Source organism: Kitasatospora sp. NPDC053308 (genome assembly GCF_055585785.1).
Genome location: NZ_JBVJJY010000005.1, coordinates 291469 through 349139 on the forward strand (window position 1 = coordinate 291469; position 57671 = coordinate 349139).

42 protein-coding genes and 1 tRNA gene (1 of these 43 running past the window's edge) are annotated in these 57671 nt (G+C 73.4%); 30 read left to right on the forward strand and 13 right to left on the reverse strand.

Features of this window, described 5'->3' with window-relative positions:
• Window positions 1–153: 153 nt before the first annotated feature.
• From ACZ6Y7_RS14675 to ACZ6Y7_RS14695, 5 genes are all read right to left on the reverse strand, one after another.
• Window positions 154–333 (reverse strand): DUF6104 family protein, encoded by a 180-nt coding sequence (locus ACZ6Y7_RS14675; RefSeq protein ID WP_465758260.1) that lies wholly within the window; start codon window positions 331–333, stop codon window positions 154–156.
• 46 nt (window positions 334–379) lie between these two features.
• Entirely contained in the window at window positions 380–2362 is a 1983-nt protein-coding gene (locus ACZ6Y7_RS14680) for a protein kinase domain-containing protein (protein WP_465758261.1), read from the reverse strand.
• Window positions 2363–2686: 324 nt separating this feature from the next.
• Window positions 2687–6427, reverse strand: a complete 3741-nt coding sequence (locus ACZ6Y7_RS14685) for a multifunctional oxoglutarate decarboxylase/oxoglutarate dehydrogenase thiamine pyrophosphate-binding subunit/dihydrolipoyllysine-residue succinyltransferase subunit (protein ID WP_465758262.1) — start codon at window positions 6425–6427, stop codon at window positions 2687–2689.
• Between the two features lie 233 nt (window positions 6428–6660).
• Window positions 6661–7848, reverse strand: coding sequence for a sensor histidine kinase (locus ACZ6Y7_RS14690; protein WP_465758263.1), 1188 nt, complete (start codon window positions 7846–7848; stop codon window positions 6661–6663).
• Window positions 7849–7928: 80 nt separating this feature from the next.
• Window positions 7929–8666, reverse strand: coding sequence for a response regulator transcription factor (locus tag ACZ6Y7_RS14695; RefSeq protein WP_189915695.1), 738 nt, complete (start codon window positions 8664–8666; stop codon window positions 7929–7931).
• Window positions 8667–9227: 561 nt separating this feature from the next.
• Here ACZ6Y7_RS14695 and ACZ6Y7_RS14700 point away from each other — a divergent pair.
• The 4 genes from ACZ6Y7_RS14700 to ACZ6Y7_RS14715 all read left to right on the forward strand — a co-directional run bounded on the left by ACZ6Y7_RS14700 (window position 9228) and on the right by ACZ6Y7_RS14715 (window position 14415).
• Window positions 9228–9995 (forward strand): rhomboid-like protein, encoded by a 768-nt coding sequence (locus tag ACZ6Y7_RS14700; protein ID WP_465758264.1) that lies wholly within the window; start codon window positions 9228–9230, stop codon window positions 9993–9995.
• A 168-nt stretch (window positions 9996–10163) separates the two neighbouring features.
• A complete protein-coding gene (lon, locus tag ACZ6Y7_RS14705) occupies window positions 10164–12560 on the forward strand; it encodes an endopeptidase La (protein WP_465758265.1) in 2397 nt (798 codons plus the stop codon).
• Window positions 12561–12616: 56 nt separating this feature from the next.
• Window positions 12617–13183: a GtrA family protein gene (locus ACZ6Y7_RS14710; RefSeq protein ID WP_465758266.1), complete on the forward strand. Its 567-nt coding sequence runs from the start codon at window positions 12617–12619 to the stop codon at window positions 13181–13183.
• A gap of 17 nt (window positions 13184–13200) precedes the next feature.
• Window positions 13201–14415 (forward strand): ROK family protein, encoded by a 1215-nt coding sequence (locus tag ACZ6Y7_RS14715; RefSeq protein WP_465758267.1) that lies wholly within the window; start codon window positions 13201–13203, stop codon window positions 14413–14415.
• A 75-nt stretch (window positions 14416–14490) separates the two neighbouring features.
• Here ACZ6Y7_RS14715 and ACZ6Y7_RS14720 read toward each other — a convergent pair whose 3' ends face one another.
• The gene (locus ACZ6Y7_RS14720; protein WP_465758268.1) at window positions 14491–15531 is read right to left on the reverse strand and encodes an ABC transporter permease; all 1041 of its coding nucleotides are present in this window, start codon (window positions 15529–15531) and stop codon (window positions 14491–14493) included.
• A gap of 136 nt (window positions 15532–15667) precedes the next feature.
• On the opposite strand from ACZ6Y7_RS14720, the gene ACZ6Y7_RS14725 reads away from it, so the two are divergent.
• Complete coding sequence (locus ACZ6Y7_RS14725) at window positions 15668–16126, forward strand: MarR family winged helix-turn-helix transcriptional regulator (RefSeq protein ID WP_465758269.1); 459 nt, start codon at window positions 15668–15670, stop codon at window positions 16124–16126.
• A 190-nt stretch (window positions 16127–16316) separates the two neighbouring features.
• Window positions 16317–17813 (forward strand): MDR family MFS transporter, encoded by a 1497-nt coding sequence (locus tag ACZ6Y7_RS14730; protein WP_465758392.1) that lies wholly within the window; start codon window positions 16317–16319, stop codon window positions 17811–17813.
• 86 nt (window positions 17814–17899) lie between these two features.
• On the opposite strand, the gene ACZ6Y7_RS14735 is transcribed toward ACZ6Y7_RS14730, so the two are convergent.
• Together ACZ6Y7_RS14735 and ACZ6Y7_RS14740 are read right to left on the reverse strand one after the other, a co-directional pair.
• Complete coding sequence (locus ACZ6Y7_RS14735) at window positions 17900–18148, reverse strand: hypothetical protein (RefSeq protein ID WP_465758270.1); 249 nt, start codon at window positions 18146–18148, stop codon at window positions 17900–17902.
• A gap of 26 nt (window positions 18149–18174) precedes the next feature.
• Complete coding sequence (locus ACZ6Y7_RS14740) at window positions 18175–19347, reverse strand: inorganic phosphate transporter (protein ID WP_465758271.1); 1173 nt, start codon at window positions 19345–19347, stop codon at window positions 18175–18177.
• Window positions 19348–19679: 332 nt separating this feature from the next.
• Between ACZ6Y7_RS14740 and ACZ6Y7_RS14745 the strand changes: the two genes are divergently transcribed.
• Window positions 19680–21242 (forward strand): NlpC/P60 family protein, encoded by a 1563-nt coding sequence (locus ACZ6Y7_RS14745; RefSeq protein WP_465758272.1) that lies wholly within the window; start codon window positions 19680–19682, stop codon window positions 21240–21242.
• A 148-nt stretch (window positions 21243–21390) separates the two neighbouring features.
• Here ACZ6Y7_RS14745 and ACZ6Y7_RS14750 read toward each other — a convergent pair whose 3' ends face one another.
• Window positions 21391–23670, reverse strand: coding sequence for an FdhF/YdeP family oxidoreductase (locus ACZ6Y7_RS14750; protein WP_465758273.1), 2280 nt, complete (start codon window positions 23668–23670; stop codon window positions 21391–21393).
• A gap of 184 nt (window positions 23671–23854) precedes the next feature.
• Between ACZ6Y7_RS14750 and ACZ6Y7_RS14755 the strand changes: the two genes are divergently transcribed.
• Entirely contained in the window at window positions 23855–25840 is a 1986-nt protein-coding gene (locus tag ACZ6Y7_RS14755; RefSeq protein WP_465758274.1) for a serine/threonine-protein kinase, read from the forward strand.
• Window positions 25841–25933: 93 nt separating this feature from the next.
• On the opposite strand, the gene ACZ6Y7_RS14760 is transcribed toward ACZ6Y7_RS14755, so the two are convergent.
• Together ACZ6Y7_RS14760 and ACZ6Y7_RS14765 are read right to left on the reverse strand one after the other, a co-directional pair.
• On the reverse strand, window positions 25934–27859 hold the full coding sequence (locus ACZ6Y7_RS14760; protein WP_465758275.1) for an FAD/NAD(P)-binding protein: 1926 nt from the start codon (window positions 27857–27859) through the stop codon (window positions 25934–25936).
• Window positions 27856–28809, reverse strand: coding sequence for an amino acid ABC transporter permease (locus tag ACZ6Y7_RS14765; protein WP_465758276.1), 954 nt, complete (start codon window positions 28807–28809; stop codon window positions 27856–27858). Before ACZ6Y7_RS14765 ends, ACZ6Y7_RS14760 begins: the two co-directional genes overlap by 4 nt.
• 680 nt (window positions 28810–29489) lie before the next feature.
• On the opposite strand from ACZ6Y7_RS14765, the gene ACZ6Y7_RS14770 reads away from it, so the two are divergent.
• The 8 genes from ACZ6Y7_RS14770 to ACZ6Y7_RS14805 all read left to right on the forward strand — a co-directional run bounded on the left by ACZ6Y7_RS14770 (window position 29490) and on the right by ACZ6Y7_RS14805 (window position 37559).
• On the forward strand, window positions 29490–30647 hold the full coding sequence (locus tag ACZ6Y7_RS14770) for an LLM class flavin-dependent oxidoreductase (RefSeq protein WP_465758277.1): 1158 nt from the start codon (window positions 29490–29492) through the stop codon (window positions 30645–30647).
• On the forward strand, window positions 30644–31198 hold the full coding sequence (locus tag ACZ6Y7_RS14775) for a GNAT family N-acetyltransferase (RefSeq protein ID WP_465758278.1): 555 nt from the start codon (window positions 30644–30646) through the stop codon (window positions 31196–31198). The genes ACZ6Y7_RS14770 and ACZ6Y7_RS14775 overlap by 4 nt, the downstream gene beginning before the upstream one ends.
• A 10-nt stretch (window positions 31199–31208) precedes the next feature.
• Window positions 31209–32150: an ABC transporter substrate-binding protein gene (locus ACZ6Y7_RS14780; RefSeq protein ID WP_465758279.1), complete on the forward strand. Its 942-nt coding sequence runs from the start codon at window positions 31209–31211 to the stop codon at window positions 32148–32150.
• 40 nt (window positions 32151–32190) lie between these two features.
• A complete protein-coding gene (locus ACZ6Y7_RS14785) occupies window positions 32191–33201 on the forward strand; it encodes an amino acid ABC transporter permease (RefSeq protein WP_465758280.1) in 1011 nt (336 codons plus the stop codon).
• A gap of 23 nt (window positions 33202–33224) precedes the next feature.
• Window positions 33225–33977, forward strand: a complete 753-nt coding sequence (locus ACZ6Y7_RS14790) for an amino acid ABC transporter ATP-binding protein (protein ID WP_465758393.1) — start codon at window positions 33225–33227, stop codon at window positions 33975–33977.
• A gap of 53 nt (window positions 33978–34030) precedes the next feature.
• Window positions 34031–35017: an ABC transporter substrate-binding protein gene (locus ACZ6Y7_RS14795; protein ID WP_465758281.1), complete on the forward strand. Its 987-nt coding sequence runs from the start codon at window positions 34031–34033 to the stop codon at window positions 35015–35017.
• 215 nt (window positions 35018–35232) lie between these two features.
• Window positions 35233–36450: a serine/threonine-protein kinase gene (locus ACZ6Y7_RS14800; protein WP_465758282.1), complete on the forward strand. Its 1218-nt coding sequence runs from the start codon at window positions 35233–35235 to the stop codon at window positions 36448–36450.
• Window positions 36451–36707: 257 nt separating this feature from the next.
• A complete protein-coding gene (locus ACZ6Y7_RS14805) occupies window positions 36708–37559 on the forward strand; it encodes a fumarylacetoacetate hydrolase family protein (RefSeq protein WP_465758283.1) in 852 nt (283 codons plus the stop codon).
• Window positions 37560–37646: 87 nt separating this feature from the next.
• Here the strand turns inward: ACZ6Y7_RS14805 and ACZ6Y7_RS14810 are convergent, their stop codons facing one another.
• Window positions 37647–38402 carry a TetR/AcrR family transcriptional regulator gene (locus tag ACZ6Y7_RS14810; RefSeq protein WP_465758284.1) on the reverse strand — a complete coding sequence of 252 codons (756 nt, stop codon included), beginning with the start codon at window positions 38400–38402 and terminating at the stop codon, window positions 37647–37649.
• Between the two features lie 141 nt (window positions 38403–38543).
• Between ACZ6Y7_RS14810 and ACZ6Y7_RS14815 the strand changes: the two genes are divergently transcribed.
• From ACZ6Y7_RS14815 to ACZ6Y7_RS14830, 4 genes are all read left to right on the forward strand, one after another.
• Window positions 38544–40271: a DUF885 domain-containing protein gene (locus ACZ6Y7_RS14815; protein ID WP_465758285.1), complete on the forward strand. Its 1728-nt coding sequence runs from the start codon at window positions 38544–38546 to the stop codon at window positions 40269–40271.
• 228 nt (window positions 40272–40499) lie between these two features.
• Window positions 40500–42134, forward strand: coding sequence for an MFS transporter (locus tag ACZ6Y7_RS14820; protein WP_465758286.1), 1635 nt, complete (start codon window positions 40500–40502; stop codon window positions 42132–42134).
• 192 nt (window positions 42135–42326) lie between these two features.
• A complete protein-coding gene (locus ACZ6Y7_RS14825; protein ID WP_465758394.1) occupies window positions 42327–43244 on the forward strand; it encodes a carbohydrate kinase family protein in 918 nt (305 codons plus the stop codon).
• Window positions 43245–43347: 103 nt separating this feature from the next.
• On the forward strand, window positions 43348–44325 hold the full coding sequence (locus tag ACZ6Y7_RS14830) for a trypsin-like serine peptidase (protein ID WP_465758287.1): 978 nt from the start codon (window positions 43348–43350) through the stop codon (window positions 44323–44325).
• Window positions 44326–44452: 127 nt separating this feature from the next.
• Here ACZ6Y7_RS14830 and ACZ6Y7_RS14835 read toward each other — a convergent pair.
• Window positions 44453–44524, reverse strand: a tRNA-Arg gene (locus ACZ6Y7_RS14835).
• Between the two features lie 188 nt (window positions 44525–44712).
• Here ACZ6Y7_RS14835 and ACZ6Y7_RS14840 point away from each other — a divergent pair.
• The 10 genes from ACZ6Y7_RS14840 to prfA form a co-directional block, all read left to right on the forward strand.
• The gene (locus ACZ6Y7_RS14840) at window positions 44713–45192 is read left to right on the forward strand and encodes a response regulator (RefSeq protein WP_465758395.1); all 480 of its coding nucleotides are present in this window, start codon (window positions 44713–44715) and stop codon (window positions 45190–45192) included.
• 94 nt (window positions 45193–45286) lie between these two features.
• Complete coding sequence (gene argS, locus ACZ6Y7_RS14845; RefSeq protein ID WP_465758288.1) at window positions 45287–46948, forward strand: arginine--tRNA ligase; 1662 nt, start codon at window positions 45287–45289, stop codon at window positions 46946–46948.
• 88 nt (window positions 46949–47036) lie between these two features.
• Complete coding sequence (lysA, locus tag ACZ6Y7_RS14850) at window positions 47037–48431, forward strand: diaminopimelate decarboxylase (RefSeq protein WP_465758289.1); 1395 nt, start codon at window positions 47037–47039, stop codon at window positions 48429–48431.
• 137 nt (window positions 48432–48568) lie between these two features.
• Window positions 48569–49861 carry a homoserine dehydrogenase gene (locus ACZ6Y7_RS14855; protein WP_465758290.1) on the forward strand — a complete coding sequence of 431 codons (1293 nt, stop codon included), beginning with the start codon at window positions 48569–48571 and terminating at the stop codon, window positions 49859–49861.
• Between the two features lie 9 nt (window positions 49862–49870).
• Window positions 49871–50971 (forward strand): threonine synthase, encoded by a 1101-nt coding sequence (gene thrC, locus ACZ6Y7_RS14860; protein WP_465758291.1) that lies wholly within the window; start codon window positions 49871–49873, stop codon window positions 50969–50971.
• A 366-nt stretch (window positions 50972–51337) separates the two neighbouring features.
• On the forward strand, window positions 51338–52276 hold the full coding sequence (gene thrB, locus ACZ6Y7_RS14865) for a homoserine kinase (protein WP_465758292.1): 939 nt from the start codon (window positions 51338–51340) through the stop codon (window positions 52274–52276).
• Between the two features lie 590 nt (window positions 52277–52866).
• A complete protein-coding gene (gene rho, locus ACZ6Y7_RS14870) occupies window positions 52867–54966 on the forward strand; it encodes a transcription termination factor Rho (RefSeq protein ID WP_465758293.1) in 2100 nt (699 codons plus the stop codon).
• Window positions 54967–55106: 140 nt separating this feature from the next.
• Window positions 55107–56219 (forward strand): LCP family protein, encoded by a 1113-nt coding sequence (locus ACZ6Y7_RS14875; protein WP_465758294.1) that lies wholly within the window; start codon window positions 55107–55109, stop codon window positions 56217–56219.
• A 137-nt stretch (window positions 56220–56356) separates the two neighbouring features.
• The gene (gene rpmE / locus ACZ6Y7_RS14880) at window positions 56357–56578 is read left to right on the forward strand and encodes a 50S ribosomal protein L31 (RefSeq protein ID WP_030057539.1); all 222 of its coding nucleotides are present in this window, start codon (window positions 56357–56359) and stop codon (window positions 56576–56578) included.
• A 141-nt stretch (window positions 56579–56719) separates the two neighbouring features.
• Window positions 56720–57671 carry the 5' portion of a peptide chain release factor 1 gene (gene prfA / locus ACZ6Y7_RS14885; RefSeq protein WP_465758295.1) on the forward strand. Its footprint extends 125 nt past the window's final position, so 952 of the gene's 1077 nt are visible here — the first part of the coding sequence; its start codon is at window positions 56720–56722; its stop codon lies off the right edge, out of view.

A 57671-nucleotide genomic window follows, 5' to 3' on the forward strand; every position in this document is an offset into this window, starting at 1 on the left:
GATCCCGACCCCGATCCGTCCCGGAGCCCCTCCCCTACGGGACGCGGGGCGCCGGAGCCGAAGGGGCTCCCCGGAGGCGAAGGAGCCCCGGGAAAAGAGCGAGGGGCCCGGAAGGCGGATGGCCTTCCGGGCCCCTCGGGGGCCGTCACCGGGTCACTCGTCGTCCTCGTCGTCGAGCCGGGCCAGCCAGGTGGCCAGCCGCTCGACCGGGATCTCGAAGTCCGGGTTGAGGTCGACGAACTCGCGCAGCTTCTCGGCCAGCCACTCGAAGGTGACCTCCTCGTCGCCGCGCCGGTTCTCCAGCTCCTCGATGCCTCGGTCGGTGAAGTACACGGTTCGCTCCGGTCCGATGGGGATTGACCTGGTCAGGATAGTGCGGTCAGCTGGCCCGCCAGGTGCTCACGGTGACCTTGGCGGCCCCGGTGGTCGAGTCGGTCTGGTCGATCACCGCGATGGCGATGTTGCGGGTTACCCGGTCGCGGATGCAGAGCAGCCGGCCGGGGGCGACCCGGTTGTACGACAGGTCGGTGTCCGGCCGGGAGTCGATCGCGGCGGCGCACTGCTCGGCGGTGACGGTCGCCTCGGTGATCACCGCGAAGTCCGACTTGTCGTCCCCGTAGCTGTCGAAGGAGTTGGCCTTGCCGCCGGTGGTGCTCGTCACCCCCAGGCCCCACTTGAGGTTGCCGTAGTGCGGCACCACGGTGCCCGTGTCCAGGTCGATCCGGTAGGTGTCGCTGGCGTACTCGGCGCCCGGGATCGCCAGCGACTTCTTGTCCAGGATCGGGGAGTAGCCGGTCGGCCGGGCGGGGGCCGAGACGGTGCTCTGGCCGGACTTGGAGGGTGCGGCCGTCACCGAGTCGCCCGACCGGGTGGGGCTCGCGGAGGGGGACGTCCTCTCCGGGGACGGGCTCTGAGGCGCGGTGACCGGTGCGGCGTTGGTGGCGGAGCCGGAGCTCTTGGCCTTGCCGTCGTCCATCTTCTTCATCAGCACCACGCCGCCCGCGGTGCCGCCGATCGCCATCACCAGGGCGACGGTGAGCAGCACCTTCCAGGACACCCCGCCCTTGCGCTTGGGCTCCGGCTCGGGCGCCGGGCCGGCGGTCACCACCGGGCCGGGCGGCGGAGTGTCGAAGGACGGCGGCTCCGACTGGAGCCGGACGGTGGGCGGCGAGGGCAGGACCGGGGCGGTCGGCGACTCGGTGGGCGGCTGCGGGGCGCCGTACGCGCCGAGCGGCGGCGGGGCGAACCCCGGCGGGGGCGTCACCGGCTGCTGCTGCGGGTACCCGGCGGGCGCCGGGTGGACCGGGGCCGTCACCGGGTGGCTCGGCGCGGCGGCCGGCGGCGGGGGAGTGGCCGGGGCGGGGGGCATCGCGGGCACCGGCCGCGGCGGGGTGGCGGGCGCGGCGGGCAGCGGGGTGGGCGGAGTCTTGGGCAGGTCGGAGCGGCGGGTGATCTCGGTGTTGACCTCGCGCGGCAGCCAGTCCTCGCCGAACCGCAGCTGGCCGCCGACCTCCGGGTGGTTGCGGGCGACCTGGATGATCTCGGCCGGCGTGGGGCGGTCCTCGGGGCTCTTCGCCAGGCAGCGCTGGATCAGCTCGCGCAGGTCGGCGGGGACGGCCGACAGGTCGGCCTCCTCGTGCACCACCCGGTAGAGCACCGCGGTGTCCGGGCCGTCGCCGAACGGCGCGGTGCCGCCGGCCACGTACGCGGCCAGGGCGCCGAGCGCGAAGACGTCGGTGGCCGGGGTGACCGGCCGGCCCTGGGCCTGCTCGGGGGACATGAAGGCGGGGGAGCCGATCCGGTAGCCGGTGCCCGTGAGCGCGGTGGCGTCGGCGGCCCGGGCGATGCCGAAGTCGATCACCCGCGGGCCGTCCCCGGCGACCAGCACGTTGGCGGGCTTGAGGTCGCGGTGGACCACCTCGACGCTGTGGATCGCCTGCAGGGCCTCGGCGATGCCGCCCATCAGCAGCAGCACGGTGCGCACCGGCAGCGCGCCGTTCTCGCGCACCACCTGCTGCAGGGACGGGCCCGGGACGTAGGCGGTGACGAGCCAGGGGGCGTCGGTGTCCAGCCCGCCGGAGTCGATCACCTGGGCGGTGTAGAGCCCGTGGATTCGCTGGGCGCTGCTGACCTCCTGGGCGAAGCGCCGGCGGAACTCGCCGTCCTCGGCGAACTCCGGGCGCACCACCTTGAGCGCGACCGGGCGCCCGCCCGGGGTGTAGGAGAGGTAGACCCGGCCCATGCCGCCGGCGCCGAGCCGGGCGAACAGGCGGTAGCCGCCGACCTCCTTGGGGTCGTCCGGAAGGAGCGGCTGGAAGACCGGCGGGAGCTTTCCGGCGTCCCGAGGCGTGTCGGCGGTCATGTGGTGGTCCCCCTGGGAGAGCGGTGAGGCGGTACGGCCGGGTCGGCGGGCGCGTGGACGGGTGCCGCGTCCGACCGGCTCGGCATAACCTATCGACCCGTCAGTTGGTCGTGCACCGTGGCTCCGGTTTGGTTGCAGACCTGGGACCTTGACATGGCTCGGCGGTGAAACGGTTCTCCCCGGCGGAACGGGGCGGCCCGGCGGAACGGGGCGGCCCGGCGGAACGAGTCGCCCGGAGGAACGAGGCGGCCCCCGCCCTCCCGGAGGGGAGGACGGGGGCCGGTGAGCCCTCGGGGCGACGGGGGCCGGTGAGCCCCCGCGGCGTCAGAGCGCGTAGACCTCTTCGATCAGCGCCTGCTGCTCGGCGGCGTGCCGCTTGGCCGAGCCGACCGCCGGCGACGAGGCCGCCGTACGGGCCACGCGGCGCAGACGGGCGTCGCCGCCGGTGCGGCCGATGACGACCTGCAGGTGGTCGACCAGGTTCATCGCGATGAACGGCCAGGCACCCTGGTTGGCCGGCTCCTCCTGCGCCCAGACGAACTGGACGTCGTCGCCGTAGCGGGCCAGCTCCTCCTGGAGCTCGGCCACCGGCAGCGGGTAGAGCCGCTCGACCCGGACGATCGCGGTGTCGGTGACACCGCGCTCGGCGCGGGCGGCCTCCAGGTCGTAGTAGAACTTGCCGGCGGTGATGACCACCTTGCGGACCTGCGCCGGGTCGACGGTGGTGTCGCCGATGACCGGGCGGAACGAGCCGGACAGGAACTCCTCGGTCGCACTCGCCGCGGCCTTCAGGCGCAGCATCGACTTCGGGGTGAAGACGACCAGCGGCTTGTGGTGCGGGTTGTGCGCCTGCCAGCGCAGCAGGTGGAAGTAGTTCGACGGCAGGGTCGGCATCGCGACCGTCATGTTGTTCTGCGCGCACAGCTGGAGGAAGCGCTCCGGGCGGGCGGACGAGTGGTCCGGGCCCTGGCCCTCGTAGCCGTGCGGCAGCAGCAGGGTGACGCCGGAGTGCTGGCCCCACTTCTGCTCGGCGGAGGCGATGTACTCGTCCACCATGGTCTGCGCGCCGTTGACGAAGTCGCCGAACTGCGCCTCCCACATGACCAGCGCGTTCGGGCGGGTCAGCGAGTAGCCGTACTCGAAGCCCATGGCCGCGTACTCCGACAGCAGGCTGTCGTAGACGGTGTAGCGGGCCTGGTCCTCGGTGAGGTACTGCAGCGGGGTGTAGTCCTCGCCGGTCTTGCGGTCGATCAGGACGGCGTGCCGCTGGCCGAAGGTGCCGCGGCGGCTGTCCTGGCCGGCCAGGCGGACCGGGTGGCCCTCCATCAGCAGCGAGCCGATGGCGAGGGTCTCGCCCATCGCCCAGTCGATGGTGTTGTCCTCGACCGAGGCGGCCCGGCGCTGCAGCTGCGGCAGCAGGCGCGGGTGGACGGTCAGCCACTCCGGCAGGTTGACCTGGGAGGCGGCGATCCGCTTGACCATCTCCTGGGAGATGCCGGTCTGGATGGAGACCGGGAAGTCGGCGACCGGCTTGCCGGCGGTCGCGTCGGCCGGCGCCTGGGCCGCGTCGCGGACCTCGGCGAAGACCTTCTCCAGCTGGCCCTGGAAGTCCTGGAGCGCCTGCTCCGCCTCTTCCATGGTGATGTCGCCGCGACCGATCAGGCCCTCGGTGTACAGCTTGCGCACCGAGCGCTTCTTGTCGATCAGGTCGTACATCAGCGGCTGGGTGAACGACGGGTTGTCGGCCTCGTTGTGACCGCGGCGGCGGTAGCAGATGAGGTCGATCACCACGTCCTTGTGGAACTCCTGGCGGAACTCGAAGGCGAGCCGCGCGACGCGGACCACGGCCTCCGGGTCGTCGCCGTTCACGTGGAAGATCGGGGCCTCGATCATGCGGGCCACGTCGGTGCAGTACATCGAGGAGCGCGAGGACGCCGGGGCGGCGGTGAAGCCGACCTGGTTGTTCACCACGACGTGCACGGTGCCGCCGGTGCGGTAGCCGCGCAGCTGCGACATGTTCAGGGTCTCCGCGACGACGCCCTGGCCGGCGAAGGCCGCGTCGCCGTGGATCTGGATCGGCAGCACCGGGAAGGTGGTGCCGCCCTGGTCCAGGATGTCCTGCTTGGCGCGGGCGATGCCCTCGACGACCGGGTCCACGGCCTCCAGGTGGGAGGGGTTCGCGGCGAGCGAGACCTTGATGGTCTCGCCGTCCAGGCCGGTGAAGGTGCCCTCGGCGCCCAGGTGGTACTTGACGTCGCCGGAGCCGTGCATCGACTTCGGGTCGAGGTTGCCCTCGAACTCGCCGAAGATCTTGCCGTACGGCTTGCCGACGATGTTGGCCAGCACGTTCAGGCGGCCGCGGTGGGCCATGCCGATGACGGCCTCGTCGAGGCGGTGCTCGGCGGCGGCGTCGATGGTGGCGTCCAGCAGCGGGATGAGCGACTCGCCGCCCTCCAGCGAGAACCGCTTCTGCCCGACGTACTTGGTCTGCAGGAAGGTCTCGAAGGCCTCGGCCGAGTTCAGGCGGCGGAGGATCCGCAGCTGCTCCTCGCGCTCCGGCTTGGTGTACGGCTTCTCCAGGCGCTCCTGCAGCCACTTGCGCTGCTTCGGGTCCTGGATGTGCATGTACTCGATGCCGACGGTGCGGCAGTAGGTGTTGCGCAGCAGGCCGAGGATGTCGCGGAGCTTCATCATCTTCTGGCCGCCGAAGCCGCCGACCGCGAACTCGCGCTCCAGGTCCCACAGGGTGAGGCCGTGCTGGACGACGTCCAGGTCGGGGTGCTTGCGCTGCTTGTACTCCAGCGGGTCGGTGTCGGCCATCAGGTGGCCGCGCACGCGGTACGCGTGGATGAGCTCCATGACGCGGGCGGTCTTGTTGACCTCGTCGTCGTGGGTGGTGGCGACGTCGGTGGCCCAGCGGACCGGCTCGTACGGGATCCGCAGCGACTCGAAGATCTCGTCGTAGAAGCCGTTCTCGCCGAGCAGCAGGCGGTGGATCTCGCGCAGGAACTCGCCGGACGCCGCGCCCTGGATGACGCGGTGGTCGTAGGTCGAGGTCAGCGTCATGATCTTGGAGACGCCCAGGCGGGCCAGGGTCTCCGGGGCGGAGCCCTGGAACTCGGCCGGGTACTCCATGGCGCCGACGCCGACGATGGTGCCCTGGTTCTGCATCAGGCGCGGCACGGAGTGCACGGTGCCGATGCCGCCGGGGTTGGTCAGCGAGACCGTGACGCCGGTGAAGTCGTCCATGGTCAGCTTGTTGGCGCGAGCCCGGCGGACGATGTCCTCGTAGGCCTGCCAGAAGCCGAAGAAGTCGAGGGTCTCGGCCTTCTTGATGGCCGCGACGACGAGCTGGCGGTCGCCGTTCGGCTTGACCAGGTCGATGGCCAGGCCGAGGTTGACGTGCTCCGGCTTGACCAGGAAGGCCTTGCCGTCCTCCACCTTGTAGCTGTGGTTCATGCCCGGGGCGGCCTTGATGGCCTGGACCAGGGCGTAACCGATCAGGTGGGTGAAGGAGACCTTGCCGCCGCGGGCGCGCTGCAGGTGGTTGTTGATGACGATGCGGTTGTCGATCAACAGCTTCGCCGGAACGGCGCGGACCGAGGTCGCGGTCGGCACCTCCAGCGAGGCGTCCATGTTGCTGGCGACGGCCTTCGCCGGGCCGCGCAGCTGGACCAGCTCGGGGCCGGTCGGAGCGGCGGGCGCGGCCGGTGCCGGGGCGGCGGCCTTCGGGGCCGGGGGCGCGGCGGGCGCGGCGGCGAGCGGAGCCGGTGCGGCCGGGGCGGCAGCCGGGGCCGGAGCGGCGGGGGCTGCCGCGGCCGGAGCGGCGGCGGGCGCGGGGGCAGCGGCAGGGGTCGGCGTGGGGCCGGCCTGGGTCGCGGCCTGGGTCACTGGGGTCACCTCGGTACCGGGCTTGTAGTCGGCGAAAAAGTCCCACCAGGCTCGGTCGACCGAGTTCGGGTCCTGGAGGTACTGCTGGTAGATCTCGTCGACGAGCCACTCATTGGGGCCGAAGCCAGTGGAACTTGCCGAGCTGTTGGGGGTTTCAGGGGACTGTGGCGACACGGCGGCAACCGCCCTCTTCCGCTTCCTTTTGGGATGTTTGGACAGCGGGGATTAAGGCTACGCCCCTGACCAGTGATCGCGCAGTCCCCGGGGGCCAGGCGTCGTCCAGATCACAGTCCTGACCTGCACTTTGGCCGAAAAAGTACGTTAGAAAGCCGTATCTGAGGGGAACCGACCGGCTCTGAGCGCGGCCCATATGCGGACCAAAGCGGACAAACCCCTACGGAAATCTTCTAATGATCTTCGTATGCGTCTGTGTCGGATCTGTGACAAATGTCCCGGCCGTCGCCCGGGCGCTGCCCCGGCAGCCGCACCTCGATCCGGCAGCCGCGCGGCGACTCCGCCACCGCGATCCGCCCGCCGTGCAGGTCCACCGCCCAGCGGGCGATGGCCAGGCCGAGGCCGGTGCCGCCGTCCGAGCCCGGACCGGAGGCCGTCGCGGTGCCGCTGCGGCTGAACCGCTCGAAGACCCGGGTGCGGTCGGCGAGCGGGATGCCGGGGCCCTCGTCCTGGACCTCCAGCAGCAGCCCGCCGTCCTCGCCGTCGGGCCGCGCGCGCACCGTCACGGTGCCGCCGGGCGGGGAGTGCTTGCAGGCGTTGTCGACCAGGTTGGCGACCACCTGGTGGAGTCGTTCCGGGTCCGCCACGCCGGTCAGGCCGGCCGGGCTGACCTCCAGGGCGAGCCGGACGTCGCCGCGCCGGGAGAAGGCCCCGCCGGCCGTCGCGCCGTCCACGGTGACCCCGCGCAGCACGCCGTCCAGGAACTCGCGGACCTCGAAGGGCCGGGCGTCCAGGTCGACCACGCCGTCGTCGATCTTGGAGAGGTCGAGCAGGTGGGTGACCAGGCGGCCGAGCCGTTCGGTCTGCTCCAGGGCCGCCCCCAGCGTCGCCGGGTTGGGCTGGACGACGCCGTCGACCACGTTCTCCAGGACGGCGCGCAGTGCGGCGATCGGCGTGCGCAGCTCGTGCGAGACGTTGGCGACCAGCTCGCGGCGGTGCTGGTCGGCGGCCTCCAGGTCGGCGGCCATCGCGTTGAAGGCGGCCGCCAGCTCGCCGATCTCGTCGCGCGAGCTCACCTCGACCCGGCGGCTGTAGTCGCCGGAGGCCATCGCCCTGGCGGCCTCCGTCATCTCGCGCAGGGGGGCGGTCAGCCCGTGCGCGAGGAACTGCATGAACAGCAGCGAGGCGATCATGGAGAAGACCATGATGATCCGGATCTGGGTCTCGGACCGGATCGCCACGACCACCATCCCGGTGGCCAGGAACACGGAGACGATCACGAGCAGGGCGAGTTTGCCCTTGATCGAGCGGACCGGGTCGAGCGGCCGGATGTCGGTCCAGACCCGGTGGGCGGCACGGGCGACGAGGGTCTGCGGCCGTGCGCGGTCGGAGTCCGCGTTGCGTTGCTGTGGAAAGGTCATCGGTCCCTGTGGTCCCCGCGTGGTGGACGGCGTCGTTCGGGACGAGGGCCCCCCGGTGGCCCGTCGCCCGAGGTCCGCCGTCAGGAGAGCGGGGCCTCCAGTGCGTACCCGACACCGTGCACGGTGCGGATCCAGCTGGCGCCGATCTTCCGGCGCAGCGCCTTGACGTGGCTGTCCACGGTGCGGGTGCCGGAGGCGTCGGTCCAGTCCCAGACCTCGGCCAGCAACTGCTCGCGGGTGAGCACCGCGCGCGGCTGGGCGGCCAGGCAGGCGAGCAGGTCGAACTCGGTCGGCGTCAGGTGGACGTCACCCGAGGCCAGCCGGACCCGGCGCTGCACGTGGTCGATCTCCAGTTCGCCGAAGCGCAGGCTGCCGAGCGCGGGCGTCCGGGCGGCCTGCTGGGCGCGCTCGACGCGGCGCAGCAGCACGTTGACCCGGGCGGCCAGTTCGCGCATGGAGAACGGCTTGGTCATGTAGTCGTCCGCACCGACGCCGAGGCCGACCAGCAGGTCCGTCTCGTCGTCGCGGGCGGTCAGCATCAGCACCGGCACCGGGCGCTGGGCCTGGATCCGGCGGCACACCTCCAGGCCGTCGAAGCCGGGCAGCATGATGTCGAGGACGACGAGGTCCGGCTGCCAGGTGTGGAAGCCGTCGACCGCGCCGGGGCCGTCGTGGGCCACGGCGACCTTGAAGCCCTCCGCGCCCAGTCGGGCCGCGATCGACTCGGCGATCGTGGGCTCGTCCTCCACCACCAGCACTCTGCGCTGGCTGCTCACCGCTCCGCCGGCGTTGTGGTTGTCCTGCTGAATTTCTGTCACGGTCACGCCACCGCCCCCAGGGCTGCGGGCCGGCCACCTGTGGGGATGGCGGGGCTCCGCTCGTAGTCTTGTTCCGTCGTGGACTGTGCCGGGTCCGCCGTCCCGTCGCGCGATCGGGAGGCGAGGACGGACTGGTCGGCCGCCCACTTCTCCCGCGCACTTCGCAGCGTACGGACAGCGGATGCTTTCCGGCAGGTGGACCGGACGTTTCCGGCCCGTGGGCCGACTGTTCGAGCCGCCCGCGGGCCCACTGCGCGAGTGGGCACGGACCGGTACCTTACCCGGCGAATTTTCACCGCGTAACGGTACGTATGCAGTCGAGTTGACGCCAAGTCGCCGGTCAGAGGCCCTACTGACAGGTCAATGGGAAGTAGGTCTGGACCAATATCGGGAATCCTGCGATCCGGTACGTCGACGGTCTTCACGGGCTTTTCCCAGCTGCCTCCCAGAACCTCGACGTACCGTGGGCACGACAACACCCGTTCGGGCGGAACCCGTGGTGCGCGCCGGTGCGTCGGGCCCCGGCGGGAGCCGGTGGCTGCGGCGTGGAGCGGAGGCGGCATGGCGGGACTGCGGCGGGACGCCGACGGGCGCGCGCCCGCGGGAGTGCCGTACGGAATGCTCCGCCACGGGTTGCGTTCCGGTGTCGCGCAATGGGTGCTGGACCGGGTGCCGACGCCCCGGCGCAATCCCTTCACGCTCGGATACCTCGCCGTCGTGGGCGTCACCACGACCTTCGCGAAATTCGCGGACCCGGAACTCGTGCGGCGCTTGCAGGAAGCTTCCAGCTCCGACGGCCACAACCTGCTGCAGCACCCCCTGCGGGCCCTGGTCCTGAGTGGTCTCTGGGTGGCCGGCGAGGTGTGGATGCCCTACCTGTGGGGATTCGCCCTCACCCTCGCGCCGCTGGAGCGCAGGGTCGGGCCCGCCCGGGCCGCCGCCGTCTTCGCGATCGGCCACGTCGCGGCCACCCTGCTCTCCCAGGGCGTGGTGATCGCGGCCGTCGGGACGGGGCGGATGGCCCCCGAGGTGCTGGACCGCCTGGACATCGGGGTCAGCTACGGCGTGCTCGCCTGCCTGGGCGCGGTGGCCGGACTGCTCTCCTGGCCCGGGCGGCTGCTCGCGCTGGGCGGCGCCGGGGCGATGATCGCCGGGCAGATCGCCTCCGACGAGGACGTGGTCACCGCGGTGGGGCACCCCGCGGCGGTGCTCGCCGGGGTCGCGCTGTGGCGGTGGCTGCGCCGGGTCGAGCGGCGCCCGGCCCGGCCGCGTCCGGTCGCCGCGGCGGCCGGCGGCGCCGTGCCGGCGCGCGTGCGGACCGCGCGCTGAGGACTTTCCGGGGGCTGTGCGGTGTTCCCCCGGCGCCCTTTTGACGGCGGCCCCCGAGGCGTTCCCCGGCCGGATCCTGTTCGCTCACGGCGAACCACGTCGCGGGAACATCCGGTGCCCGTCAAGCCTTAGTCAGGTCGACTCAACTTCACTGACTGGGGAGAGATCATGGCATCGACGTCCACACCGCTCACCCTGCCCGTGCTGCCGCTCGACGACGAGGTCGTCCTGCCGGGCATGGTCGTGCCGCTGGACCTCAAGGACACCGAGGTGCGCGCCGCGGTCGAGGCCGCCCGTGCCGCGGCCGCCGTCGGTGGCAAGCCGCAGGTCCTGCTGGTCCCGCGGGTGGACGGCTCGTACGCGGCGGTCGGCACGCTGGCCACCGTGGAGCAGGTCGGCCGGCTGGCCGACGGGGAGCCCGCCGCGCTGGTGCGCGCCGTGCGCCGGGTCCGCATCGGGGTCGGCACCACCGGCCCCGGCGCCGCCCTCTGGGTGGAGACCACACCGTTCACGGAGTCCTCGGTCGGCCTGCCGGTGGCCGGCCGGGCCGCCGAGCTCGTCAAGGAGTACAAGGCGCTGTCCACCCAGTGGCTGCGCAAGCGCGGCGCCTGGCAGATCGTGGACCGGGTCGCCCAGATCGAGGGCGTCGGCGAGCTCGCCGACAACATCGGCTACGCGCCCTTCGCCACCGCCGAGCAGAAGCTCAAGGTGCTGCTGGAGGCCGACCAGGTGGCCCGGCTGGAGTACGCGCTGACGCTGCTGCGCGACCACCTCGCCGAGGAGGAGGTCAACGACACCATCCGCAAGGACGTCGAGGAGGGCGTGGCCAAGCAGCAGAAGGAGTTCCTGCTCCGCCGCCAGCTGGAGGCCGTCCGCAAGGAGCTGGCCGAGCTGAACGGAGACCCGGCCGACGAGGAGGGCGACTACCGCGCCCGGGTCGAGGCCGCGGACCTTCCGGAGAAGGTCCGCGCGGCCGCCCTCAAGGAGGTCGACAAGCTGGAGCGGGCCTCCGACCAGTCGCCCGAGGGCTCCTGGATCCGCACCTGGCTGGACACCGTCCTGGAGCTGCCCTGGAACGATCGCACCGAGGACGCGTACGACATCGCCGGCGCCCGCGCGGTGCTGGACGCCGACCACGCCGGCCTGGCCGACGTGAAGGAGCGCATCGTCGAGTACCTGGCCGTCCGCAAGCGCCGGGCCGACCAGGGTCTCGGCCTGGTGGGCGGCCGTCGCGGGGGAGCGGTGCTCGCCCTCGTCGGCCCGCCCGGCGTCGGCAAGACCTCGCTCGGCGAGTCGGTGGCCCGCGCCATGGGCCGCAGGTTCGTCCGGGTCGCGCTCGGCGGCGTCCGGGACGAGGCCGAGATCCGCGGCCACCGGCGGACCTACGTCGGCGCGCTGCCGGGCCGCCTGGTCCGGGCGATCAAGGAGGCCGGCTCGATGAACCCGGTCGTCCTGCTCGACGAGATCGACAAGGTCGGCTCCGACTACCGGGGCGACCCGGCCGCCGCCCTGCTGGAGGTGCTGGACCCGGCGCAGAACCACACCTTCCGGGACCACTACCTGGAGGTCGAGCTCGACCTCTCCGACGTCGTCTTCCTCGCCACCGCCAACGTGCTGGAGGCCATCCCCGAGCCGCTGCTCGACCGGATGGAGCTGGTCCGGCTGGACGGCTACACCGAGGACGAGAAGGTCGTCATCGCCCGCGACCACCTGCTCCCTCGCCAGCTGGAGAAGGCCGGCCTCGGCGGCGAGCAGGTCAGCGTGGACGAGACCGCGTTGCGCCGGCTCGCCGGGGAGTACACCCGCGAGGCGGGCGTGCGGAACCTGGAGCGCTCGATCGCCCGGGTGCTGCGCAAGATTGCCGCCCAGGCCGAGCTGGGCGAGCGCGAGCTGCCCGCCGCGGTCGGCGCGGAGGACCTGCGCGCCCTGATCGGCCGGCCGCACCACGTGCCGGAGGCCGCCCAGGAGCCGGGCGAGCGCCGCACCGCCGTCCCCGGCGTCGCCACCGGACTCGCGGTGACCGGCGCCGGCGGCGACGTCCTCTACATCGAGGCCTCGCTGGCCGACGCCGAGACCGGCGGCACCGGGCTGACCCTCACCGGGCAGCTGGGCGACGTGATGAAGGAGTCCGCGCACATCGCGCTCTCCTACCTGCGCTCGCGCGGCGCCGAGCTGGAACTGCCGGTCACCTCGCTGCGCGACCGCGGCGTGCACCTGCACGTCCCGGCCGGAGCCGTCCCCAAGGACGGGCCGAGCGCCGGCATCACCATGACCACGGCGCTGGCCTCGCTGCTCTCCGGCCGCAAGGTGCGCACCGACGTGGCGATGACCGGCGAGGTGTCGCTGACCGGGCGGGTGCTGCCGATCGGCGGGGTGAAGCAGAAGCTGCTCGCCGCCGACCGGGCCGGGATCACCACGGTGATCATCCCCAAGCGCAACGAGGCCGACCTGGACGACGTCCCGGCCGAGGTGCTGGAGCGGCTCACCGTCCACCCGGTGGCGGACGTCCGGGAGGTGCTGGAGCTGGCGCTGGAGCCAGCCGAGGTGCTGGTCGCCGCCGCCTGAGCGGCGGGCCGGTGAGCTGAGGGGCCGACGGCACCTGCGCGTGCGAGACTGCGGAGGTGCCGTCCCCCACGCAGCGCGCCCTGGCCCGGGTGCCGGCCCGGCTGCGTCCCTTCCTGGTGCGCCACCGCCGGCTGGTGAAGTTCCTGCTGGTCGGGGGCACCTGCTTCGTGCTCACCGTGGTGGTCAACCTCCAGCTCAAGTCGACCGTGCTGCAGCACAAGCCGGTGGTCGCGCTGACCATCGCGACCGTGATCGCCACCGCGGTCTCCTACGTGCTGAACCGCAGCTGGGCCTTCCGGGCCGGCGGCCGCCGGCGCGAGGCCCTGCTGTTCTTCCTGGTCAGCGCGGTGGCGATCGGCGTCAACGACCTGCCGCTGGTGATCTCCCGCTACCTCCTGGACCTGCGCGAGCCGTACGTGGGCTCCTTCGCCCAGGAGGTCGCCGACTTCGTCAGCGGCATGGTCGTCGGCACCTTCGTGGCGATGCTGTTCCGCTTCTGGGCGATGCAGCGGTGGGTCTTCACCCGGCTCGCCGAGCGCCCCGCCGCCGGGCCCGCGCCGGTCCGGACGGCGGCGCCGGAACCCGGCTACGCCGCCGCCGACGTCCCGCCGGACGCGCCGTGACGGGCGAGGTGAGCCGGATGCGCGAGCCGGACGCCCGGCGGACCGGGCCGGCCAGCCAGCAGGGCATGCGCCGGGCCAATCTGGCCCTGGTCCTCGGGGTGATCGCGAGCGGCCCGCGCTCTCGTGCCGAGGTCGCCGCCGAGACCGGGCTGACCAGGGCCGCGGTCTCCTCGCTCACCGAACAGCTGATCGCCGGCGGCCTGGTGGTCGAGGTCGGCCCCGCCACCCCCAGCGGGAAGGTCGGCCGCCCCGGAACCGCGCTCGGACTCGATCCGCTCGGGCCCGGCGGCCTCGGCGCCGAGATCGGCGTCCGGCACCTCGGTGCCTGCGTGGTCGACCTGCGCGGTGAGGTCCGCGCCGTCCGCCGCCAGGAGATCTCCAACCACGGCCGGGCCCCCGCCGCCGTCATGGCCGACCTCGCCGCCCTGGTGCGCTCCGCCGTCACCGAGGCCGGGGTCCGCCCCGCCGGGCTCGCCCTGGCAGTCCCCGGACTGGTCGGCGACGCCGGCGCGGTGCTGCAGCGGGCCGCCAACCTCGGCTGGCAGGACGTCCCGCTGGCCGCCGAACTGCGCGCCGCGCTGCGCCCGGCCGCGGACGGCCTGGCCGAACTGCCGATCGAGGCCGACAACGAGGCCAACCTCGGCGGCCTCGCCGAGCGCTGGCTGGGCGAGCGGCCCGAGGACTTCCTGTACGTCTCCGCCGAGGCCGGCGTCGGCTCGGCGATCGTGGTCGGCGGCCGGCTGCTGCGCGGCGCGCGCGGCTACGCGGGCGAGTTCGGCCACGTGCCGGTCCGCCCCGACGGGCCCCGCTGCGCCTGCGGCGCGCGCGGCTGCCTGGAGCAGTACGCGGGCGAGGCGGCGGTCCTGCGGGCGGCCGGACTGACCGGCCACCGGGGCGACTGGGTGGCCCTGCTCGCCGAACGCGCGGCCGCGGGCGAGCAGCGGGCCCGCGCGGCGCTGGCCGGGGCCGGGTCCGCGCTCGGCATCGCGGCCGCCGGGGCGGTCAACCTGCTGGACCCGGCCGAGGTGGTGCTGGGCGGCGGCTACGCCCGGCTGGCGCCCTGGCTGCTGCCCGCCATGCGCGCCGAACTGGCCGCCCGGGTGACCGTCCGGCCGTGGTCGGAGGACCGGCTGGCCGTCTCCCGGCTGGGCCGACGCGGCCCGCTGCTGGGCGCGGCGGTGGGTGTCGTCCGCGCCGTCGTCGCCGACCCGGGGCTGCTCGCGGTCGGCTGATCCGCCCGCAGCGGGCCCGAACCCCCCGGGCCACCGGCCCGGGGGGTTCGGGCCCGTCCCTCGGAGCCCGTCGGATCAGACCTCGACGGTGGCGGGCTCGCGCTCCTCGGTTCGGGAGCCGCGCAGGACGGCCAGGAAAGCCGCGCCGATGCCGACCAGCGCCCAGACCACCAGGACCAGGATCGGCATCGCCAGGTTGGTCGAGCCGAAGTAGGCGATCGACTTGGTCGCGGAGGTGCCGGCGCCGTTCGGGATGACCGAGCCGATGGCCCGCCAGAACGGCGGCATCATCGGTGCCGGGTAGACGCCGCCCGCGCTGGGGTTGCCCAGGACGACGAAGACCAGCACCGCGAGGCCGATGCCGATGATCCCGAACAGGCACTGCAGCGCCATGGTGAAGGCGCCGACCGAGAAGACCACCAGGGCGCCGAGGGCGGTCAGGGAGAGGATCGAGCCCGGCAGCGCGTCCAGCACCGGCCCGGCGATGATCGTGCCGCCGAGGCCGGCCGCGACGGAGTAGAGGGCCAGCACGCCCAGGCGGATCAGCAGGCGGTGGGCGTTGGCCGGCTTGGAGCCGGCGCTGATGCCGAGGATCGAGGCGACCAGGTAGCCGCCGACGCACCAGCCGATCACCAGGTAGAAGGAGGACAGGCCGTTGGTGTCGCCCTTGGCGAGCGGCACGACGTCCTCGACCCGGATCGTCCGGCCCTGGGAGCTGTCGATCGCGCTGGTGATGCTCTCGGCGGCCTTGGCGGCGGACGGGCCGCGGGCACCGCCGACCAGCAGGGTGTCCTCGGTGCCGGACGGGTTCACGACCCAGGCGGCGTAGATCTTCTGGTCCTTGATCTGCGCGGTCGCCGTCTCGGCGTCCGGCGCGGTGACGGCCTTGACGGCGTCGTTCGGGACCGCCTCCAGCGCTCCGACCAGCTTGGGGGCGACCTGCGGCGGGGCGACGACGGCGATGGAGAGGTTCTGCGGGGCGGGCTTGTGCAGCGCGCCGATGTAGGACGTGATGAAGCCGAGTTGGAGCAGCAGCACTCCGATCACGAGCAGTGCCGCGCGCGGGGTGACCGCGCTCTTCAGTTCTGTGACGAAACCCTGCCCCGGGGCTGACATCCACATCTCCTTGCGTATCGGGGAAAAACGGATCTTCCAGAACCAATACTTCATACCATGAAGTAGTTGGTTCGTCGTACCCCCGCGCCGGGCCCGGGCCGGGTCCGGGCCGGGACCGCTGCGCGATACTGACGCGGTGAGCGACGAGGAAGCCCTGGTGGCGGTGGAGCGCGAGGTCGCGCTGATGTTCCGGCGGGGCCGGGCCAGAGTGGCGGAACTCTCACGCCGGGTGCACCCCGGGCTGGAGGGCATGGCGTACAGCATGCTCGGCTACATCGAGCAGGCCGGGCAGGTCCGGGTGACTGACGTGGGCGTGCACTTCGCGGTGGGCAAGGCGACGGTGAGCCGGCAGATCCGGGCGCTGGAGGAGCTCGGGCTGGTGGCCCGGGAGGTGGACCCGCTGGACCGGCGGGCCGCGCTGGTGTCGCTGACCGAGGACGGGCGGCGGCGCTACCTGGTCGCCCGGGACGTCCGGATGCGGCGGGTGCGCGAGGTGATGGACGACTGGTCGCAGGACGACAAGGTCCGGTTCGCGGAGCTGCTGCGCCGCTTCAACGACGTCCTGGGGGATCCGCCGCCGGAGCCGTCCGACTGATCCGGGCGAGGGCGGCGCGGCTTTACCCTCCCTTGAAGAAAGTTGCCTAATTCAACCATCTCGTCTTATGGTTGCTTAAGGCAACGAACTTTCATGATGCGCGTATCCCGCACGCCCGCGCCGAAGGACCCAGATGACCGTGACCACCGAGGCCGCGAGCGGCACCGCCGCCGCCGCCGACACCCGACAGATGACGCACCGGCAGGTGATGGAGGCCCTCTCCGGCCTGCTGCTCGGCCTCTTCGTGGCCGTGCTCTCCTCGACCGTCGTCTCCAACGCCCTGCCGCACATCCTGGCCGACCTGCACGGCGGCCAGTCCGCCTACACCTGGGTGATCACCGCGGCCCTGCTCACCCTGACCGCCTCCACCCCGATCTGGGGCAAGCTCTCCGACCTCGCCAGCAAGAAGCTGCTGCTGCAGATCGCCCTGCTGATCTACATCGCGACCTCCGCGCTGGCCGGCCTCTCGCAGAACACCGGCGAGCTGATCGCCTGCCGCGCGCTGCAGGGCGTCGGCGCCGGCGGTGTCGTCGCGCTGGGCCAGATCTGCCTGGCCGCGATGGTCCCGCCGCGCGAGCGCGGCCGGTACAGCGGCTACTTCGGCGCGGTCTTCGCGCTCGCCACCATCGGCGGCCCGCTGATCGGCGGCGTCATCGTGGACACCTCCTGGCTGGGCTGGCGCTGGTGCTTCTACGTCGGCATCCCGTTCGCGCTGGCCGCGATCGTGGTGGTGCAGCGGACCCTCAAGCTGCCGGTGGTCAAGCGCAAGGCGAAGATCGACTACCTGGGCGCGCTGGTCATCACCGCCGCGGTCAGCCTGCTGATGATCTGGATCACGCTGGCCGGCAAGGACTACGCCTGGCTGTCCTGGCAGACCGCGGCCATGGTCGGCGGCGGCCTGCTGCTGGGCGCGCTGGCCGTCGTGGTCGAGCGCCGCGCCGCCGAGCCGATCATCCCGCCGGACCTCTTCCGGTACCGCACCGTCACCCTGTCCGCCCTGGCCAGCGTGCTGGTCGGCGTCGGGATGTACGGCGCGACCACCTTCCTCAGCCAGTACTTCCAGCTGGCCCGGGCCAAGTCCCCGACCATGGCCGGCCTGATGACCCTGCCGATGATCCTCGGCCTGGCGGTCTCCTCCGCGGTGGCCGGCCGTCTGATCACCAAGTACGGCAAGTGGAAGGCCTACCTGGTGGCCGGCACCGCGCTGCTCGCGGTCGGCTTCGGCCTGCTGGGCACCGCCCGGGCCGACACGGACTACGTGCTGCTCTCCGCCTACATGGCGATCACCGGCATCGGCCTCGGCCTGACCAGCCAGAACCTGGTGCTCGCGGTGCAGAACACGGTGCCCCGGCACGAGCTCGGCGCGGCCAGCTCGGTGGTCACCTTCTTCCGCACCATGGGCGGCGCGATGGGCGTCTCCGCGCTCGGCGCGCTGATGACGAACAAGGTCGGCCACTACCTGGCCGAGAACCTGGCCGCCGCGCACGTCCCGGCCGGGCCCGCGGCGGCCGGCGGCGGCATCCCCGACCTGCACAAGCTGCCGGCCCCGATCGTCCCGCTGGTCACCGACGCCTTCGGCCACGGGGTGGGCACCGTCTTCCTGTGGGCCGCGCCGTTCGCCGCCCTGGCCTTCGTCACCGTGCTGTTCATCCGGGAGACCGCGCTGAGGACCACCCAGGAGAACTGACCGGGACGGCCTGCGGGGGCCGGGACGCGCGAACGGGCCGGGGAGTGTGGAGACACTCCCCGGCCCGTTCCGGTGTCGTACGACGGTCAGTGACCGGCGATCAGCATCAGTCCGTAGCCGACGGCCGCGGCGCAGACCGCGAAGCAGGCGTACGCGCCGACCAGGGCCAGCCGGCCGCCCGGGGCCGGGGCGGCGCCGGCCTCGCGGGCGGTGCTCAGCGCGGCCTCGCGGCGGGACAGCGCCAGGATGCCGAGCGCGAACACCGCGACCACGGCGACGGTGATGCCGAAGCTGAAGCCGGCGGTCTGCGCCAGGGCGTTCCACTTGATGTGCATGGTGAGTGCTCCTCAGCCGGCGGCGCTCAGGCCGCGACCGTGGTCGAGGCGGGGGTGGGGACGGCCGCGGTGACGACGGGCGCCACCTCGACCGGGGTGACGTCGTTGACGTTGTCCGCGCCCACCGGCTGGCGGCGGGAGATCAGCCACATCGCGCCCGAGCCGGCCACCAGCACGGCGCCGACCAGGACGACGCCCCAGGTGCCCTGCTCGGCCAGCAGGGCCGCGCCGCCGGACACCAGCGCGGCGGCCGGCAGGGTCAGGCCCCAGGTGTAGACCATGCGGCGCACCAGGCTCCAGCGCAGCTCGCCCTTCGGGCCGCCGAGGCCGGCGCCCATGATGCCGCCCGAGCAGACCTGGGTGGTGGAGAGGCCGAAGCCCATGTGCGAGGAGGTCAGGATGACGGTCGCGGCGGCCGACTCGGAGGCGAAGCCCTGGGGCGGACGGATGTCGGCCAGGCCCTTGCCCATCGAGCGGATGATCCGCCAGCCGCCCATGTAGGTGCCCAGCGCGATCGCGGCACCCGCGGAGACGATCACCCAGGTGGGGGGCAGCGCGCCGTGCGGCAGGGCGCCGACCGAGACCAGGGTCAGGGTGATGATGCCCATGGTCTTCTGGGCGTCGTTGGTGCCGTGCGCCAGCGAGATCAGCGAGGAGGAGAAGACCTGGCCGGTCTTGAAGCCCTTCTCGGTGACGGCGGCGTCGCCCCTGCGGGTGATCGCGTAGGCCAGCTTGGTGGCGCCCCAGGAGGCGAGGCCGGCGACGAACGGCGAGGCGACCGCCGGAATGATGATCTTGGTGACCACGGTGTCGAAGTTGACGCCGTTCATGCCGACGCCGACGATCGTGGCGCCGATCAGGCCGCCGTACAGCGCGTGCGAGGAGCTGGACGGCAGTCCGCGCAGCCAGGTCAGCAGGTTCCAGAGGATCGCTCCGGCCAGTGCGGCGAAGATGATCTCGGGATGGACCCCGGCCTTCTCGTTGACGATGCCGCCGGAGATGGTGGTGGCGACCTTCACGGACAGGAACGCGCCCGCGAAGTTGAGCACGGCCGCGATGGTGACCGCGACCTTCGGACGAAGGGCCCCGGTCGCGATCGCGGTGGCGGCCGCGTTGGCGGTGTCGTGGAACCCGTTGGTGAAGTCGAAGGCGAGCGCCGTGATGATCACAACGGCTACCAGGAACGAGATGTGTTCCATACCCAAACAATCGTCGTAGTTGTCGCACGGACGTTGATGACGTCGCGACCGTAGGTCGGCTTGGTAAACGGAAGGTGAACTGGGCCGGGAATCGTGGTTCCGATGGTTGACTCAGGGTAGCCGGAACCTTTCCTTCGGATGACCTTGGTCGGCCTGAGCTGGGCATTGGCGAAGAACGCCCCGGTTCGACCGGCTTTGCTGAGACCTGTCTCACACTCAAAGCGAGAATTAACCTCCCGGTCCGCATGCGCCCTGTTTCCGGCGAGTAACCCGTGGGAGGATCTGCGGGATCCGGGAGACCGGGACAGGGCGCGGGCGGGGAGGACCAATCCATGGGTGGGGCTGCACAGCGAACGGAGACGTCAGGCGGGCGCCCCTGGGTGCGGGCCGCCCTGCGCTGCGGAGCCGTCCTCGCGGCCGCCGCGCTCGCGCTGCCGGCCGCCGCCGGGGCCGCCTGGGCCGCGCCCGACCCGGGCGCCGGCACCGTCGTCGCCGGAGCGGACCCGCTGGCCGCCGCCAAGGCCACCCTCGGCCCGCTGCTCGACCGGCTGCACGCGCTCTACCAGAACGCCGAGGCCGCCACCGAGCAGTACAACGGCACCGTCGCCAAGGTCGCCGAGCAGCAGGCCGCGCTCACCGACCTGCAGGGCCAGGTCGAGCGCCAGCAGAAGCAGGTCGACGCCGGCACCGACATCGCCGCGCAGCTCGCGGCCGCGCAGTACCGCAACGGCGCCGCCTCCGCGTACGCCGAACTGCTGCTCTCCAAGGACCCGTACGAGGCGGTCACCGTCGCCGAGCTGCTCGCCGCGGCCAGCCGCTCCCAGTCGGAGTTCCTGGACCGGCTGAAGAGCGACCGGGACGCGCTCGACGGGCTGAAGAAGCAGGCCGAGGAGGCGTTGAAGGCCTCCCAGGCCCTGGTCGCCCAGCAGGACGCCGCCAAGAGCAAGGTGGCGGCCGACCTCGCCGCGGTCGAGCAGGTGGTCTCCTCGCTGACGGGCGCCCAGCGCGCCGAACTGGAGCAGCTGGAGAAGGCGAAGGCCGACGAGGCGCAGCTCGCGTTCCTCGCCTCCGGGGCGCTCGGCAAGGGGGAGCGCACCCCCTCGCTGCAGGGACGCGCGGCCGTGGCCTTCGCGCTGGCGCAGGTGGGCAAGCCCTACCTGTGGGGCGGCACCGGCCCGGACGCCTACGACTGCTCGGGCCTCACCTCGCAGGCCTGGCTGCACGCCGGCAAGCCGATCCCGCGCACCAGCCAGGAGCAGTGGGCGGAGCTGCCGCACGTGGCGCTGAACCAGCTGCGGCCCGGCGACCTGGTGATCTACTTCCAGGACGCCTCGCACGTCGGGATGTACATCGGCGGCGGGCTGATCGTCCAGGCGCCCCGGCCCGGGGCGTTCATCAAGGTCTCGCCGATCGGTTCGATGCCGATCCTCGGCGCCGTCCGCCCGGACCCGTCCGGCGCGGCGGACGACGCGGGCGGCACCTGGAAGGTGCCCGACCTGCCGTCCGGCTGGGACTCGGTGACGCCGATCGCGCCCAGCCCGACCAAGCCCGCGCCGACCCCGCCGCCGGCCGGCGGACCGGTCACGCCGCCGGTGAACCCCGGTCAGCCCACCGGCACCCCGACCACGCCCACCACCCCGACCACTCCCGACGGAACCGGGACCCCGACCGGGCCGGGGACGCCGACGGGCACCGGTACGCCGGCCCCGACGCAGACCCCGACCGGCACCCCGACCGTCCCGCTGCCGACCGGCACCCCGGGCACGCCCGCCCCGACCGGCACGGGCACCCCGGCCGGCACCCCGAGCGGGACCGGCTCGGCCTCCGCCTCGGCCACCACCACGACCCCGGGCAGCCCCACCGCGACCCGGCCGCTGGGCACGCCCACGCACTGACGCCGCCGCTCGCGCGCGGGGCAGCCCCACGTCCGAGGACGCGGGGCGGCCTCCGCGTTCGCGGGGGCGGCCCGTCCGGCTCCGGCCCGGGGGCGGGTCCGACCGTCCCCGCCGTTCCCGCCGGGCGCCGCGAACGGCCGGACGCGCCCTACGCCCCGCTGTCGGGCTCGAAGCGGATGACGACGGCCTTCGAGGTCGGGGTGTTGCTGATGTCGGCGGTGGAGTCGAGCGGGACGAGCACGTTGGTCTCCGGGTAGTACGCCGCCGCACCGCCGCGGGCCACGGGGTAGTGGACGACCCGGAAGTGCGGGGCGCGGCGCTCCACACCGTCCTTCCACTCGCCGACCAGATCGACGTACTCGCCGTCGGTGAGGCCCAGTTCGTCGGCGTCGGCCGGGTTCACCAGCACCACGCGGCGGCCGCCCTTGATGCCGCGGTAGCGGTCGTCCAGGCCGTAGATCGTGGTGTTGTACTGGTCGTGGGAGCGCAGGGTCTGCAGCAGCAGGCGGCCCGGCGGGACCTCGGGGGCGGTCAGCGGGTTGACGGTGAAGTTGGCCTTGCCGGTCGCGGTGGGGAAGGTGCGGGAGTCGCGGGGGCCGTGCGGCAGGGTGAAGCCACCCGGGCGGCGGACCTTCTCGTTGTAGTCGGCGAAGCCCGGGACGACCCGGGCGATCCGCTCGCGCAGGGTGTCGTAGTCCTCGGCGAAGGACTCCCACGGCACGGTGTCCCGGGGGCCGAGGACGGTCCGGGCGAGCCGGCAGACGATCGCGGTCTCGGAGAGCAGGCCGGGCGCGGGCGGGCGCAGGCCGCCGCGGGAGGCGTGCACCTGGCCCATCGAGTCCTCGACGCTGACGAACTGGGGGCCGGCCGCGGTGACGTCCCGGTCGGTGCGGCCCAGGGTGGGCAGGATCAGGGCGCGGGCGCCGGTGACCACGTGCGAGCGGTTGAGCTTGGTGGAGACGTGGACGGTCAGCCGGCAGCGGCGCATCGCGGCCTCGGTCACCTCGGTGTCGGGGGTGGCCGCGACGAAGTTCCCGCCCATCGCGAAGAAGACCTTGACCTTGCCGTCGCGCATCGCGCGGATGGTGTCCACCGAGTCGAGGCCGTGCTCGCGCGGCGGCTCGAAGCCGAACTCGTTCTCCAGCGCGTCGAGGAAGGCCTTGGCGGGGCGCTCGAAGATGCCCATCGTCCGGTCGCCCTGGACGTTGCTGTGCCCGCGCACCGGGCAGACACCGGCACCGGGACGGCCGACGTTGCCGCGCAGCAGCAGGAAGTTGACCACCTCGCGGATGGTGGGGACGGCGTGCTTGTGCTGGGTGAGGCCCATCGCCCAGCAGACGATGATCTTCTTCGAGGCCAGCACCATGCGGCCGAGCTCCTCGACCTGCTCCCACGGCAGGCCGGTCGCGGCGAGCACCTCGGCGCGGTCGGTGGTGAGCGCCTGGGCCTCGAACTCCTCGAAGCCGTGGCAGTGTTCGGCGACGAAGGCGCGGTCGACGCCGTCCTGCTCCAGGACGATCCGGTTGAGCGCGCGGAACAGCGCGAGGTCGCCGCCGAGACGGATCTGCAGGAAGAGGTCGGTGAGCTTGGTGCCGTGGCCGACCAGACCGCGGGCGTTCTGCGGGTTCTTGAACCGCTCCAGCCCGGCCTCCGGCAGCGGGTTGACGCTGACGATCGTGGCCCCGGCCCGCTTGGCGCGCTCCAGCGCGGAGAGCATCCGGGGGTGGTTGGTGCCCGGGTTCTGACCGGCCACGATGATCAGGTCGGCCTGGTACAGGTCCTTGAGGCTGACGCTGCCCTTGCCGACGCCGAGCGTCTCGGTGAGCGCCGAGCCCGAGGACTCGTGGCACATGTTGGAGCAGTCCGGCAGGTTGTTGGTGCCGAGCCGGCGGGCGAACAGCTGGTACGCGAAGGCGGCCTCGTTGCTGGTGCGGCCCGAGGTGTAGAAGGCGGCGGCGTCCGGGGTGTCCAGGGCGCGCAGCTCCTCGGCGATCAGCGCGAAGGCGTCGTCCCAGGAGACCGGCCGGTAGTGGGTGGCGCCCTCGTCGAGCAGCATCGGCTCGGTCAGCCGGCCCTGCTGGCCCAGCCAGTAGCCGGACCGCTCGGCCAGCTCGGCGACCGGGTGCGCGGCGAAGAACGCGGCGCGGATCCGGCGCTCGGTGGCCTCCTCGGCGACGGCCTTGGCGCCGTTCTCGCAGAACTCGGCGGTGTGCGTCTTGTCCGGCTCCGGCCACGCGCAGCCCGGGCAGTCGAAGCCGTCGGGCTGGTTGACCTTGAGCAGGGTGGCGAGGGTGCGGCGGGCGCCCATCTGCTCGGTGGCCATCCGCAGGCTGTGGCCGACGGCGGGCAGCCCGGCGGCCGCGTGCTGGGGCGCGGACACCTCGGGGGCGTCCTGCACCGGGTCGCTCTGCGGGGCCTGCTTGGCCATGACCGCTCTCCTCGGTTCTGCTCGACCCGGCCGTCCGTACCGCCGGGGCCGCCGCGCCGTCGCGGGGCTCGGTGCCCATCCTTCCACTTGGCCGGAGGCGGGCGGGAGGGGCGGTGGACGGCGTCGGTAGAGTCCTGTCCGTCGTGGCGGATGGGTCCGTCGGGACGGAGGGGTGGAGGGGCGCGTGCGAGTCGGTGACGTCCTGGACGGCCGGTACGAGCTGGTGGAGAAGCTCGGGCAGGGCGGCTTCGGGGTGGTGTGGCGGGCCCAGGACGCCCGGATGCGGCGGCCGGTGGCGGTCAAGGTCATCGGGCACCACGGCGGTGACCAGGCGAAGGCGGCCCTCCGGTTCGTCCGGGAAGCCTGCGCGGCCGGCAACCTCTCGCACCCGCACATCGTGACCGTGCACGACCTCGGCCAGTGCGAGGTCGGCGGCGAGGAGGTCACCTTCCTGGTGATGGAGCTGCTCACCGGGCGCACCCTGACCGAGGTGCTGCGCGAGGGGCTGCCCGGGCCCGCGCTCGGCCTGCGCTGGGGGCGGCAGATCAGCGACGCGCTGGCGGCCGCGCACGACGCGGGCATGGTGCACCGGGACATCAAACCGGACAACGTGATGATCACCGACGCCGGGCACCTCAAGGTGCTGGACTTCGGCATCGCCCAGCTGGACACCGGCGCGGGCGGACTGACCACCACCGGGACGATCGTCGGCAGCCCGGCGTACATGGCCCCCGAGCGGTGGACCGGCGGCCGGGTGGACGGCCGGGCCGACCTGTACGCGCTCGGCTGCGTGCTCGTCGAACTCTTCACCGGCGCACGGCCGTTCAGCGGGGACTCGACGCCGGTGCTGATGTACCAGCACCTCAACGAGCCGCCCCCGGCGCTGGACCCGGCGCAGTTCGGACTGCCGCCGCGGGTGGCCGGGCTGGTCGCGGAACTGCTGGCCAAGGACCCGGCGGACCGGCCCGCCGACGCCCGGACGGTCGAGCGGCGGCTGGCGGAGCTGGCCGAGGCGCCGGGCGGCGGGACGGGGGCGGTCGCGGCGGTGCCGACGGTGGTGGACCGGGCGGCACCGGTGGCAGCGGGGCCGGTGGTGACCGGGCCGGTGGTGACCGGGCCGGTGGTCGTCGGGCCGGTGGTGCCGCCCGTGCCGAGCGCTCCGCCCGCCGTGCCTCCCGCAGTGCCTGCCGCCGTCTCTCCTGCCGTGCAGCCCGTCGCGCCTCCGGCCGTGCCGCCCGTCGCGCCTCCGGCGGTGCAGCCCGTCGCGCCTCCGGCGGTGCAGCCCGTCGCGCCGGGCCCGGCGCCCTCGGTGCTGTCGCCGCTGACCACGCCGCCCGTGCTCGCCACGCCGCCGGCGGTCGCCGCGGCGCCGGCCGACGGGGTGCGGGCCGCGCTGCGGGAGCGGCGGTCGGCCGCGTACCGGGCGGCGACGGCCGGGGAGTCGGCGATCCTGCTGCAGGCCCTCGCCCAGGAGTGCGTGGCCGCGCTCGGCGCGCGGGACCGGGACACCCTGTGCACCTGGCGCGACTTCACCTGGTACCTCAGCCGGGCCGGAGACCTGGACGGCGCGATCCGGCTGCTGATGAGCGTCGTGGACGACATGCGGTCGGCACTCGGCCCGCTCGACCCGGACACCCTCGGCGCCCGCTACCACCTGGTGTGGTGCATCGGCGAGAGCGGCGCGGTGGTCACCGCGATCCGGCTGCTGAACGAGCTGCTCCCCGACCTGCACGCCGCCTGGGGCCCGCACGACACCCGCCTGCTGAAGGCCCGGCACGACCTCGCGGTGCACCACGCCAACCGGGACGACCTGCAGGGCGCCGTGATCCAGCTGCACGCGCTGCTGCCGGACCTCGCCCGGGTGCTGGGCGAGCACCACCCGAGCACCGCGCAGGCCTGGCAGGACCTGGTCGGCTACCAGCAGCGGCTCGCCCAGTCCGGCCGCAAGGGGCCGGGGCAGCGCCGACGGGCGCCCAGGATGGGCCGGACGGAGGCGCTGGCGCTGGTGCGCCGGCTGCGGGTGTGGGACTTCGCCACCGACGAGGAGGCCGGGGCCTGCATGGACGCGCTGGACCGCGGGATCGGCCTGAAGGGCGTCGCGGACGTGGTGTTCGAGGCCCCGGACCACGTCTCGGACGAGGACCTGGTGGAGGAGATGTTCGGCCCCTGAGGCCTTTGCGGACCGGGTGCCCGAGGGGTGCCCGGCCGGTCCCGGCCGGGCACCCGGGTCAGGCCGCGCGGCCGTCGCCCACGCCGCCGCCCGTCAGGCGGCCAGTGCCGTCGCCGGCAGCGCGGCCAGCGCCCGCAGCAGCGCCCGGGCGGCCGCGTCGTTCTGCCGGAACGACGGGGCGTCCGTGCGCGGGCGGGCGAAGGCGGCGGCCGACCGCAGGCTGGTGTGCGGGCCGAGCGCGGTGCGGCGCGGGTGCGGGGCGCCGCCCAGGGCCGGGTCGAGCAGCCGGCCGTCGGCGGGGGCGATGGTGACCAGGCCGGAGCGGTGGGTGTGCTCCGGATCGCTGACCACCTCCTCCACGATCCTTCCCCCGCGGTGCAGTTCGCGCAGGACGGGGTCGAGGGTGCGGGCCAGCGCGTGCTTCGGCAGGTACGCCTCGATGAGCGCCGTCGCCCGTACGGTGTGGCCCGGCACGGTGGTGCCGGAGGCGAGCCAGGTGCCCGTCGCCTCGTCCCGTTCGACCCGCAGGCCCGCGCCGAGGAAGCGCACCACCCCGGCCTCGGAGAGCGCGAGCAGCTGGCGCAGCCGGAAGCCGGGCGGGCCGGAGGCGAGGAAGCTGAAGTAGCCGAAGAACCACTCGTCCACCTCCTCGGCGACCGAGCGGGCGGTCAGCCGGCCGCTGGTGAGCACCCGGCCGAGCTGGCCGAACAGGGAGAGCAGGGCGAGGAAGGCGCCGAGGTCGGCGCTGTGCGCGGGGTCGGCGCGCCGGTCGGCGTCGGCGGTGACGTAGCCGCGCAGGCAGGCCTGGAGCTCCTCGGCGGTGTCGAGTTCGACGCCGGCCAGCGGGTGGTCGAGCCGCTCGAAGTCGATCCGGTCGGCCGGGTCGGGGACGGCCTCGGCGACCAGGGCGGCGACTTCGGGGTCGTACCAGCCGTGCCGGTCGTACCGGGCCAGGAACTCCGGCCAGGGCAGGGTGGTGCGTTCGGGGTGGGCGTGGAACAGCTCGTGGTAGTGCCCGAAGGCGATCTCCTTGGCCATCGCCGGCCAGAAGTCGCGCCGCAGGCTGAGCCGCCCCCCGGTGGCGAGCACGGCGTCGACGGCGGCCGCGTCGAAGTACCGGGGGAGCGGGGCGGGCGGGCCCTGGAGGCGGTAGCCGGTCTTGGAGTGGTACGGCACGCCGCGCCGGGAGCCCAGGTGGAGCACCGGTTCCCGGCCGGACGGGCGGTAGCGCAGCGCGTCGCCGCGGCCGGTGGGCTCGAAGCGGCCGCCGCGGCCCTCGGTGAGCAGGGCGACCAGGTCGACGGAGGCCAGGCCGAGGCCGCGCAGCACCACCTGCTCGCCGGGCGCGATCGCGGCCAACTCGGCTGCCACGTCGGCGGAGTAGGCGGGCGGGAGGTGGAAGCGGCCGTGCCGGGCGGCGAACGCGGCGTCGGCCTCGTGGCGCGGGTGCGGGGCGGAGTCGAGGTGGCCGAGGGTGAGGACGACGTGGTCGGCGGTGAGGGTCCGGTCGCCGAGGTGGACGGTCTGCGGGCCGTCGGCCGGGCCGTCGATCCGCCGGACGGTGTCCCGGTGGACGGTGACGCCGACGTGCGGCGGCAGATCGGCGACGGCGCGCCGGAACACCCAGTCCAGGTAGGCGCTCTGGGCCCGGCGGGTGGGGAAGTCGGTGGGGGCGAGGGCGTCCAGCTCGGCCCGGACGGCCGGATCGGCGACCGGCCGGTAGGGCGCGAACTCCTCCTGCCGGACGGCCCATTCGGCGAGCGAGGGGCCCGGGCGGACCGGCCCTTCGAGGGTGGAGCGCTCGTCGGTGAACATGGTGACGTCCTCGGCCATCGAGTTCATCCGCAGCAGCGGGGACTGGTCGTGGCGCCAGACCCGGCCCGCGCCGGGCGGGTACGGGTCGACCAGGTGGATCGCCAACGGCCGCTCTGCGGGCAGCAGTTCGGCCGCGTTGGCGGCGATCCGCTCCAGCACGCCGGTGCCGCGCGGGCCGGCGCCGACGATCACCAGCGTGCTCATGCCCGCACCACCTTCACGACGGCCGCACGGGCCCGCTGCAGCGCAGTCGGCGGCAGGCCGTCCCGGCTGGCCCCCTTGGCGAAGTGCCGCTCCACGTAGTACTGGCCGATGGACAGCAGGGTGGTGATCACCAGGTACCAGATGGTGGCGACCATCAGCATCGGGATGACCTGGTACGACTGCAGGTAGACCAGCTGCACCGAGTAGAGCAGGTCGGAGACGGCCAGCACGCTGACGATGCTGGTGCCCTTGAGCGCGCCGATCAGCATGTTCCCGGCGGTCGGCACGATCGCCCGCATCGCCTGCGGCACCACGATCCGGCGCAGCACCCGCCACCGGCCGAGCCCGAGGGCGGCCGCCGCCTCCAGCTGGCCGCGGTCCACCGAGAGGATGCCGCCGCGGATCACCTCGGCGGCGTAGGCGGTCTCCAGCAGGGTGAGCCCGATGACGGCGGTCAGGGTCGGGCCGATCAGGTCGACCGTGCGGACGGTGACGAACTCGGGGCCGAACGGGATGCCGAGGCCGAGCGTCGGGTAGAGCGCGCCGATGTTGAAGAAGAACAGCAGCTGGACCAGGGGCGGGGTGGAGCGGAAGATCCAGATGTAGACCCAGGCGAGCGTGCGCAGCACCGGGTTGGCCGACAGCCGCATGGTGGCGAGGACGGTGCCGAACACGAAGCCGAGGGCGAGGGTGAGGGCGGTCAGCCAGAGCGTGAGGGCGAGGCCGTCGAGCACGGACCGCGCGGTGAACCAGTCCGCGACCACCCCCCACTGGAAGGCGTCGTTGCGGATCACCGAGGTGACCGCCATCGCCGCCAGCAGCAGGGCGACGGCGGCGGAGACCCACTGGCCGGGCTTGCGGCGGGGGACGATCCGGGGCTCGGCGGCGGACGCCGGGGCGGCCCGGTCGAGGGGGGAGGGGGCGGGCAGGACGTCCTGCGGGGTGGCCATGGCGGAGGCTCCTGGCGGGAGTGCGGGCGGGGAGGGGTACGGGCCGTGGCCACGTCCGCGCGGCCCGCGTCCCTCAACACGGCCGGCGCATTGCACTGCACTCCGCGTCGATCGTAGGCACGGGGGATCAAGGGCTGTCAAGGGCGGCCGGGTGGGGCCAGGGGGCCGTCGGGGAGGCGACAGGAGATCGCAACAGTGCGGCAATGATGGATGGTTGACGGACCGCTCGGCCGACTGCTCAACTGGGGCCATGGACGCCGAGCAGCCCCTGGTCACCCGCGACCACATCGACTTCGGTCGGGTGTGGTCCGCGGCATGTCGCGGCTGAACCGGCAGCGGGCCGCCCGTCCGGCCTGATCTCCCGCGGGGGAGCCTCCCTCGGTTTGCCCCGTCGCGGGCCGGAACCACTCGTCCGTTGACGGCGCGTCACGTCACCGCCGCCGTCGCCGACTCCGCGCTGCGCTCCAGCAGTTCCGCCCGTCGCCCGCTCGCCCTCGCCCTCGCCCGTTCGCCCTCGCCCGTTCGCCCTCGCCCGTTCGCCGTTCTGCGCTCGCCGTTCCGCGTCGGCCGTCCTGGGCTCGCCGTCCCGTGCTCGACGGCCGCCCCGCCGCGGCCGCCTCCCGGTGCGCCCACCCGCCCGCCCGCCCACCGGGCCCCTCGCCCACCCGAAAGGTTCCCCCATGCCCGTCGAATTCCTCGGCATCGCCGCCACCGGCGACGGTTCGGAGACCACCCCGCGCACCACCGCCTCCTTCGACCGCGACTACACCCTGCGGCTGGCCCGCGCCCACGAGGACCACGGCTGGGACCGGGTGCTCTTCGCGTACGGGGCCGGCGCCCCGGAGCCGGCGGCCGCGGCGGCCTTCCTCGCCTCGCACCTGGACCGGTTGCAGATCCTGCTGGCGCACCGGCCGAACGTCTCCTACCCGACCTTCGCCGCCAAGACCTTCGCCACCCTGGACCGGATCAGCGACGGCCGGCTGACCGTGCACTTCATCACCGGCGGCAACGACCACGAGCAGCAGCGCGAGGGCGACTTCCTCACCAAGGACCAGCGCTACGAGCGCACCCGCGAGTACATCGGCATCGTCAAGAGGGCCTGGACCAGCCGGGAGCCCTTCGACCACGAGGGCCCGTACTACCGCTTCCACGACTTCGTCTCGGACGTCTTCCCCGTCCAGCAGCCCCGCCCCGCCGTCTCCTTCGGCGGCTCCTCGGACGCGGCCTACGCGGCCGGCGGCGCCGAGGCGGACATCTACTGCCTCTGGGGCGAGCCGCTGGCCCGGACCGCCGAGCAGATCGAGCGGGTGAAGGAGGCGGCCCGGGCCGCCGGCCGGACCGACCTGCCGCGGATCCAGGTGGCGTTCCGGCCGATCATCGCGCCCACCGAGGAACTGGCCTGGGAGAAGGCGCACCGGACGGTCGCCGCGATCCGGGCCCGGCGCGCCGCCGACCGGCCGCAGGGCGCGGGGCGCGTGGACGCGGCGCCGGAGAACACCGGCTCCCGGCGGCTGATCGAGATCGCCGAGGCCGGTGAGCGCTACGACCGCGCGCTGTGGACCCCGACCGCGGCGGCCACCGGCGGAGCGGGCAACTCCAACGCGCTGGTCGGCACCCCGGAGACGGTCGCCCAGGCGCTGCTGGACTACTACGACCTCGGCGTCGACATCCTCTCCGCGCGCGGCTACGACCTGCTGGACGACGCGATCGACTTCGGCCGGTACGTCATCCCGATCGTCCGCGAGGAGGTCGCCAAGCGCGACGCCGCCCGCGCCGAGGCGGAGCGGGCCGCCCGGGCCGAGCGCGACCGCCACCAGCTGATCGCGGCGCAGGCGTGAGCACCGCACCGGTGGCCGCGTTCCGCCGGGTCGCCCTCGACGACCCGCTGGCCGAGCCGCTGCTGCGCGAACTCACCCACGAGTACGTCACCCGCTACGGTCCCGAGGCCCACCGGGAGATGACCCGCTATCCGGGGGAGGTCTTCGCCGAACCGCACGGGGTGCTGCTGCTCCTGCTGGAGGACGGCGAACCGGTGGCCGGCGGCGCCTACCTGCGCCGCGACGAGCGGACCGCCGAGGTCAAGCGGATGTGGACGCACTCGGCCCACCGCCGTCGCGGCCTGGCCCGCCGGGTGCTGGCCGAACTGGAGCGGACGGCGGCCGCGGCCGGCTACAGCCGGCTGTACCTCACCACCGGCCCGCGCCAGCCGGAGGCCCGCGGCCTCTACCTGGCGACCGGCTACACCCCGCTCTTCGACGTCACCGCCGACCCCCTGACCATCGGCCCGCTGCCCTTCGAGAAGCGGCTGCCCGCCGCCGAGGATTGCCTGCCCGCCTCCGACGAGTGCCTGTCCGTCCTCGCCCCGCCCGTCCTCGATCGCACCCCCTGAAAGGCCCCCCGTGAGAACCACCACCGTCCGCCGCCTGCTCGCCGCCACCGCCGTGCTGCCGCTCCTGGCGCTGTCCGCCTGCGGTTCGGACCCGAAGATCGCGGGCGCGGCGGCGGGCGGTCCGGCCGCCTCCGCCACCGAGGACGTCGTCGCCGGACTGGCCAGGTCGGAGGCGGCGGCCGCGCTGCTGCCGGAGGAGGTCCGCAAGGCCGGCACGCTGACCTTCGGCTCCTCCTTCGGTGCGGCGCCCAGTGCCTTCTACGTCGACCAGGCGAGCAAGAAGCCCGCCGGGATCGACGTGGACTTCACCGACGCGGTGGCCAAGGTGCTCGGCCTGACCGTGAACCGGCAGGAGGCCGCGTTCGAGACCATCCTCCCCGCCCTGGACAGCGGCAAGTTCGACGTCGGCACCGGCAACTTCGGGGTCACCGCCGCCCGGTTGAAGACCATCGACTTCGTCACCTACATCGACGACGGCCAGGGCTTCGCGGTGCGCAAGGACGACACCGCGATCCAGCCGATCACCGACCTCGTCCAGCTCTGCGGGCTGACGGTCGGCACCGGCGCCGGCACCACCTTCGAGACCACCCTCAACAGCCGCAAGAACGTCTGCACCGACGCCGGGAAGAAGCCGTACGAGGTCAGGGCGTTCAGCGAGAGCGGCGCGCTGCTGACCAGCCTCCGACAGGGCCGGGTGGACATCGAGATGTCGACCATCAACGGCCTGCGCCACCAGGCCGCGCAGGAAGCCTCCGGGATCCGCTTCCTCGGCGAGTTCCACCGCCTCGACGTCGGCTTCGCCTTCAAGAAGGGCTCGAAGCTCACCCCGGCCTTCCAGGCGGCGGTCAACCAGCTGATCAAGGACGGGACGTACCAGCGGATCATGCGCAAGTGGGGGGTCGCCGACTCGGCGATCGAGGAGTCGCGGATCAGCCCGCCCGAGCACCCGTGAGCACGGGCCCGTCCCAGCCCCCTCCGCCGAAGGAGCCCCGATGACCGTCCGCACCGAAGCGCCGTCCTCCCCACCCCGCGGCAGCACCGAGGCCGCACCCGTCTCCGTGTCGGCGCCCGTGCCCGCGCCCGCACCCGACCTCGACGAACTCGCGGGCCTGCGCACCGTCCCCGCCCGCCACCCCTGGCGCTGGGCGGCCGGGATCGCCGCGCTGGTCGTCCTCGCCCAGTTCGCCCACGGCCTGGCCACCAACCCCGGCTGGGACTGGCCCACCTTCCGGGCCTACTTCACCGCCGACACGATCCTCCGGGCGATCGGCCGGACCATCGAACTCACCGCCTACGGAACGGCGTTGGGCTTCCTGCTGGGCGCCGGGGTGGCCGCGATGCGGCTGTCCCGCAGCGCCGTCCTGCGGTCCATCGCCTGGGCGTACGTCTGGGTGTTCCGCTCGATCCCGCTGATCGTCCAGCTGGTGTTCTGGTTCAACCTCTCGTACCTGTACAAGCGGTTCGGCTTCGGCATCCCCTTCGGGCCGACCTTCGGCGACTTCGAGACGGTCGGCCTGCTCGGCGCGCTCGGGGCCGCGGTGCTCGGCCTCGGGCTGCACCAGGCCGCGTTCGCCGCCGAGATCATCCGCGGCGGCATCATCGCCGTCGACGCCGGCCAGCGGGAGGCCGCCGCCGCGCTCGGCATCCCGCGGCTGCGGCAGGCCCGCCGGATCGTGCTGCCGCAGGCCATGCGGGGCATCCTGCCGGCCGCCGCCAACGAGGTGATCTCGCTGCTCAAGGGCACCTCGGTGGTCTACGTGATGGCCATCGGCGAGCTCTTCTACCAGACCCAGGTCATCTACGGCCGGACCGGCCGGGTGGTGCCGCTGCTGATGGTCGCCACCGTCTGGTACGTGGTGCTGACCACCGTGCTGTCGATCGGCCAGTACTACGTCGAGCGCCACTTCGCCCGCGGCGCGCGCCGCAACCCGCCGCCCACCCCGCCGCAGCGCCTCCGGGCGTTCCTGCGGACCCGTACCAGCACCCCCGGAGGAACCCCGTGACGACCCCGACCCAGGCCGCCCCGATGGTGCGGGTGCGCGGCCTGCACAAGAACTTCGGCCGGCTGGAGGTGCTGCGCGGCGTCGACCTGGACGTCCCGACCGGCTCGGTCACCGTGGTGCTCGGCCCGTCCGGCTCCGGCAAGTCCACCCTGCTGCGCGCGATCAACCACCTGGAGACGCCGGCCCGCGGCCACGTCACGATCGACGGCGAGCTGATCGGCTACCGGCGCTCCGGCGACAGGCTGTACGAGCTCACGGAGCGCGAGGTGCTGCGCCAGCGCACCGGCATCGGCTTCGTGTTCCAGAACTTCAACCTGTTCCCGCACCTCACCGTGCTGGAGAACCTGGTCGAGGCGCCGGTCGCCGCGCTGCGCCGGCCCCGGGCCGAGGCGCGGGCGGCGGCGCTGGCGCTGCTGGAACGGGTCGGGCTGGCCGACAAGGCCGCCGCCTACCCCCGGCAGCTGTCCGGCGGGCAGCAGCAGCGGGTCGCGATCGCCCGGGCGCTGGCGCTGGAGCCCAAGGTGCTGCTGTTCGACGAGCCGACCTCGGCGCTCGACCCGGAGCTGGTCGGCGAGGTGCTGGACGTCATCAAGGACCTCGCCCGCAGCGGCACCACGATGATCGTGGTCACCCACGAGATCGGCTTCGCCCGCGAGGTCGCCGACACCGTCGTCTTCATGGACGGCGGGGTGGTGGTCGAGCAGGGACCGCCCGCCGAGGTCCTGGACCGGCCGCGGCACGAGCGCACCCGGGCCTTCCTCGCCAAGGTCCTCTGAACCCCCTTCCTCCCAGAACGAACCACACCCCGTCACCGAGCAGGAGTTCCGCCATGTCCCTACCCCGTCGCGCCCTGGTGGCCCCGGCCGCCGTCCTCGCCGCCGCCCTCGTCCTGGCCGGCTGCGGCAGCGGAGCCACCGGCGCCGGGGCGGCGGGGCCGGCCGCGGCCGGGGGCAGTACCGCGCCGGACGGCACGGTGGTGAACCTGTCCCCGAACCAGAACCGGGTGACGACGCCGAAAGTCGACGCGATCGCCGCGCTGGTTCCGGAGGAGATCCGGAAGAAGGGGACGCTGAGCGTCGTCGACTCCCTCGGCACCACCCCGCCGCTGGACTTCTACGCCGACGACGACCGGACGGTCATCGGCGTCGAACCCGACATCGCCACCCTGATCGGCGGTGTGCTCGGCCTCAAGGTCGAGTTCAACCCGGTCTCCTGGGAGAACATCTTCGTCGGCCTGGACAGCGGAAAGTACGACGTGGGCCTGTCCAACATCACCGTCACCGAGGCCCGCAAGGAGAAGTACGACTTCGCCACCTACCGGCTGGACGTCCTGGGCTTCGAGGCGAAGAAGGGCAGCGGCCTCAAGGTCACCGGCCCCGCGGACCTCGCCGGCAAACCGGTGGGCGTCTCCACCGGCACCAACCAGGAGAAGCTGCTGCTGGCCTGGAGCGAGCAGAACGTCAGGAACGGCCTCAAGCCGATCGACCTCAAGTACTTCCAGGGCACCGAGTACTACCTGGCGCTCTCCTCCGGCCGGATCGCCGTCTACACCGGCCCCAACCCCAGCCTGGCCTTCCACGCCGTGAGCAGCGGCGAGACCGAGGTCGTCGGCACCTACTCGGGCGGCGGCGCCGACGTCCTCGGCAAGATCGCGGCGACCACCAGGAAGGACAACGGCCTGGTCACGGCGCTCAACGCGGCGATCGACGAGGTGATCAGGAACGGGACGTACGGGCAGGTGCTCAAGCGCTGGGGCCTGGAGGGCGAGGCCGTGCGCTCCTCCGAGGTCAACCCGCCCGGCCTGCCCAAGTCCTAGGCCTGTCCCGGGGCGGGTCACGCGCGCGCTCCCGGTGGCGCCGCTCCCGGGATGGCACCCGCTCGCGGGGGCGCACCCGGGAGCGGGCGGTACCGAACCGTAGCGGCATCCGGACGGTCCGCCCGGAGTCCGTTCACCCGGCCGACCCCGCCCGCCGCTATCGTGACCCCTCCGGCGGTGAACGCCGGGCGGGCGGGGTCGAGTCGGGGGAGCGCATGAAGCAGGGCGAGGTGATCGGCGGTCGTTACCGGCTGGAGGAGAAGCTGGGCCGGGGCGGCTTCGGCGTGGTCTGGCTGGCGACCGACCTGACCTTCGAACGGAAGGTCGCCCTCAAGGTGCTGCTCGCCGAGCACGCCACCGACCGGGAGGCGGTCAGCCGGTTCGTCCGCGAGGCCAAGGCGGCCGGCGGCCTCAACAACCCGCACATCGTGACGGTGTACGACTACGGGTGGACGGACACGGGCGCCGGGAAGACCCCGTACCTGGTGATGGAGCTGGTCCGCGGCCGGGCGCTGTCCGAGGTGCTCAAGCGCGGCCTGCCGGAGCACGCCAAGGCCCTGCGCTGGATGCGGCACGTCTGCAAGGCGCTGGAGGCCGCGCACGGTTCGGGCATCGTCCACCGGGACATCAAGCCCGAGAACGTGATGATCGCGGCGGAGGGGGAGCGCGGCAAGGTCCTGGACTTCGGCATCGCCCGCCTGGTCACCCAGACCGCCCGGCTGACCTCCACCGGCAACGTGATCGGCACCGTCCCGTACCTCGCGCCCGAGTGCTGGTCCGGCGGCGCGGTGGACGGCCGGGCGGACCTCTACGCGCTCGGCGTCATGCTGTACGAGGTCTGCACCGGCGGGCGGCCGTTCCGCGCCGGCTCGGCCGCCGAGTACATGTACAAGCACCTGGAGGAGGTGCCGCCCCGGGTGCGCAGCCTCGACCCGGCGCTGGCCGAGCTGGTCGCCGGGCTGCTGGCCAAGCGGCCCGAGGACCGGCCGGCCGACGCCGCCGAGGTGCTGGAGCGGCTGCGCGCCGTCCGGCCGGGGATGCTGCGCCCGGACGACCCGAGCCCGGAGCAGCTGCGCCGACGGGCCGACCGGGCCTGGCAGCACGGGGTCGCGGGCGAGCCGGCCGAGGCGGTAAAGATCCTCACCGCCCTCCTCCCCGCCTTCGCCCGGATCTGCGGACCGGCCGACCCGCGGACCCTGCGGACCTGCCACGACCTGGCCCTCTGGCTGGGCCGGGACGGCAGCCCCGGCGCCGCGGTCGCGCTGCTGGACGAGCTGACCCGGACGCCGGACGCCGTCCGGGAGGCGCGGACCGCCGCGGAGCACGACCTCGTGTACTGGCGGCAGGAGGTGGCCCGGCTCGGCCCGGGCCGTCCGCGCGCGCTGCGCCTGGCGGCGCTGCTCGGCGGCGGGGCACAGGTCGGCGGCGCGTAGGTCGGCGGGGCACAGGTCGGCTGGGCGCGGGTCGGCCGGGCGCGGGGCGGGCAGGCCGGAGGAAGCGTGCCGGGGCCCGTCTGTCAACCGTGTGCCCACCCGATCCGGGCGGCGGGCCGCGACCGTAATCGGGAGGATTTCGCCCATCGGGACGGTCTGGTCCGCCGTCCGCGGACGTTGGTATACCTCGTTGCCAGACTCGGGGGCGGTGTCCGTACCGCCCTGCCGAGCTGCGACGAAAGGCTGGTGAAGGATCGATGAAGCTCCTGCGCGTCGGACCCCCGGGCGGCGAACGCCCGGTCGTCCTGGACCAGGACGGCACCGCGTACGACCTCTCCGGGCGGGCCCGCGACCTCGACGGGGCCTTCCTGGCCGGGCTGGATCCGGCCGCGCTGGCCCGGGACGTCGCCGCCGGCCTCCTGCCGGTGGTGGACCTGGACGGGCAGCGCGTGGGCGCGCCGGTGGCCCGGCCGGGCAAGGTGGTCGGCATCGGGCTCAACTACCGCGACCACGCGGTCGAGGCGGGGGCGGCGATCCCGGCCGAGCCGGTGATCTTCCTCAAGCCGAGCTCCACCGTGGTCGGCCCGTACGACGAGGTGCTGGTGCCGCGCGGCGGCGAGAAGACCGACTACGAGGCCGAGCTGGCCGTGGTGATCGGCCGGACCGCCCGCTACCTGGACTCGCCGGCCGAGGCCGCGGCGGTGATCGCCGGCTACACGATCGCCAACGACGTCACCGAGCGGGCCTTCCAGTTCGAGCGCGGCGGCCAGTGGGACAAGGGCAAGTCGGCGGAGACCTTCACGCCGCTCGGCCCCTGGCTGGTCACCGCCGACGAGGTGGCGGACCCGCAGGCGCTGGGGCTGCGGCTCTGGGTCAACGGCGAGCAGCGGCAGGACGGCAACACCGCCGAGATGATCTTCCCGGTGTTCGAACTGGTCCGCTACGCCAGCCGGTTCATGGTGCTGGAGCCCGGCGACGTGATCGTCACCGGCACGCCGGCCGGAGTCACCCTGGGCCGCCCCGGCACGCCGTTCCTCGCCCCCGGCGACGTCGTCGAGATCGAGATCGACGGCCTCGGCCGCCAGCGCCAGGTGCTCGGCAAGGCGTGAGCCGCGGCGAGCCGCGAGCCGGGCGCCCGGTACGCCGTGGCGCCGTAGCCGTGCCGGCCCCGACCCCGGGCACGGGGGTCGGGAGCCTCACCGCGGCTCCAGGACCTCCCGCAGCCGCGCGGCCCGCGGCGCCTGCGGGCCCTCCAGCGCGAGCAGCCCGGCCAGCACCTGCGCCGTCTGCGGGTCGTGCAGCGCCGTCGCGGCCGCCATCGCGGTGAACTGGTCCACCAGCCAGTCGCGCAGCTCGGCCACCGGCAGCGCGCGGCCCTCGTCCAGCCAGCTCAGCGACGCCCCCTCGACCACCGCGATCCACGAGCGCACCAGCAGCGTCAGCCGCGGTCCGGCCTCCCGCACGCCCAGGTGGCGCAGGGTGCGCCGCAGCGCGGCCCGCCGGACGTCGTCCACGATCGCCGAGGTGCGGGCCGTCTCCACCACCGAACCGCCGCGCAGCAGCGCCGAGTAGCCCGCGTCGTGCTCGGCCACGAAGGCGAAGTAGCCGTCCAGCACGGCCGCCAGCTGCTCGGACGGCGTCCCGGTCAGCGGGACGGCGAAGCGGCCGGTCAGCTCGTCGGCCGCGGAGCGCAGCGCGGCCTCGTACAACTGCTGCTTGCCGCCCGCGAAGTAGCGGTAGACGAGCGGGCGGGAGGCCCCGGCGGCTTCGGCGACGTCGTCCAGGCTCACCTCCTCGGGCGGTCGGGAGGCGAACAGTTCCAGGGCGACCGCGATCAACTGCTCGCGCCGCTGCTGGACCGGCAGCCGCCGGTAGCCGGCGCGGCGCGGGCGCGGCTCGGGTGCGGCCGGGGCGGGCACCTGCTCGGATGCCGAGGTGGGGCGGGCTTCCATGGCGGTCAGCGTAATGGGCGTCGGACCGATCGGATCCTGTCGCGGCGCACGGATTTCCCCGCGCCGGACCGGCGTGCGGACTCGGTGGAACGCCCTCGGTCAAGGGGTTGCAAACGGGCCGCGCCACGCCATGATGTCCGGATGGTTGAAGAACTGATCACCTCCGACGGCGGCACCCCGCGCCGTATCGCGGACGGGTACGTCCGCGCCCTGGCCGAGCTCGACCCGCTGACCGCGATCTACCTCGGCCTCAACCCCGAGGACGACCGGCTGCCCGACCTCTCCCCGGCCGGCCACGAGGCGATCGCCGGCCTCGCCCGCCGCACCCTGGCGCAGCTCGACGAGGCCGAGCGGGCCGGCGCCGCCGAGGACGAGGCCGAGCGTCGCTGCGCCCGCCTGCTGCGCGAGCGGCTGACCGCCGAACTCGCCGTCCACGAGGCGGGCGAGGACCTCCGCGCGGTGCGCAACCTGGCCTCCCCGCTGCACAACCTGCGCGAGTCCTTCACCCTGATGGCCACCGGCACCGAGGCCGAGTGGCAGGTGGTCGGCCGCCGGCTGGCGAAGGTGCCGGTCGCGCTGGAGCAGTACCGGCAGACGCTGGCCACGGGCATCGAGCGCGGCCTGCTGTCCGGCCCGCGCCAGGTGACCACCGTGGTCGGGCAGATCGGCGAGTGGCTGGACGGCGGCGCGGCCGACGGCGGCGACGGGCGACGGGCGGGCTGGTTCGGCCAGTTCGTCCAGGACGCGCCCGAAGGCCTGCGCGCCGAGCTGTTCGAGCACGCGCTGGCCGCCACCGAGGCGCTGGCCGCGCTGCGCGACTGGCTGCGCGACGTCTACGGCCCGGCCGCCGCCGACACCCCGGACGCGGTGGGCCGCGAGCGCTACGGCCGGTGGGTCCGCTACTGGGCCGGCGCCGACCTGGACCTGGACGAGGCCTACGCCTGGGCGTGGACCGAGTTCCACGACCTGCTCGCCCAGATGCGCGCCGAGGCCGAGAAGGTGCTCCCCGGCTCCGACCCGATGACGGCGATGAAGTGGCTGGAGTCCGACGGCCCGGCCATCGAGGGCGCCGAGGCCGCCCGGGAGTACCTGCAGGGGCTGATGGACCAGGCGGTCTCCGACCTCCAGGGCACCCACTTCGACCTGGCCGAGCCGGTCACCCGGGTCGAGTCGAAGATCGCGCCGGCCGGCAGCGCCGCGGCGCCGTACTACACCCCGCCGTCGCTGGACTTCAGCCGCCCCGGGCGGACCTGGCTGCCGCTGCTCGGCCGGGACCGCTTCCCGGTCTGGGACCTGGTCTCGACCTGGTACCACGAGGGCGTCCCGGGCCACCACCTGCAGCTCGCGCAGTGGAACTACGTCTCCGACCGGCTCTCCACCTACCAGACCAGCCTCGGCGGGGTGAGCGCCAACCTGGAGGGCTGGGCGCTGTACGCCGAGCGCCTGATGGACGAACTCGGCTACCTCACCGACCCGGGCCACCGGCTGGGCTACCTCAACGCGCAGATGATGCGGGCGCTGCGGGTCATCGTCGACATCGGCATGCACGCCGGTCTGGACTTCCCGGCCGACTCCCCGTACGCGCCGGGCGAGCCGGTCAGCCCGGAGCGCGCCCGGGAGTTCTTCGGGCGGTACTGCGGCCTGTCCGACGACTTCCTGGACAGTGAGCTGGTCCGCTACCTGGGCCTGCCCGGCCAGGCGATCGGCTACAAGCTCGGCGAGCGCGCCTGGCTGCGCGGCCGGGCGGCGGCGCGGGCGGCGCACGAGGCGCGCGGCGAGGAGTTCGACCTCAAGGCCTGGCACATGGCGGCGCTCTCGCAGGGCTCGCTGGGCCTGGACGACCTGGTCGAGGAGCTCTCGGCGCTCTGAGGCGGGTCGGACACGCCCGGGCACCGGCCCGGCGTCCCGTCTCCGCGGCCCTGGTCGGAGCCGGACGGAACCAGGGTCCCGGGGCCTCGTCCCGAGGTCCCGGGACCCTGGTCCTTTTGTCCCAAAAGTCCGATTTGGCAATGTCTTTCCTTGCCATCGCGTCGGGCCCGGGTATTGGCTGGAAGGCGACTGCGTGACCTCTCCGCCGCACTCCGGAAGGCTCGACCAGTGACTGCGCAATCCGCCACCGGTCATGAGGGCACGGACAGCCGACGCTGGTGGGCGTTGGCCGTCATCGCCGTCGCCCAGCTCATGATCGTCCTCGACATCACCATCGTGAACATCGCGCTGCCGTCGGCCCAGAAGGACCTGGGCATCTCCGACGCCGACCGGCAGTGGATGATCACCGCCTACACCCTCGCCTTCGGCGGCCTGCTGCTGCTCGGCGGCCGGCTGGGCGACCTCTTCGGACGCAAACGCGTCTTCACCGTCGGCCTGCTGGGCTTCGCCCTCGCCTCCGCCCTCGGCGGCGCGGCCGTCACCCCGGCCATGCTCTTCGGCGCCCGGGCCCTGCAGGGCGCGTTCGGCGCGCTGCTCGCCCCCTCCGCGCTGGGACTGCTCTCGACGACCTTCTCCGACCCCAGGGAACGCAGCACGGCCTTCGGCGTCTTCGGCGCGATCGCCGGCAGCGGCGCCGCGATCGGCTTCATCACCGGCGGCCTGCTGACCGAGTACCTGGACTGGCGCTGGTGCCTGTTCGTCAACACCCCGATCGCGATCGCCACCGCCCTCGCCGCCCGCTGGGTGCTCGCCCGCGACCACGTCGCCAAGGGCCGGCGGATCAGACTGGACCTGCCGGGCGCCCTGCTCGGCTGCACCGGCCTGCTCGCGATCGTCTTCGGCACCTCCGAGGCCGTCACCCGGGGCTGGGGCGACTGGCTGGTGCTGGGCTCGCTGGGGCTCGGTGTCGTCCTGCTCGCGACCTTCGTGCTGGTCGAGAAGCGCACCGACCACGCGCTGCTGCCGCTGCACATCGTCGCCGACCGGAACCGCGGCGGTGCCGCGCTCTCGGTCGGGCTGGCCATGGTCGGCATGTTCGGCCTGTTCCTGTTCCTGACCTACTACCTCCAGGTCATCAAGCACTTCTCGCCGGTGATGTCCGGGATCTCGTTCCTGCCGATGACCGCCGCGATCATCACCAGTTCGACGGGCTTCGCGGCCCGGATGATGACCAGGGTGCCGTCCCGCAACCTGATCGCGCCCGGTCTGCTGCTCGCCGCGGGCGGCATGGCCTGGCTGACCCAGATGAAGGTGGACAGCCCGTGGGCCGCCATGGTGCTGCCCGCCCAGCTGCTACTCGGCTTCGGCATGGGCCTGGTGTTCATGCCGTCGATGAGCCTGGCCACCCTGGGGGTCGCCCCGAACGAGGCCGGGGCCGCGTCGGCCACCATCAACTCGGCCCAGCAGGTGGGCGGTTCCTTCGGTACGGCTTTGCTGAACACCATCGCGGCCAGCGCCACCGCGACCTACCTGTCCAGTCGGATCGCCTCCGACCCCGCGGTGCAGGCGCACGGCGCGGTGCACGGCTATGCGGTCGCGACCTGGGTGGCGATGGGCGTGCTGGTCCTCGCCGCGCTGGTCGCGTTCGCGATGATCAACCACCGTCCGGCGCCCGGTGAGGCCACCGGTGTCCCCGGCGGTGCGGAACCGGTCGCGGAAACCGCCGCCGAGACCGCCGCGGTACGGGCCGTGGACGGGCGGCCGAGTCCGCGCGAAGCCGCCATGGCCGACGTCAAGGCCAACGTCCGGGCGGGCGACGAGGTGCGCGCGGAAGCGCGGACGGAGCGGCCACCGAGGGATTGAAACTTGCAGCAAGGTCTTGCAGTCAACCTCCGGCGCCTGCTTGACTCCTGGCCACCGTCCAGGGATCAAGGAGGCGCCGTCGTGCTGCCCGAGACCGCCCGGCCCGAGACCGCCCGGCCCCAGAGCACCCGACCCCAGAGCACCCGGCCCCAGGCCACCCGGCCCGAGGCCGCCGGGCCCGGGACCGCCCTGCTGCCCGGGGACGAGTTCGACCTGCTCGTGGTCGGCGGCGCCGGCGTGGACACCGTCGTGCGGGTCGAACGGCTGGAGATCCCGCCCGGCGACTCGCAGTCCGTCGGGCCGGTGCGCGACTACGTCGGCCACACCGGCAACGGCGTCGCCCTCGGCGCCCACCACCTCGGCCTGCGCACCGCCTTCCTCGACTTCCTCGGCGACGACCCGCAGGGCGCCCTGGTCCGCGCCGCCTACCGGCGCCACGGCCTGCACTTCGCCCACCTGGTGAGCCCGCACGGCACTCCCCGCGGGGTCAACCTGGTGGACGCGGCCGGCCGCCGGTTCTCCTTCTACGACGGCCGCCACCCCGCGGACCTGCGGCTGCCGCGCCACTTCTACCTGCCGTACGCCGAGCGCAGCCGGCACGTCCACCTGTCCATCACCGGCGTCAACCGGGACATGTACGGGGACCTGCACCGGCTCGGCCGCACCACCTCCACCGACCTGCACGACTGGGACGGCGCCGACCCGCACCACCGGGACTACGCGCTCGGCTCCGACCTGGTCTTCCTGTCGGTGGCCGGCTGCCGCGGCCGGCACGAGCAGGTGATGCGGACGGTCCTCGCCGAGGGCCGCGCCCGGGTGGTCGTCGCCACCGCGGGCGCCGAGGGCTGCCACCTGCTCACCCGTGGCGACGCCGCGCCGCGCCACCTGCCGGCGGTCGACCCGGGCGCCCCGGTGGTGGACACCAACGGGGCCGGGGACGCCTTCGTGTCCGGCTTCCTGTACGCCTGGTTCCGCGGCTGCCCGCCACTGGACTGCGCCCGGGCCGGCTCGGTTGCCGGGGCCTTCGCCTGCACCGCCGCGGGGACGCACACCGCCTTCGTCGGGGCGGCGGACCTGGACGCCGTGCTCGGGCAGTCCCGGCCGGGGTGACGGATTTCTCATCGAGCTCCAAGACGTCGGTAACGACCTTTCCAGGCGACTCCGTCATAGTCGTTGACCGAGCACCGCCACCGACCGCAGGAGAAGCAGCAGCATGGGTCAGCACCGCCGCCCGAAGTCGCGCCGCCGCCACCTGCTGGCCCCGACCCTGTTCGCCGGGCTCGCCGCGGTCGTGGTGGCGGCCGTGGTCGCCGGGACGCAGGGGCTGGACCCGACCGGCGCGACCGTCGCCGGGAAGGCCGCCCGCAGCACCCGCGCCGCCGTCGCACCCGCCCCGCCCGCCGACGCGGCGGCGGCCCCGGTCGCCGCCCCCACGGCCGAGCCGACGCCGACCGCCGCCCCGAGCCCGCTCGCGACCGGGGAGCCGGCGCCCGCTCCCGCCGACACCCCGGCCGCCGCTCCCGCGACCCCGGGCACCGCCCTCGGCACCACCGCCCCCGCCCCCGCCGACGCCCGCGAAACCGCCACCGTCGGCGCGCTGTTCAGCGGTTCGGTGGCGGCCGGCAACCACTTCTGCACCGCCAGCGTGCTGCACAGCGCCACCGGCAACCTGCTGCTGACCGCCGCGCACTGCCTCAGCAGCACCGACGGCGTCACCTTCGCCCCCGGCTACCGCGACGGCTCCGCCCCGTACGGCACCTGGCGGGTGACCGCGATCCACACCACCGACGGCTGGGCGAAAAAGGGCGACGTGGACGAGGACTTCGCGATCCTGGAGACGGCGCCCGCCAACGGCCGGGAGGTCGAGGACGTGGTGGGCGGCAACCGCCTGGGCACCGACGAGCCCGCCGACGCCACCGTCCGCCTCTACGGCTACCCCGCGGACTCCGAGACGCCCAGCCTCTGCACCAACACGACCTCGCGGGAGAGCACGTACCAGCGGGCCATCGACTGCCCGGCCTACCCGGCCGGCACCAGCGGCGGCCCCTGGATCAACACCGCCACCGGCGACGTGATCGGTGCCATCGGCGGCTACCAGCAGGGCGGCGACACCGACGACGTCTCGTACAGCGCCGCCTTCGACCACACCATCGCGACGCTCTACACCCAGGCGGAGACCGCCGCGTCCTGACGCACCGCCGCGACCCGCAGCGCGACCCGCACCGCGGGCTGCGGCGCGTCCGGCCCGGAACATGACGAAGGCCCAGATCCGTGGATCAACTCCACTGATCTGGGCCTCTGTTGCACTTCCCGCGAAGTGCCCCCGGTAGGATTCGAACCTACGCACCCGCCTCCGGAGGGCGGTGCTCTATCCCCTGAGCTACGGGGGCCTGTCGGCCTGTCGGCCGCTTCCGCGTTCCGACGGGATGAACACTACCAGGCTTCGGCCGTGGTCCGTGCACGGGTTTCCCGGACGGCGGTCGGGGCCGGACGGCCGTCCGGGGGCGGCCCGGGGCGGAAGTGGCCAAAGGCCGGACGGGGCGGTGGGGCCGCCGATACCCTCGGTGAGGTGTCGGGAGTGTCCGGGCGGGTCCTCGTGGTGGACGACAGCGAGGTGATCCGCCAGCTGATCAGGGTCAACCTGGAGCTCGAGGGCTTCGAGGTGGTGACCGCCGCCGACGGCGCCGAGTGCCTGGAGGTCATCCGCCGGGTGAAGCCCGACGTGGTGACCCTGGACGTGGTGATGCCCCGGCTGGACGGCCTGCGGACGGCGGCCCGGTTGCGCGCGACGCCGGACACCAGCCGGGTGCCGATCGCGATCGTGAGCGCCTGCACCCCGGCGGACCTGGACCTGGGGGAGACCGTCGGCGTGGACGGCTACCTGGGCAAGCCCTTCGATCCGGCCGACCTGGTGGCCCTGGTCCGGCGCCTGATGGGGGCGGCCGGAGCGCTCGACGGCCCCCCGGACGGCCGCCTCGACGACCGACCCGGGGGGCGCCCCGGGGGACGGCCCGGCCGATTTCGCCCTGAGCGAACAGAACGGGGTGATCGCGGCTGAGACCCCCGGACGGACGGCGCATCCGCGCCCCGGAGCGTCTCAACCGGTAAACCGAGTGGCGGGCGGGTGCCCCGTCTCGCCTACGCTTGGCGTCGTGACCCCCGCAGACCTTTCCCAGGCAATCCAGGCCGCAGTGAGCACCGCCGTCGAGGCGGGCGAGCTGGCCGTCGCCGTGCCCGAGCACGTGACGGTCGAGCGGCCCAAGAACAGGGACCACGGCGACTACGCGACCAACGTGGCCCTCCAGCTCGCCAAGGCGGCCGGCAAGCCGCCGCGAGCCGTTGCCGAGGTCCTGGCCGGGCGCCTGCGAGGGATCACCGGCGTCGCCCAGGTCGACATCGCCGGTCCGGGCTTCCTGAACATCACCCTGGACACCGCCACCGCCGGGGCGCTGGCGCGCACCGTCGTCGAGGCGGGCGAGGCCTACGGCCGCAACGAGGCGCTCAAGGGCCTCAAGATCAACCTGGAGTTCGTCTCCGCCAACCCGACCGGCCCGATCCACATCGGCGGCGTCCGCTGGGCCGCCGTCGGCGACTCGCTGGCGCGCGTGCTGCGGGCCTCCGGCGCCGACGTCACCACCGAGTACTACCTCAACGACGCCGGTGTGCAGATCACCAAGTTCGCCGCCTCCCTGCAGGCCGCCGCGAACGGCCGCGAGGTGCCCGAGGGCGGGTACGTCGGCGAATACATCGTCGACATCGCCAAGGCGCTCACCGAGGCCATCCCGGGCGTGCTGGACCTGCCCGAGGCCGAGCAGCTGGAGGTCTTCCGCACCGAGGGCCTCAAGCTCATGGTGGCCGAGATCAAGCGCTCGATGGACGAGTTCGGCACCCACTTCGACGTGTGGTTCTCGGAGAAGACGCTGCACGACTCCGGCGCCGTCGAGAAGGCCATCGACCGGCTGCGCGAGCAGGGCCACGTCTTCGAGCAGGACGGCGCGGTCTTCCTGCGCACCACCGACTTCGGCGACGACAAGGACCGCGTCCTGATCAAGGCCGACGGCGACAAGACCTACTTCGCCGCCGACGCCGCGTACTACCTCTCCAAGCGGGACCGCGGCGCCGAGGTCGCGCTCTACATGCTGGGCGCCGACCACCACGGGTACGTCAACCGCCTCAAGGCCATCGCGGCCTGCGCCGGCGACGACATGAACCACAACATCGAGGTGAAGATCGGCCAGTTCGTGAAGATGCTTCGCGACGGCGAAGAGGTCCGCATGTCCAAGCGTGCGGGCAACATCATCACGATCGACGACGTGGTCGAGTGGATCGGCGTCGACGCCGCCCGCTACACCCTGGCGCGCTCCTCCACGGACTCGACGATCACGCTGGACATCAACCTGCTGACCAGCCAGAGCAACGAGAACCCGGTCTTCTACGTCCAGTACGCGCACACCCGGATGTGCGGCGTGGCCCGCAAGGCCGCCGAGCTGGGCGTGGACAAGGGCACGGCCGAGCAGTTCAAACCCGAGCTGCTCGCCACCGAGTGGGAGAACGACATCCTCGGCGCCCTCGGCGAGTTCCCGCGCATCCTCGCCACCGCCGGCGAGCTGCGCGAGCCGCACCGGGTCGCGCGGTACCTGGAGGACCTCGCGGGCAAGTACCACCGCCTGTACGAGAACTGCATGTTCCTGCCCAAGGGTGACGAGGAGCTCTCGGACACGCACCGTGCCCGCCTCTGGCTGGTCGAGGCCACGCGCACGGTCATGGCCAACGGCCTCACGCTCCTGGGCGTGACGGCGCCCGAGCGGATGTAGGCACCACCCCCAAGCGCACAGCGGGGGCGGCTGACGGTCAACGGGGACCGTCGCCGCCCCTCGCCATAGGTCAAGGAAGCCCAGAGACATGAGTCGCTCCGCACACCCCGCAGGCCCCCGCCACGGTGACGTCCTGCCCGAGGGCCACTACCAGGCCCCGCCGGCCGACCTGAACGCGCTCGACCCCAAGGTCTGGTCCCGCACCGTCGCCCGCGACGCCGAGGGCGTGGCCACCGTCGGCGGGATCGACGTCAAGCAGCTGGCGGCCGAGTTCGGCACCCCGGCCTACGTGCTGGACGAGGAGGACTTCCGGAGCCGGGCGCGCGCCTGGCGGGACGCCTTCGGCACCGACGCCGACGTCTACTACGCCGGCAAGGCCTTCCTCTCCAAGGCGGTCGTGCGCTGGCTGCACGAGGAGGGGCTCAACCTCGACGTGTGCAGCGCGGGCGAGTTGGCCGTCGCGCTGGCCGCGGGGATGCCGCCGGAGCGGATCGCGCTGCACGGCAACAACAAGTCGGTGGAGGAGCTCGAACACGCGGTGAAGACCGGCGTCGGGCACATCGTGGTCGACTCCTACGAGGAGATCGAGCGGCTCGCCGCGATCGCCGCCCGCCAGGGCGTCCGCCAGCAGGTGCTGATCCGGATCACCGTCGGCGTCGAGGCGCACACCCACGAGTTCATCGCCACCGCGCACGAGGACCAGAAGTTCGGGCTCTCGCTCACCGGGGGAGCGGCCGCCGAAGCGGTGCGCCGGGTCCTCGCGCACGGCGGGAGCCTGGAACTGCGCGGCATCCACTCGCACATCGGCTCGCAGATCTTCGACACGGCCGGCTTCGAGGTGGCCGCCCGCCGGGTGGTCGGCCTGCTGGCGCAGATCCGCGACGAGCACGGCGTCGAGCTCCCCGAGATCGACCTCGGCGGCGGCCTCGGCATCGCGTACACCAGTGACGACGACCCGCGCGAGCCGGCCGAGATCGCGGCCGCGCTGGCCGAGATCGTCCGCCGCGAGTGCGCCGCCGCGAACCTGAACGCCCCCCGGCTGAGCGTGGAGCCGGGCCGCGCGATCGTCGGCCCGACGGCGTTCACGCTGTACGAGGTCGGCACCGTCAAGCCGCTGGAGGGCCTGCGCACCTACGTCAGCGTCGACGGCGGGATGTCCGACAACATCCGCACCGCGCTGTACGACGCCGAGTACTCGGTGGCCCTGGTGTCGCGCACCAGCGACGCCGAGCCGATGCTGGTCAGGGTGGTGGGCAAGCACTGCGAGTCCGGAGACATCGTCGTCCGGGACGCCTTCCTGCCGGCCGACCTGGCGCCCGGCGACCTGATCGCGGTGCCCGCCACCGGCGCCTACTGCCGCTCGATGGCGAGCAATTACAACCACGCCCTGAAGCCCCCCGTGCTCGCCGTCAGGGACGGTGCGGCCCGGGTGATCGTCCGGCGCGAGACGGAGGAGGATCTCCTGCGTCTCGATATCGGATGACGAAATCCTCGTCTCAGATCATGGAACGACCGTAGATCCGTGCGGAAAGTCCCGGAGACTGGTACGGACCGAAGTTCCCGGCGGGCCAGGAAAACCGCCGGAAATACCGAAGCACGATGAATGCAGAGCGGAGTCGGATGATGCGTACGCGCCCGCTGAAGGTGGCGTTGCTGGGTTGTGGTGTGGTGGGCTCCGAGGTGGCGCGCATCATGACGACGACGGCCGACGACCTCGCCGCTCGCATCGGCGCCCCGGTGGAGCTGGCCGGGATCGCGGTCCGCCGGGCCGGGCGGGTGCGCCCGGGCGTGCCCGAGCACCTGCTCACCACCGACGCCGAGGCCCTGGTCAGCCGGGACGACATCGACGTGGTGGTCGAGGTCGTCGGCGGCATCGAGCCGTCCAAATCCCTGCTGCTGTCGGCCTTCGAGCACGGTGCCTCGGTGGTCAGCGCCAACAAGGCGCTGCTCGCCCAGGACGGCACCGAACTGCACGCCGCGGCCGCCCGGGCCGGGGTGGACCTCTACTACGAGGCCGCGGTGGCGGGCGCGATCCCGCTGCTGCGCCCGCTGCGCGAGTCCCTGGCCGGCGACAAGGTCAACCGGGTGCTGGGCATCGTCAACGGCACCACCAACTTCATCCTCGACAAGATGGACACCACCGGCGCCGGCTACTCGGAGGCGCTGGAGGAGGCCACCGCGCTGGGCTACGCCGAGGCCGACCCGACGGCCGACGTGGAGGGCTTCGACGCCGCCGCCAAGGCCGCGATCCTGGCCGGCATCGCCTTCCACACCAAGGTCACCGCGGCGGACGTCTACCGCGAGGGCATCACCGAGGTGACCGCGGCCGACATCGCGTCCGCGAAGGAGATGGGCTGCGTGGTCAAGCTGCTCGCGATCTGCGAGCGGGCGGCCGACGGCGAGTCCGTCACCGCCCGGGTCCACCCCGCGATGATCCCGCTCTCGCACCCGCTGGCCTCGGTCCGGGAGGCGTACAACGCGGTGTTCGTCGAGGCCGAGGCGGCCGGACGCCTGATGTTCTACGGCCCGGGCGCGGGCGGTTCGCCGACCGCCTCCGCGGTGCTCGGCGACCTCGTCGCGGTCTGCCGCAACAAGCTGGCCGGTGCCACCGGCCCCGGTGACTCGCTGTACACCCGGCTGCCCGCCAAGCCGATGGACGAGGTGGTCACCCGCTACCACGTCAGCCTGGACGTGGACGACCGCGCGGGCGTGCTCGCCCAGGTCGCGTCCGTCTTCGCCGAGCACGGCGTGTCCATCGACACCGTGCGCCAGCAGGGCCGCGACGGCGACGCCTCGCTCGTCGTGGTCACCCACCGTGCCACCGACGCCGCGCTGTCGGCGACGGTCGACAAGCTCCGCGCGCTGGACAGCGTGCGGGACGTGGCCAGCATCATGCGGGTCGAAGGGGAATAAGGAACTGCCATGAACGCCGTTGCCGAGAACGTCGTCCGAGGCGCGCACACCCACCAGTGGCGCGGCCTGATCGAGGAGTACCGGGACCGCCTGCCGGTCACCGCGGCCACCCCGGTGGTCACCCTGCTGGAGGGCGGCACGCCCCTGGTCCCCGCCCAGGTGCTCTCCGAGCGCACCGGCTGCGAGGTCTACCTCAAGGTCGAGGGCGCCAACCCGACCGGTTCCTTCAAGGACCGCGGGATGACGATGGCCATCTCCAAGGCCAAGGAGGAGGGCGCGCAGGCGGTCATCTGCGCGTCCACCGGCAACACCTCGGCCTCCGCCGCCGCGTACGCGGTGCGGGCCGGCATGGTCTCCGCGGTGCTCGTCCCGCAGGGCAAGATCGCCCTCGGCAAGATGGGCCAAGCGCTGGTGCACGGCGCGAAGATCCTGCAGGTCGACGGGAACTTCGACGACTGCCTCACCCTTGCGCGTGAACTGTCCGAGAAGTACCCGGTGGCCCTGGTCAACTCCGTGAACCCGGTGCGGATCGAGGGCCAGAAGACCGCCGCCTTCGAGATCGTCGACATGCTCGGCGACGCCCCGGACATCCACGTCCTGCCGGTCGGCAACGCGGGCAACATCACCGCGTACTGGAAGGGTTACCGCGAATACTCCGCGGACGGCCTGTCGTCCCGCACCCCGCGGATGTGGGGCTTCCAGGCCGCGGGCTCGGCTCCGATCGTGGACGGCGCCCCGGTGCTGAAGCCGCAGACCATCGCCACCGCGATCCGGATCGGCAACCCGGCCTCCTGGGACTTCGCGCTCGCCGCGCGGGACGAGTCCGGCGGCCTCATCGACAAGGTGACGGACCGTCAGATCCTGTCCGCCTACCGGTTGTTGGCCTCGCAGGAGGGCGTCTTCGTGGAGCCCGCCTCGGCCGCCTCGGTGGCCGGCCTGCTGGCCAAGGCGGAGGCCGGCCTGGTCGACCCGGGCCAGCGGATCGTCTGCACGGTGACCGGCAACGGCCTCAAGGACCCGGACTGGGCGGTGGCCGGCGCGCCGCAGCCGCAGATCGTCCCGGTCGACCCGGAGGCCGCCGCCCTGAGCCTCGGCCTGCTGGACCGCTAGCGGGAGCCGGCACGTCGACGGGTCGACCCTTTCGGGGGTCGGCCCGTCAAAGTTCTCCACTGACACTTTTGTGTCAATTCCGCTTCGCATTCCGATCCGATTTCACCCCGCTCTTTGACGGAGAGGGGTGCGTATTCCGGCCAGAACCGGCAACACACCAGATCGAAGGCCCACGGGGTGTACCGCTGGGGAACCTCTCTTCGATACTCTGGCTTCGGCCGTGTGGCACATGCCCCGGGCCCGGTGCCGTCCGGGCCGCGCCGACGACTGTGACCGCCCGCCCCGGAGGGGGCCGCGATCCTTTCCCCCACCCTCGCACCGACGACGCGCTCCGCGCCGCCCGATTTCCCCAGGAGAGTCCACCGCATGGCCGGTCCTGCGTTCCGTGCCGCCGCCGTCCGGGTCCGGGTTCCCGCGACCAGCGCCAACCTCGGGCCGGGCTTCGACGCCTTCGGGCTCGCGCTGGGCCTGTACGACGACGTGGTCGTCCGGGTCGCCGACTCCGGCCTCTCCGTCGACATCGCCGGCGAGGGTGCCGAGACGCTGCCGCGCGACGAGCGCCACCTGCTGGTCCGCTCGATGCGTGCCGCCTTCGACCGGCTCGGCGGCCAGCCGCGCGGCCTCGAAGTGGTCTGCGCCAACCGGATACCGCACGGCCGGGGCCTCGGCTCCTCCTCCGCCGCCATCTGCGCGGGCATCGTGGCCGCCCGCGCCGTCACCATCGGCGGTCCGTCCGCCCTGGACGACGACGCGCTGCTGGCACTCGCCTCCGAGCTGGAGGGCCACCCGGACAACGTCGCGGCGTGCCTGCGCGGCAACTTCACCATCGCCTGGACCGACGAGGAGTCGGCCAAGGCGGTCGCCCTGGAGCCCTCCGAGCAGGTCGTCCCGGTGGTGTTCGTCCCGGCCGGCGAGGTGCTCACCGAGACCGCCCGCGGCCTGCTGCCGAAGACCGTCCCGCTGGCCGACGCCGCCGTCAACGCGGGCCGCTCCGCGCTGCTGGTGGAGGCACTGACCAGGCGCCCCGAACTGCTCCTCGCCGCCACCGAGGACCGGCTGCACCAGGACTACCGCGCCTCCGCGATGCCGGACAGCGCCGCGCTGGTCGGCGCGCTGCGGGCCGAGGGCGTCCCCGCCGTCATCTCCGGGGCCGGCCCGACCGTCCTCGCGCTCACCGACGAGGCCGGCGCCGACAAGGTCCTCTCCTTCGCCGGGCACCACGGCCACGGCGGGGACCCGGCGTTCGCCGCGCACCGGCTGGACGTCGACCGCACCGGGGCCGTCGTGCTCCCGCTGGACGTCTGACCAGCCCGTCCGGGCCCGGCACCGGCCCCCGCGCCGAGCCGGGCCGACCGGACACGATTGGCAAGCGCAAGGCCGGGGAATGTCCAAGGGGGTCGGTAGTGTTAACCTCATTGCTGCACCAGGTGCCCTCCGGGGCCCGGTGCGCCGCGTCCCGATCCCAGCGCTCCACTGCCGTGGAGTCCCGGCGATGCACGGGGCGACGATTCTCCGGGAGCCCACCGCAGCGCGTACGCAGCCTGCCTGCGCGACATGCGGCCGCATCCCGAAGCCGTGACGGCACCTGACTCCCACCCGCGGCCTCCCACCTCGAGGCCAGGACGGGCGGAGCGCGGGCCACCGTCACGCGACGGGGGCCCGGGATTCGCAGGCAGCGTGGGGGTTACGCCCTCAGGGGAGGTCGACACACGACCGGCCCACGCGCCTATCAGCACCACCGTGCTTCATGCACCGCACCTCGCAGCTCTCCCTCGACGGGCTCCCGCCATTCGAGGGACCACCGCCTCGGACCGACGCAGTCGAGCGTTGGTCAGGACAGCACAACCGGTCGCCGAGCCAGACAGGCCGACGTCCGCTCCAGGGAAGGACCCTTAGTGAGCGACTCCACCGATCTGATGGGCGCGCGCCCGGACGCCGACGCGTCGGACGCAGCCGCCGCCCCCGCTGCCCCGGCGCGGCGCCGCCGCAGTGCCGCCGCGGGCCTGGACGGCATGGTCCTGGCCGAGCTGCAGAAGCTCGCCGCGGACCTTGGCATCACCGGTACCGGACGCATGCGCAAGAGCCAGCTGATCGAGACCATCAAGGAGAAGAGCGGCGGGGACCCGCTGCTCGCCGCCGGTGGCGCCCCGGCCGCCAAGCGCACCGCCGCCAAGGCGGACGCCGAGGCCCCGGCCGAGAAGCCGGCCCGCCGCACCAAGGCCGCCGCCAAGGCCGACGCCGAGGCTCCGGCCGCCGCCGAGCCGCAGGCCCAGATCGAGATCCCGGTCCAGGCCGCCGCCGAGACCGCCGCGCCGGCCCGTGCCGAGCGCACCCGCCGCCGTGCCACCTCGGCCGCCGGCGCCCCCACCGCCCCGGCCGCCGAGGGCGCGGCCGAGGCCGCCACCGTCGCGGTGGCCGAGCCCAAGCAGGCCGAGGGCCGCCCGGCCGAGACCCGTGGCTTCGAGGGCCGCGAGGACGGCCGCGAGAGCCGTCGCGACCGCCGCGAGCGCCGCGACCGCCGTGAGGCCGGTGACCGCCGCGAGGGCGGCGAGCGCACCGAGGCCCAGGGCGGCGAGGCCCAGGACGGCGAGGCCCGCGAGTCGCGTCGCGACCGCCGCAACCGCCGCGAGCGCGCCGACCGCCAGGGCCAGCCGCAGGGCGGCGGCCAGGGCGACCAGCAGGGCCGCCAGGGCCAGCAGACCCAGCAGGCCCAGCAGCCGCAGGCCCAGCAGGGCGGCTACGACGACGACGAGTTCGGCGAGGGCCGCCGTGGCCGTCGCGGCCGCTACCGCGACCGCCGTGGCCGTCGCGGCCGTGACGGCTTCGAGGCCGGCACCGTCGAGCCGCAGATCGGCGAGGACGACGTCCTGATCCCGGTCGCGGGCATCCTCGACATCCTCGACAACTACGCGTTCGTGCGCACCTCCGGCTACCTGCCGGGCCAGAACGACGTCTACGTCTCGCTCGCCCAGGTCCGCAAGAACGGCCTGCGCAAGGGTGACGCCATCACCGGTGCGGTCCGCCAGCCGCGCGAGGGCGAGCGCCGCGAGAAGTTCAACGCCATGGTGCGCCTGGACTCCGTCAACGGCATGGACCCGGAGAGCGGCCGCGGCCGCCCCGAGTTCAACAAGCTCACCCCGCTGTACCCGCAGGAGCGCCTGCGCCTGGAGACCGACCCGGGCGTGCTGACCACCCGGATCATCGACCTCGTGTCGCCGATCGGCAAGGGCCAGCGCGGTCTGATCGTCGCGCCGCCGAAGACCGGCAAGACGATGGTGCTGCAGGCGGTCGCCAACGCGATCACCCACAACAACCCCGAGTGCCACCTGATGGTCGTCCTGGTCGACGAGCGTCCGGAAGAGGTCACCGACATGCAGCGGTCGGTGAAGGGCGAGGTCATCTCCTCGACCTTCGACCGGCCGGCCGAGGACCACACCACCGTCGCCGAGCTGGCCATCGAGCGCGCCAAGCGCCTGGTCGAGCTGGGCCACGACGTGGTCATCCTGCTGGACTCGATCACCCGTCTGGGCCGCGCCTACAACCTGGCGGCGCCGGCCTCCGGCCGCATCCTGTCCGGTGGTGTCGACTCGACCGCGCTCTACCCGCCGAAGAAGTTCTTCGGTGCCGCGCGCAACATCGAGAACGGCGGCTCGCTGACCATCCTGGCCACCGCGCTGGTCGAGACCGGCTCGCGCATGGACGAGGTGATCTTCGAGGAGTTCAAGGGCACCGGCAACATGGAGCTCAAGCTCGACCGGAAGCTCTCGGACAAGCGCATCTTCCCGGCCGTCGACGTGGACGCCTCCAGCACCCGCAAGGAGGAGATCCTGCTCGGCAACGAGGAGTTGGCCATCGTCTGGAAGCTGCGCCGGGTGCTGCACGCGCTCGACTCGCAGCAGGCGATCGAGCTGCTGCTGGACAAGATGAAGCAGACCAAGAGCAACGCCGAGTTCCTGATGCAGATCGCCAAGACCACCCCCGGCTCCGGCGACTGACCGTAGCCGGACGGCTGTCGAAGCACGGAACCCCGGACCGCGCCAGCGGTCCGGGGTTCCGTGCGTCCGCGCCGCTTTGTTCCAGAGTCGGGACAACTTGGGGGTCTTTGGATCATGTTGTCCGATTTACTCTGGACCGTATGGCCGAGCACAAGAGGATCCCGAGTCGCCGCCGCAAGGTCCTGCGGACGGCAGCCTGCGCGTTCGTCGCACTCGTCGTCCTCGGCGCGGGTGCGGCGGTCTACGCGTACGTGAAGCTCAACGGCAACATCAAGAGCGTCGACATCGACGGCCGGCTCGGCGACGCCCGGCCGCCGGCCGCCACCGACGGGTCCTTCAACATCCTGGTGCTGGGTTCCGACTCGCGCGCCGGCGAGAACGGCGACCTGGCCGGCGGGAACACCGGCGACACCGCCCGCTCCGACACCGCGATGGTGGTGCACGTCAACCAGGACCACTCGCGGGCGCAGGTCGTCTCGATACCGCGCGACACCCTGGTCGCCCGCCCCGACTGCACCGACGCGAACGGCAAGACCGTGCCCGGCGCCAAGCGCGCGATGTACAACAGCGCCTTCGAGAGCGGCGGCGCGGCCTGCGCGGTCAAGACCACCGAGCAGCTCACCGGCCTCCGGATGGACCACTACCTGCAGATCGACTTCGCCGGCTTCGCCCGGGTCGTGGACGCGATAGGCGGGGCCACCGTGACCACCACGGTGGCCATCCACGACAAGGACAGCGGGCTCGACCTGCCCGCCGGCCGGCACCACCTCGACGGGCAGCAGGCGCTGGCCTTCGTCCGCACCCGGCACGGCGTCGGCGACGGCAGCGACCTGGGCCGGATCGAGCTGCAGAAGCAGATGGTGAAGTCCCTGCTCCAGCAGGCCGGCGGGGCCGGGATGTTCACCGACCCGGTCAAGCTGTGGTCGATCGGCGACACCGTGACCAGGAGCATCACCACCGACTCCGCGCTGGGCTCGGTGAACTCCCTGGTGGGGCTCGTCCAGGAGCTCAAGGGGATCGGCCCGGACCAGCTGAGCATGGTCACCGTGCCGGTGGAGGCGGCCCCCGGCGACCCCAACCGGGTGGTCGAGCAGCAGCCGCAGGCGGACCAGCTCTGGGCGGCCCTCAGGGCCGACCGGGAGTTCCCGCAGGCGGTCGTCTCCGCGCAGCCGGAGAACCCCGCCCAGACCGCTGCCACGGCCCCCGCGCGGACCGCCGGCACGCCGACCGCGAAGGCCGCGGCCACCCGCTGAGCGGGCCCGGAATATCCCGGAACGCGCCCCGGTTTGGGAAGATGCGGCCGGTCCTGGCAGACTGGTCCGTCGGTCCCGGTTCACGTGCGGCACTCCAGCCGCCGACCCGGTGCCCTCCCGAAACCTAGGAGAACCCCTTGAAGCCCAACGTTCACCCCGAGTACGTGGTCACGCGCGTGACCTGCACCTGCGGCGCCGAGTTCACCACCCGCTCGACCGAGACCAGCGGCGAGATCCGCGCCGAGGTCTGCTCGCAGTGCCACCCGTTCTACACCGGCAAGCAGAAGATCCTCGACACCGGTGGCCGCGTGGCCCGCTTCGAGGCCCGCTTCGGCAAGCAGCACAGCGCGAAGGCCTAGCGCTCCCTCGGCGCCGGTTCCCGGCGCCCCCGTACGCGTAGTCGGGGGCGCTGGGGGCCGGCGCCGTTCGCGTCCCCCCGCGCGGTCCCGCCGCAGTCCCCCTCCCCACCACATCCGAGCCCCCGGGAAGAAGGCCACCCCATGTTCGAGGCAGTCGAAGAGCTCCTCGTCGAGCACGCCGACCTCGAGACGAGGCTGGCCGACCCGTCCGTCCACGCCGACCAGGCCAACGCGCGCAAGCTGGCCAAGCGGTACGCCGAGCTGACCCCGATCACCCGGGTCTACCGGCAGTGGCGGCAGGCCGGCGAGGACATCGAGGCCGCGCGCGAACTCGCCGCCGAGGACCCGGAGTTCATCGCCGAGGTGAAGGACTCCGAGGCGCGCCGGGACGAGCTCACCGAGGAACTGCGCCTGCTGCTGGTGCCGCGCGACCCGAGCGACGACAAGGACGTCATCCTGGAGATCAAGGCGGGCGAGGGCGGCGAGGAGTCCGCGCTGTTCGCCGGCGACCTGCTCCGGATGTACCTGCGCTTCGCCGAGCGGATCGGCTGGAAGACCGAGATCATCGACTTCAACGAGTCCGACCTCGGCGGCTACAAGGACGTCTCGGTGGCCGTGAAGACCAAGGGCACCGCCGAGCCCGGCCAGGGCGTCTGGGCCCGGCTGAAGTACGAGGGCGGCGTGCACCGCGTGCAGCGCGTCCCCGCCACCGAGTCCCAGGGCCGCATCCACACCTCCGCGGCGGGCGTGCTGGTCACCCCCGAGGCGGAGGAGGTCGAGGTCGAGATCCTCGCCAACGACCTGCGGATCGACGTCTACCGGTCCTCCGGCCCCGGCGGCCAGTCGGTCAACACCACCGACTCCGCGGTCCGGATCACCCACCTGCCGACCGGTATCGTGGCCTCCTGCCAGAACGAGAAGAGCCAGCTGCAGAACAAGGAGCAGGCGATGCGCATCCTGCGTTCGCGCCTGCTGGCCGCCGCGCAGGAGGAAGCGGAGCGCGAGGCCTCGGACGCGCGCCGCAGCCAGGTCCGCACGGTGGACCGCTCCGAGCGGATCCGGACGTACAACTACCCCGAGAACCGCATCTCGG

Bases quoted from the DNA above. Each gene is read 5' to 3' on its own strand.
- ACZ6Y7_RS14680 (WP_465758261.1), bottom strand. From the start codon at position 2,362: ATGACCGCCGACACGCCTCGGGACGCCGGAAAGCTCCCGCCGGTCTTC.
- ACZ6Y7_RS14690 (WP_465758263.1), bottom strand. From the start codon at position 7,848: ATGACCTTTCCACAGCAACGCAACGCGGACTCCGACCGCGCACGGCCG.
- ACZ6Y7_RS14700 (WP_465758264.1), top strand. From the start codon at position 9,228: ATGGCGGGACTGCGGCGGGACGCCGACGGGCGCGCGCCCGCGGGAGTG.
- lon (WP_465758265.1), top strand. From the start codon at position 10,164: ATGGCATCGACGTCCACACCGCTCACCCTGCCCGTGCTGCCGCTCGAC.
- ACZ6Y7_RS14715 (WP_465758267.1), top strand. From the start codon at position 13,201: ATGCGCGAGCCGGACGCCCGGCGGACCGGGCCGGCCAGCCAGCAGGGC.
- ACZ6Y7_RS14720 (WP_465758268.1), bottom strand. From the start codon at position 15,531: ATGTCAGCCCCGGGGCAGGGTTTCGTCACAGAACTGAAGAGCGCGGTC.
- ACZ6Y7_RS14730 (WP_465758392.1), top strand. From the start codon at position 16,317: ATGACGCACCGGCAGGTGATGGAGGCCCTCTCCGGCCTGCTGCTCGGC.
- ACZ6Y7_RS14735 (WP_465758270.1), bottom strand. From the start codon at position 18,148: ATGCACATCAAGTGGAACGCCCTGGCGCAGACCGCCGGCTTCAGCTTC.
- ACZ6Y7_RS14740 (WP_465758271.1), bottom strand. From the start codon at position 19,347: ATGGAACACATCTCGTTCCTGGTAGCCGTTGTGATCATCACGGCGCTC.
- ACZ6Y7_RS14745 (WP_465758272.1), top strand. From the start codon at position 19,680: ATGGGTGGGGCTGCACAGCGAACGGAGACGTCAGGCGGGCGCCCCTGG.
- ACZ6Y7_RS14750 (WP_465758273.1), bottom strand. From the start codon at position 23,670: ATGGCCAAGCAGGCCCCGCAGAGCGACCCGGTGCAGGACGCCCCCGAG.
- ACZ6Y7_RS14760 (WP_465758275.1), bottom strand. From the start codon at position 27,859: ATGAGCACGCTGGTGATCGTCGGCGCCGGCCCGCGCGGCACCGGCGTG.
- ACZ6Y7_RS14765 (WP_465758276.1), bottom strand. From the start codon at position 28,809: ATGGCCACCCCGCAGGACGTCCTGCCCGCCCCCTCCCCCCTCGACCGG.
- ACZ6Y7_RS14770 (WP_465758277.1), top strand. From the start codon at position 29,490: ATGCCCGTCGAATTCCTCGGCATCGCCGCCACCGGCGACGGTTCGGAG.
- ACZ6Y7_RS14785 (WP_465758280.1), top strand. From the start codon at position 32,191: ATGACCGTCCGCACCGAAGCGCCGTCCTCCCCACCCCGCGGCAGCACC.
- ACZ6Y7_RS14790 (WP_465758393.1), top strand. From the start codon at position 33,225: ATGGTGCGGGTGCGCGGCCTGCACAAGAACTTCGGCCGGCTGGAGGTG.
- ACZ6Y7_RS14795 (WP_465758281.1), top strand. From the start codon at position 34,031: ATGTCCCTACCCCGTCGCGCCCTGGTGGCCCCGGCCGCCGTCCTCGCC.
- ACZ6Y7_RS14800 (WP_465758282.1), top strand. From the start codon at position 35,233: ATGAAGCAGGGCGAGGTGATCGGCGGTCGTTACCGGCTGGAGGAGAAG.
- ACZ6Y7_RS14805 (WP_465758283.1), top strand. From the start codon at position 36,708: ATGAAGCTCCTGCGCGTCGGACCCCCGGGCGGCGAACGCCCGGTCGTC.
- ACZ6Y7_RS14810 (WP_465758284.1), bottom strand. From the start codon at position 38,402: ATGGAAGCCCGCCCCACCTCGGCATCCGAGCAGGTGCCCGCCCCGGCC.
- ACZ6Y7_RS14815 (WP_465758285.1), top strand. From the start codon at position 38,544: ATGGTTGAAGAACTGATCACCTCCGACGGCGGCACCCCGCGCCGTATC.
- ACZ6Y7_RS14830 (WP_465758287.1), top strand. From the start codon at position 43,348: ATGGGTCAGCACCGCCGCCCGAAGTCGCGCCGCCGCCACCTGCTGGCC.
- lysA (WP_465758289.1), top strand. From the start codon at position 47,037: ATGAGTCGCTCCGCACACCCCGCAGGCCCCCGCCACGGTGACGTCCTG.
- ACZ6Y7_RS14855 (WP_465758290.1), top strand. From the start codon at position 48,569: ATGATGCGTACGCGCCCGCTGAAGGTGGCGTTGCTGGGTTGTGGTGTG.
- thrC (WP_465758291.1), top strand. From the start codon at position 49,871: ATGAACGCCGTTGCCGAGAACGTCGTCCGAGGCGCGCACACCCACCAG.
- thrB (WP_465758292.1), top strand. From the start codon at position 51,338: ATGGCCGGTCCTGCGTTCCGTGCCGCCGCCGTCCGGGTCCGGGTTCCC.
- ACZ6Y7_RS14875 (WP_465758294.1), top strand. From the start codon at position 55,107: ATGGCCGAGCACAAGAGGATCCCGAGTCGCCGCCGCAAGGTCCTGCGG.